Here is a 55,885-nt window from a genome sequence, read left to right on the forward strand (position 1 = left end):
CTCGTCCCCACGCCGCAGCAGCGGGGGCGGATGGCCCGCGCACGCCCAGCGCAGGACATGGTCGTGGTCGATATGTCCGGTGATCATGGTCGCGGTCAGCGCCGTCGGATCACTGCACACGAGCTCGTTCAGCCACGTCGCCATCTCGCCGGCCGAGGCGCCCGTCTGGGCGAGACCGGCGAGAGCGTGACGCTGCTGGGCCATCCGGGCCACAGCGTCCAGCCCGTGGCCCACCGCGTCTCCGATGGCGACCAGTACCCGCCCGTCCGGCAGGCGCCTGCACTTGTACCAGTCGCCGCCGACAGCCGCGTCGGGCTCGGCAGGCAGGTAGGCGGCGGCCACGGTCAGCCCCAGCTCGGCGAGCTCGGCGGAGTGCGTCGGCAGGAGTGCCTCGCGCATGACGGACGCGATACGCCGCTCCGCCTCGGCCTGCTGACGCAGCGCCTCCGTCTCGCGCTGGGTCTCCGCGAGGCGGCGCCGGCTGCGCATCTGTGGTGTCAGGTCGCGCGCCACGAGGTGCACGGCCCACGGGCGACCGTCGGTTCCCGCGACGGGTCTGCCGAGCAGGTCCAGGGTGCGTACTTCGCCGAAGACACGGAAGCGGATGCGGGCCCAGGAAGGTTCCTCGCCGGCGAGGACAGCGCTGATCAGCTCGGCGAGCGCCGGCACCTCGCCGGGCAGGACCGCGTCGCAGAGCTCCGTCAGGGACCACGGCATGCTCGGGTCCGTACGGAAGATGCGGTGCAGCCCCTCCGACCAGTCGACGGTACCGGAGAGCAGGTCCCAGTGGCCCCAGCCCATCGAGGCGATGTGCTGGGCGTCGAGGGTCAGGATCTCGGCCTGGCTGCGGGCGGGGAGCCAGGTGGTCAGCAGTTGGTTGCCGCAGGAGGCGGCGTAGTAGAGGAGTGGGGCCCGGCGCAGTCGGCCGTGCCGCTCCTCTGTGTAGTCCACGGTCAGTCCGTTGAGGGCGCGCCCGGACTTGAAGACCGCGGTCAGCGCCGCCAGCAGCCCGCTCGTCGCGGCGCCGGGGCGGGCCTCCAGCAACCGCTGCCCCACCTGACTGTCCGGTGCTTCGAGCCATTGCGAGGAGCGGACGTGGTTGCCGGCGCGAATGACGAAGTCCGTGATCTCGCCGGTCTCGTCCTTGACCGGGTCGAGCAGCGCCGCCGAGACCGGGATGGCCGACAGACTGGAGCACAGGCAGGCCCACGGGTCGTGGCCGGGCGCACCGTTCGGGCAGCCTTCACCGGAATCTTCGCCCTCCTCGCCTCCCTCGGCCCGGCTGTCGCTCGTAGGCTCAGATCTTCCGGAGGTGAAGGTCTCCAGTGACCGGCTGCTGATGGGCGAGGCGTGGGTGATGGTGGTCGAGAGCGGCAGGCGTGCCTCCGTCTTACGCCGTACATCCGCGCGCAACGCGGCGACCTCGCGCTCGATGAGCGACTTGAGGCCCTCCACGTCGTGCGGCAGGTCCGGCACGCCAGGGAGACCAGGTAGACCGGGGTGGTCAGGGTGGCCGGGCAGCCGGCGGGCCCGGCGGGGAGAAGCTCACAAGATCGTCACCGGCCCGCTGTCCAGGACATTCACGGTGATGACCTCCCGGCGTCGCACGTCAAGATCCGTTCACCTCGATCGTAGGCTCCGCCCCGGACACCCGCGAACGCTCACCGCCACGCGGCCGACTGGTGACGAAGGTCCCTGCCGGACGGGACTTTAGTCCCGTGTTGGTCAGTTTTGGGGCGGAAACACCCAAATCAGAAGATGACGCCGATGATGATGCCCCGCTCCGGCGCCGGGTGGTCCGCCACCCTCGCGGGAGCGACACGGAAGGAAGAGAATGCGCTGGATCGCGCTGGCCAGAGCTCAACTGAAGCGGGCAACCGACGCGTTGTTCCCGCCCCGTACCGCCTCACCCGAACCGGCATCGGACGAGTTGCTCGTACGGGCGCCCACCGGAGGGGAGTGCTGGAACTGGGTCGAGCGACGGCAGATCAGCTGGCGGATAACGGGAGGTCTCGGCTATCCGTGCTGCGTCCTGCTGGAGCGCAGGACCGAGCAGGGGAAGTGGTCCGAGGCCGCGGTACTGGCCTCACAGGTGGACCCGCGTGCGCTGCGGGCGTCCGTCGTGGTGCCGGAGCTGCCTGAGGGGCCGTACCGCGTACGGATCACCTCGCCCGAACTGCCGCACGGCGCGTGCAGCCCACCCCTGACCATCAGCCACAGCGGCACCGTCCACGTCCCCGCGACGACACGGTGACGCCGCGCGACGTCGACGACAAGCCCGCCCGATACGCCGAGTTGCTGCGTAACCTGTACGCCGCACCGACTACGAGTTTCCGACATCCCCGGCGGCCCGCGAACTCCTCCGGCGGGAGGAAATCGTGGTGACCGACTACAGGACTGTCCAGCGGGCCTGGCTCAAGGGAAGGCAGCTCTAGTCAACGGCGCCCGGTGCGTCGCTGCTTGAGCTGTCCGAGGCGAGTTCCAGCAGCCTGCGTGCCGTCTCGCGGGCATGGTCCGCCGCAGCACTGCCCTCGGAGACGGCGGCGGTGGTGATCGCGCCCTCCACGAGCAGGAGGAGCGCCCGCGCCAGCCAGTCGGCGCGGCCCGCATCGGTCACCAGGCGCGCCAGGTAGTCCTTCAGGGCATCGACGTGGTCTCGGGCGGCGGCGGCCACTTCGTCCGATGTGGCGCCCAGTTCCCCGAAGGAGTTGACGAAGGCGCAGCCGCGGAAGCCTGGCTCCTGGAACCACGACCGCAGCCAGTCGAAGACCGCCAGGATCCGTTCCTCACCCGGCGGCCGGGTCTCGACGTAACTCGCAAGCGAAGCGCGCCATCGCAGGTCGCGTCGACGCAGGTACGCCTCCACCAGGTGGTCCTTGGAAGGGAAGAGCTGATAGAGGCGCTTGAGGGACGCCCCGGACGCGTCGCGGATCTCGGCCATGCCGACCGCCTGCAGTCCACGCCCGTAGAAGAGCGTCTCGGCTGCGTCGAGGATGCGGGTCTCTTGTGCCGCGGCTTCCATGCCAACTCTCCCCTTGCAAGAGAATCACTGTTCTCTTAGGCTACTGCAGGCCGGGGAGAATTCTCATTCTCCCTCCCGTGAAGAGGAGAGTCATGACTGACAAGAGGCCGCCCCTCCCGCCGTTCACCGCCGAGACGGCCCTGCGGAAGGTCAAGGCGGCCGAGGACGCGTGGAACAGCCGGGACCCGGAGCGGGTGTCCCTCGCCTATACGGAGGACTCCGAGTGGCGCAATCGCGACACGTTCCTGCGCGGGCGCGCGGAGATCGTGGAGTTCCTGCGCGACAAGTGGCAGCGCGAGCTGGACTACCGCCTGCGCAAGGAGCTGTGGGCCTTCACGGACAGCCGCATAGCCGTCCGCTTCGAGTACGAGTGGCACAACGACGAGGACCAGTGGTTCCGCAGCTACGGCAACGAGAACTGGGAGTTCGACGAGAACGGCCTGATGCGACGCCGGTACGCGAGCATCAACGACCTCGCCATCGCGGCGGACGAGCGACGCATAGCCTGATGCGCGAGAAGAAGCCCGATGGACGCCGCCGGGGAGCGGAGCATCGGGCTCCTCCTCCGAAGCGCCGGGCCGGCCGGTCAGCCGATTCAGCCCGGCCAGGTTCCCGTCAGGCGATGTACGGCGGTGGCGCCGCCGCGGTCGACCGCCGCCTTGACCGCCGCGAAGATCGCGCCCTGCACGGCAGCGGCGATCACGACTTCCCGCCAGCCGCGCTCCATGTCGGTGGCGTCGGGGGCGTCCTCGTCGTGACCGATGACCTTCCACACCTGGTTGAAAACCATGCCGGCCAGTGCGCCGCTCACGGCGCCCAGCACCAGGCCGACCGGCTTGTACGCGACCTTGGACGCTTTCATCAGCACCTCCTGCTGCGTCGCGTGGCGACAACAATTACGGTGGCGAGCGCGGCAAAACCGGCGAACACGAGCAGATCGCGGCCGGGGCGCTTGGCCCTGCCGCCGAGCCGTCCCTCTCGCGCACCGGGCTCCGAACCCCTGCCGTGGAGCTTGCGTCCCAGAATGAGAGCGGTGTCCGTCAGCTGCTCGTTGGCAGAGGCAGCCTTGTCCCGTACCGGCCCGGGTGTCTTGTCGTGCGCCGTATGGAGGGCATGCGCGGCCTTGTCCTGCACCACGCTCTTGACCTTCGCCGCCTTCTGCTGTGCCTGCGCCTTTACGTCGGCCTTGGCTGCCAGCGCTTCGACCGTCCGGCCCAGCTCCTCGCGGGTCTTCTCCACCTGTGCCCGCAGTTCGTCGGGGTTGGGCGAGGAACCGTTGCCCTTTGCCTTTGTCATCGACGTGCCCTCTCCTTGATCTCGGCCACGTCGGCCTTGACGCTGTTGATGGCCTGCTCGGGAGTGGCCGGCGTGGCTCGGCTGACCTGCTTCTTGCCCACGGCGGCCAGTACCGCCGTCACGACAAGCAGGGCTCCGGTGACGACCAGCGCCGAGAGCCACAACGGCCAGACCAGGTCCAGGGCGATGATCCCGGTGGCAACGATGGCCTGTAGTGCCAGTAGACCGACCACGCCGGCTCCGCCCAGCAGACCGCCGCCGAGCCCGAACCGTTTGCCCTTCTGCTGCATCTCGGCCTGCGCCAGGCGCAGCTCCTGCCGCATCAGCTGGGAAATCTGCTCCGACGCGTGCTTGACCAGATCTCCCACCGACTCCTTACTGTCCGTGTGGGGCCGTTGGTCCACTGACGTGCTCATCGTCGTGACCTGCCTTTCCTCGACCTGCCCGCTGCTGGCTGTCAATCAAGTCGTAGCCCCTACTTCGTGTGCCCGCCAGCGGACAGCCCACGCGCCGCCGACGAAGAGACCGCCCTACAACAGGGCGCGGAGCAGCAGGCGAGGCGCGTGATGCACCAGCAGGGCGCTGCCCACACCGATCGCGGCGCCGGCCACGACGTCACTCGGGTAGTGCGCGCCGGCCTGGACGCGCTCCAGGGCCACCAGCACGGTGGGAACCGCGGCTGCCGCCCCCACCCACGGCGAGGTGAAGGCCACCGCGGTGGTGAAACCCACGGCGGCGGCGGTGTGCCCGGACGGGAAGGACGAGGTGTCCGGCCGGTCGTCGACACCGTCGTGCGGGATCATGTCCGCGGGGGGCCTTCGCCGCTCGTACAGCTGCTTGCACACCGCGTTCGACACCAGTTGCGCGCAGAGCATGCTGACCACTCCCCCGGCCGCGGCCTTGCGCTGCGACGCGCCTCCCGCCACAGCCATGGCCAGGGCCGCACCCCACCACAGTTTCGTTCGCTCGGCCGCCGCCTCCACCGCCGGGAGGACCTGGCGCGCCCAGGGTGAGTCCCAGGAGGCGGCCCGGCGGGTGAGCTGCCGGTCGAGGCGGCGCATGTCGTGGAGGAGACGCGTGACGGCCTGTTTCGACCGCGCGACGTCAACCCCGTCCGCACCTCTATTCAGGGGTCCCGGCACAGTCAGTCGCTGCCCATCTGCTTGCGGTCCTGATCAGTCCACTTGCGCGTGTCACGCGGTTCGACGTAGGGCTCCTCCTCGCTGGGGTGGCCGCCGGCGATAGCGCGTTCACGGGCCATCTCGGCGTCGAACTCAAGACCCAGCAGGATCGCCAGGTTCGTGATCCACAGCCACACCAGGAAGATGATCACTCCGGCCAGGGTGCCGTACGTCTTGTTGTACGAAGCGAAGTTCGCCACGTACAGCGCGAAGCCCGCCGAGGCGATCATCCAGATCACGAGGGCCAGGAAGCTGCCGGGAGTGACCCACCTGAAGCCGCGGCCCCGGGCGTTCGGTGATGCCCAGTACAGCAGCGCGATCATGATGGTGACCAGCAGGACGAGGACCGGCCACTTCACGATCGACCAGACGTTCAGGGCGCTGTCCCCGATGCCCAGGGTCGTACCCAACTGCCGGGCGAGGCCGCCGGAGAACACCACGATCAGCGCGCTGACGCACGCCAGGATCATCAACACCAGCGTCAGGACCAGCCGCAACGGCGTGATCTTCCAGACCGGCCGGCCTTCGGGGATGTCGTAGACCGCGTTGGACGTGCGGATGAACGCGGCCACATAGCCGGACGCCGACCACAGCGCACCCAGCAGACCGACGATCGCCAGGATCGATCCCGTACCGCTGCCACTGGCCTGCAGTTGCTCGACCGCCCCGGTGATGATGTCGCGGGCGGATCCGGGCGTCAGCTTCGTGATGTTGTCCAGGACGCTCTTGGTCGCCGACTCGCCCGCGATGCCCAGGATCGACACCAGTACAAGCAGTGCGGGGAACAGCGCCAGGATCCCGTAGTACGTCAGCGCCGCTGCGCGGTCGGTCAGCTCGTCGTCCTTGAACTCTGCCGCTGTGCGGCGCAGCACCGCGACCCACGACTGCTTGCCCATCTGGGTTGGCTTGTCAGGAGCGTTCCGTTCCACCTGCGGGTCCGGCCCCGCACGGCTGCCGGGTTCCCCGGCCGACCCGGCGTCCGCGTGCCGGCGATCGCGCTCCTGATCGTCGTCTCCATGCTCTTGTCGCCACTTCGATGCCATGACCTACGAGTAACCCCAAACTCCGGGTTCTGCACGTGGAGCCGACGCTCACCTCGATGTTTCCTGAAAAGCTGCGTGGCATTAGGGTGTCTCGCCCAAAGCCACGCGCCGGCCTTCCGCGGCAGGGAATGATGTCGTGCATGCCTTCCCTGGTGCCGCCTTTCGTGCCTGCGGGCCGCCTCTCCGGACGCGATCAGCCCTCCTTGCCGGCCAAGGGTGGTCTGCTCCTGCGCCCTTGGCGCCGTACGGACGCCGCCGCCATCGCCGCGGCGTTCCAGGATCCGGGTATTCAGGGCTGGCATGCGCGGCGGGCGGACTCGGAGGACGAGGCCCGTGGCTGGATCAGGCGATGGCAGGAAAGCTGGCGCGCCGAGACGGACGCCCAGTGGGCGGTTGTCCGTGCGGACAGCGACGGGTTACTCGGCCGGGCCTCCCTGCGGTCGATGCTTCTGCCGGTGGGACAGGCCGAATGCGCGTACTGGACTGTCCCCTCGGCCCGCGGATCGGGCGTCGCTCCCCGCGCCGTATCGGCACTGGCGAGGTGGGCGTTCGAGGAGATCGGATTCCACCGGCTCGAGCTCGTCCACTCGGTCGCGAATCAGGCGTCTTGCCGGGTGGCCCTCAAGGCCGGTTTCGCGGCGGAAGGCATCAAGCGCAGTGCGCATCTGCACGCCGACGGATGGCACGACATGCACCTTCACGCGCGCATCAAGGAAGACGAATACCCGGCTGGACCGCTGTGACAGTACGTCGGGGGAAGGCGTACAGCACCTGCGGCTCCTGCCACTCGGCGAAACTGTCGGTCAACGTCGCGCCGAGCGCTTCAAGCAGGCGTCGGGAACGGAGGTTGGCCTCCTGGGTCACCGCGACCACGCCCGGCACTTGCGAAGGCACCTGCGCCGAGGCCCAGTCGACGGCGGCGGCCACTGACTCACCGGCGTAGCCGCAGCCCAGTACTCGGGCAGGAACTGGTACGACACCTCGGTACGGCCGCCCCGGCCACCCGGCTCCACCGCCACCAGCCCGACGACCACGCCGTCCTCCTGCCGTACGACGCTGAACGCTCCCGGAGCACCGACACACGCACCCTCGCGCTCGCGCACTGTCTGCTCCGCCACAGGTCCGCCGAGATAGCGACGTACCTCTGGGTGCGTCCACAGACGAGCGATCTCCGGTACGTCCGGAGGCTCGATCGGGCGCAAGACGAGTCGCGATGTGGGGAGAGAGGCCGGCCAGAAGGCGACAGCGGAGACGTCAGGCATGTACGCGAGCATGGCAAACAGCGCCTCCTGCCAGCGGGAATGTGCGGAAATTTCTCTTTGACTCCATCCATTTCTGCGGAAATGATCCAGGTATGTCACGCACTTTTGATGACCTCGTAGCGGAGGCAGAAGCCGTCTCGGTCGACGGCTGGGACTTCTCCTGGCTTGATGGCCGCGCCACCGAGCAACGCCCCTCGTGGGGGTATCAGCGCACGATGAGCGAGCATGGCCCGCGCGTCCGCCGCCCTCGACATCCAGACCGGCGGCGGGGAAGTTCTCGCCGGGGCGCCGAAGCTGCCACCGGTGATGGTGGCCACGGAGTCCTGGCCGCCCAACGTCGCCAAGGCGACCAGGCTGCTGCACCCGCTCGGCGCCGTCGTCGTCGCGGACGCGGACGAACCTCCGTTGCCGTTCGCCGACGGTGCCTTCGACCTGGTGACCAGCCGTCACCCGGCGACGGTGTGGTGGGAGGAGATCGCCCGCGTGCTTCGGGGCGGTGGCACGTACCTCTCCCAGCACGTCGGCCATTCCAGCGTCTTCGAACTCGTTGAGTACTTCCTCGGGCCGCAGCGCGAGGAAGTACGCCGCGCGCGCCATCCCGACGACGAACGCCGGGACGCCGAGGCGGCCGGCCTGGACGTGGTCGACTTGCGATTCGAGCGGCTGCGGACCGAGTTCTTCGACATCGGCGCGGTGATCTATTTCCTGCGGAAGGTGATCTGGATGGTCCCCGGCTTCACCGTCGACCAATACCGCGACCGGTTGCGGGAACTGCACGACAAGATCGAGAGCGAAGGGCCGTTCGTGGCGCACTCGACCCGCTTCCTCATCGAGGCCCGTAAGCCCGTCTGACGGGAATCCGGCGTCACGCGCGCGTTCCTGCCGCTACCTGCCGAACGCTCCGGCGCTGTAGAGGTACAGAGCGACAACCCCCGCCACGCAGGCCAGCACGACCCAGGAGCTGAAGCTCGTGTGCCTTCCTCGCTGCCGCTGCTTGCCGGCGCCCTTCGCGCGGCCGGCGCTCGACGGGCCCGGCACTCGCGGCGCCGCGTCGACAGCGGCCTCCGCGAGCAGGCGGCGGCAGGTCGCGGCGAGTTCGCCCGTCCCGGCGGCGAGCGGCACTATCGCTTCCGAACGCGCCGGAGCCGTGGTGCCGCCGTGGAGGATGCGGCCGGCGCGCACGAGTATCTCGCCCCGGCCCCCCGACGGAGCGAGACTGATCCAGCGCTGCACATGCTCGCCCCGGATGACCACGCCCCCCGCCCGGTCCCGGTACACGGTGTGCTCACGCCACAGCACCTCGGCCAACTCGCTGGCTGTGTCCCTCAGTTGCCCACTCATTCCTCCCCCTTCGCCCCCACGGCACGCCGATCAAGCAACGCACTCTAGCGGCAGGTCCACACCAACTCCGTTCGGGGGGTGTGACTGAGCGCTTCACTTGGCCAGTTGAGCGTTGGCCGGGCAGGCGGCCCGCACAGCGGTAGCGTCGGCCCCATGATCGTATGGCTCAACGGCACCCACGGCGCAGGCAAGACAACGACCAGTGCACTCGTGCAGCAGCTGATCCCGGATTCACGGGTGTTCGACGCCGAGAAGGTCGGCGAGACACTCATGGACATCACGCCGGGGCTGCCCTGGACGGGCAATTTCCAGGATTGGCCGCCGTGGCGGCCTCTCGTAGTCGAGACCGCCCGCCGCGTACTCGACTACACCGGCGGCACTCTGGTGATGCCCATGACCGTCTTGGTCGAGCAGTACTGGCGGGAGATCAGCACGGGCCTCGCCCAACATGCCATCGCCGTACGGCACTTCGTCCTCCACGCTGACCAAGACACCCTGCGCGGGCGCATCGAGGGGGACACTCTTCTTGGCCCCTCCCCATTCCGTCTCAAATACCTTGAGCCCTACGCCGAGGCGGCCCGCACCTGGCTACACGGCGAGGCCGAGGTCGTCGACACCACGCACCTCACGCCCGCCCAGGCCGCCCTGCAGATCGCAGAGGCAGTCAAGAGTTGAGGTCAGCCCGCCACGCGAAACACAGGCAGGTCGTCACAGCTTCGGACGCTGTCGCTGCGGCTTGTCTAGGCAGGCAAGGCCGTACGGTCCAGGCGCTGCCGCTGCGAGTCCGTGAGCCGGAGGTTTGCCGCAGCGAGATTCTCCTCCAGATGGGCGAGCGAGCCGGTTCCGGGGATCGGCAGGACGACCGGGGAACGGGCGAGCAGCCAGGCGAGCAGGACCTGGGGAACGGTGGCCCCGAGTTCGCTGGCGACGGTGGCGAGAACGGACGCCTGACCCGAGGCACTTTCTGCGGCGACGGGACGCCAGGGAAGAAAGGCGATGCCGCCGGCCTCGCATGCCTCCAGAACCGGCTCGTAGTCTCGGTCGAGGAGGTTGTAGCGATTCTGTACGCTCGCGATCTCGGCGGCCTGCCGGGCCTCGGCGAGCTGCGCGGTGGTGACTTCGGACAGCCCGAGGTGCCCGATCTTCCCTTCAAGTTGGAGCTCGCGGAGCGCGCCGATCTGTTCGGCGACTGGAACCTTCGGGTCGATCCGGTGCAGCTGCAGGAGGCCGACGCGCGCAGTCCGGAGTCGGCGCAGGCTCTGCTCAACCTGCTCGCGCAGGCTTTCCGGCCGTGCGTCGTACGCCCAGCCTTCCGGCCCGGACTGAGTGACCCCGGCCTTGGTGGTGATCAGCAGGTTGTCCGGGTACGGATACAGGGCGTCGGCCAGGAGTTCCTCGTTGGCCCCCCATCCGTACAGGTGGGCGGTGTCGATCAGAGTGACACCCAGCTCGACAGCGCGCCGGGCCACCGCCATGGCGGCAACCCGCTCAGGGCCGGGCTCGGTCGGCAGGCGCATGGCGCCGAACCCGAGCCGGAACACCCGGTATTCGCCTCCGATGGAAAACGTGCTCGCCGTGCCCGGAGTGTTCGGTGTGCTTGAAGTCATCGGTTTCCCCCTCGTCCGCCCGACGATACCGGGGCTCGCCTCATGCGGAAGTCAGCACGCTGACCCGGCGTGACGATCAGGGACGACGGGCGGCAGCGGCCGTCGGCGCTCAGGTGCAGCTTGCAGATGGCGCTATGGCCATCTGGACATTGAGCACGCAATTCTTGCGGGTCGTGACCGTTCCAAGTTGAGTTGGCCCCGCTGCGCGTCACGGTTGGCCAGCAGGGCAACTGTCCTCTCGCACCTGCGGGGCTTGGGGAGATGCGGTTGATGCGGTCCTGCCTGATCCTGTCGTGGGCTGACACTGGTTCTGATCAGGGAAACAGCGACGCGCCACCTGCGCACTGCTGCTCATCCCGCTGCCGGGATGCCAACGGTGAACCGAGGTGGCGGTCAGCAACGCAGGCCGACGATGCCCCAGCCGCGGCGCTCTGCCTCCGTGACCACCTCGCCCCAGTCGGTGAGAAGGTCGGCAAACGCTTCGAAGGTCGTGATCCATCCGCAGGGCTCCGCGGCGTGCTGGGTGAACGGCTCGCGCAGAAGTTCCAGTTGGGGTGCCGCCTGCCGCCACCATCCGGCGATCAGCGGCACCTGATCGGGCGGACACCACAGCAACAGGTCCGTGTCCCAGGTGCACGGCCGCTCCGGGAGCCCCGAACCGACCCCGGTGGTGTCCTCCAGGCCATGCCAGAACAGAGCATCGTTGAACCGGTCCAGTACCTCGCGCACCGTGGGCTCGACGAAGTCGCGCATGTGGTCCCAGCGGTGACCGGCCCAAAAGTGCGGCTTGTACGAGCCGAACGTGTTCCGCAAGGCATACCTGCCGTACCAGTCCTCACCCGGCGGACCTGGATCCGGGTTCCGCCACGCCGTGGATGGCGAGATCGGCATCGTTGCTTGCCCGCCGTCGACTGCCCACTTCGCACGAAGTCAGCGCAGGTGCGAGAGGACAGCTGCCCTGCTGGCCAACCGTGACGCTCAGCGGGGCCAACTCAAGCGCTCAGCGGCCAACTGAAGCGCTCAGTCACAGGGGGCCTTCGCCCGTGGGCTCGTGAGGCGTCAGCTGTAGTCGAGTTCGATGTAGTCGATGTCGGTCAGCTCCACTTGGAGGCCGGGTGCTCGGCGGCCGCGGTCCTTGAAGTACTCCTCCTGAAGGCCTTCGGCGGCGATGCGTTGCAATTGCTGTTCGGTGGCGCTCGCGGCCTGCGCGTCGAAGAGGCGGCTCGCGTACGCGGGCGGCAGGTGCTGGGTGATGAGCCGCAGCCGGCTGTCGTCCGTAGTACCCGGCGCCGCGGTGAATCCGAACCGCGCGCGGGTCTCGATCACGATCCCGGTGGTGCTGGCGGCCTGCTTCTTGGCGCGGTCACGGACCTTGGGCTGCCAGTTCTTGCCCACCTCGGCGACCAGGCGGGCGGCGAGGTCCTTACGGGGCCGCTTGAACTGACCCTTGAGGTAGCGCTCCACGGTGCGCTGGGAGGTGCCCAACCGCTCGGCCACCGCCTTGGTGGAACCCCTTTCGTGCTTCACGAGGAACCGCATCTGCGCCTGCGCGGATTTCGGAAGAGGCCGGGTGAACGTGCTCGCTTCCGCCTTGTCGAGGCTGTCGCCCAGAATGCCCATCGCTGACCCCTGGTCTCCTATTCTCCGTCGGCCGACGCGTCGGTCCCCTTGATGTGCCGGGCGGGGTTGTGGCCTTGATCGAGCATCTGCACAGCCCACATCATCGGTTGGCTGCCCTCGCACTTGACCATCCCCGGTGAGACGCCGAGGCGGAGTCCTCCGGGCAGCGGCTTGTCCTCGGGCGTGCGGGGCAGGAAATCCAGCGGTGAGGGGCCGTCGGACAGGTATACGGCGCAGTCGGAGAGGACGGCCACCGGGAAGAGTCCGACGCCTGCGAGCTTGAGCATTTTGCGGTGCATGTTGATCCGGGCGGCAGAGATAACGGCGGCGCGGATGTCGGGGCGCCAGGTCGGGCGCTCCAGGGCCGGCCAGCGTTCGCCCGGCCGGTAACCCACGCCCTGCGGGCGCTCGCGGAGCTTGCCGATGCCGCCCTTGACCGTGGATTTGATGGCGGAAAGGACGGCGGCCTGCCCGGCGTCGACCTGCTTGTGCCGGTCCATCGCCGCGAGGAACTCCGCCTCGCCCATTCCGGATACGACTCCGAGCTGTTCCATGGTGGCCATGTACGCGTCGCGCAGCCGCGAGTACCAGGAGTCCAGGTACGGTCCGTGCTCGCGGCGGACGTACGCCTGCTCAGGCTGTACCCGGTGACCGAGTTCCACTGCGTAGGCGACGGTCGGCGTCGCGTACCAGGCGGGGCCGTCCGGCCGGACGCCGTGCGGGGTGAACGGGTTCGGGAGGCGCGGGTCGATCTCGATGTGGGACAGGTTGACGAGCCAGCTGCCGGGCAGCTTCGGGTCGAATGCCGGATTGTGGATGTGCGCGGCAGGGCCGAGGCCGACGTTCAGCCGGTTCGCGGCGGCGGCGAACGCCATGTTGACGTCGATACCGACGGCGTACGGCTTCGCGCACTCCTCGTCGGTGAGCAGCTCGGGGTCGCGGATCCACTCGTACGCCTCTTCGTCGAGGACTTCGCCGGGGGTGCGCCGGTGGCCGCGCGGGTGCAGGGCGGCGACGACGGGGTGCTCGTCCGGGGCTTCCGGTGGCGCGGGGTCCACCGGGGCGGTGAGCGAACCGGGGTTCGGGCCGGACGACCACGCGCCGGTCGCCGCGTCCTTGACCGCACGGGTCGGCGGGCGCAGCGCGGTCATCAGCTCCAGGCCGGACACGGCACAGGAACCGCGCGGGGTGATGACTCTGGTGGCGTACGTGCCCAGTACCTGGGCGAGTTCCGCAGCCGGCAGCCCCGCGGCCTCGCCCCAGGCGCGTGCGTCGAGCGCGCCCCAGGGCACGATCGCGAACTGGACGCACTGGCGCCGGCCGGCCTGCGCCGGGCGGTACACCCTGGCCCAGGGGCCGAAACCGCGCCTGGTCGTCTTCCAGTTCGCCCGGGCGATCTGCTGGTTGACCTTGTGGTCCTCGGGCAGGCGAAGACCTCGCCGGTCCTCCAGGGCGGCCGGGAGGCCGAGCCGCTCGGCGGCCGAGGCGGTGATGACAACCAGCGGGTCGGCGTCCTTGCCGTTGCGGTTCAGCCGGGGCCCCCAGCTGCGCCTCGGAAAGGGCCCAGTCGACCAGGGCGGGAATCGTCGTGGCCGGGCAGTCGAGCACCAGGCCGCCTACGCAGTACGCCGATCCGTCGCCGTCCAGCACCGCGAGCGGGCCGTTGGCGAGGCGCGGATCGACGGCCACCGCGGCGTGAACGGGCTCTCTCGTCGCAGGCCGCTTCGCGGACGGGCGGCGCGACGCCGACGGCGTGCGGGCCGGGGACGGCATCGCGGGGGTCTCCGGCGCCGCAGGGGCGGTTGGCCGTTCTGGCGGAGCGGCAGTGGCTTGTGCTTCCCCCGCTGCGCGAGCGGTTCGCGGTTCGGGCGCGGTTGCCAGTTGGGTGGCGATGCCTTCCAGGAGCTTGGCGTAGGCGGCTCGGGTGGTTCCCTGAGGTTCGCTGCGGCCTGCTTCCCATCCCGCCACGGTGGTCCGCGTGACGTCGAGTGCGGCGGCGATCTCGTTCTGGGTGAGGCCGTAGTCGGTGCGCAGCCGGGCGCGCTCGGCCGGCTCGGGCAGGTGAGTGCGGCGCGGCCCGGACTTCAGGAGGGCGTCGACGGGGTCGGGCTTGCTGGCCATGCGGCGCTTGCTCCTTCGGTGTCAGTCGTCGTCAGTCGTTGTCGGGCACGGACGTGCGGTGCGGGGCGGCGTCCAGGAACTCGCGCAAGTGCCTGCCGGTGAGGATGCGGGCGGGATTGCGGCCCGGGGGCAGCGGAAGTCTGTGGCCCAGGGCCCACTGGAAGCGGGCGGCCGGTGCGAGGTCGAAGGCGTACTTGCCGCCCGCGGTGACGTCGGGCTGGGAGCTGACGATCCGGAAAGCCCCGACGCAGACGCCGCCGTCGACGAAGGCCAGCAGGAAGTCGCCGTGCTTCCCGACGGTCTGGGTGGAAAAGCGCCACCAACGGGCCGCTCCTTCCGCAACGGTCTGGCCATTGCGAAGCGACTGCCTCACATCCACCGCGAGCATCCGTCCCCCGTCTCCGTTCCGTGCCTTTCTCTGCAGAACGACTCGATCTTAGCCCAGAGCAACACCTTTTATCGGCGGATAAAGAGCGCATCGGCAGTGGCCGCGGATCCCGGGCGCAGCTCCAGGAGAAGAAGGACGTGCCACCGCCGAACGCAGGCCTTCAGACACCCCCTGGAGTCCCGAATCCCCTGACTGTCATGACGGTGCCGGGTCGCGGGGGACCTTCCTGCGGCGCAGCCATGCGCGCAGCCCCCGGGAGGTTTCCGGGAGAGGGGGAGGCAGGGGGCGACTGGTCTCCGGGCGTGGAGCGGGACGGTGGTCGCGCGCCTCGTCCAGAAGCAGCGCGAGGCTCACCCTCTGCCAGAGGATCTCGTCCGGGTCGTCGGCCGGCAGCAGCCGGTCCATGGCCTCGCGGGCGGCGGGTGATTCACCGTAGCGCCCCACAAGCCCCGGCCTGAGCTTGTTGAGGTAGGCACGCTCGTAGGGGTCGTCGACGACCTCCGCGAGCTGGACGGGGTCGAGGGCGGAACTCGTGATCGCCGCCTGCTCCCACGGGTCCTCGGTCTGCCGCGTCAGCAGGCCGAGGCGTCGCCCCCGCCAGTTCCGAGCCCGTCGGTCCTCCCCCGCGTCGAGCACGACGCGCATCCGCTGCGGGGACCTGCCGGTGAGCAGACCCGGCTCGCGAGTGGCGAACTCCTGCAGCTCTTCGGCGAGATACAGCCAGACGACCGCCCTGTAGCGGTTGAGGTAAAACTTGACCGGCGTGACGTATCCAGCGCGGGCGAGCTTGCCAAACCGGACGGGGCTGATGTTCATCAGCTGCGCACCCTCGGTGGTCCCTACGGTCCGTACGCGCTCACGCAGCGTCTCTTGATTCCGGTCCGCCGCCCGGAGCCTGTCGATCTCCTCGCGGGCAACCCGGCGGTGGCTGCCGTCGGCGTCAACCGTGGTGCGGATATGGCCGAGCAGGACGGCGAGGTCGAACTCGCTGCGCTTCAGCCCCAGTTCCTGGGTGGCCCGTGCTGCGGACAGCGGCCTGCCCGCCTGCGTCACGACGGCGGCGCGGTGTGCTTCTTGTACGGCCATGATCGTCTCCCCGTGAGATGCGAATACTCTCGGTGACGACCGTAGCCTGGATGGCGCGTCACCCGCCCGGCCTGTGGATAACTTCCCGGCCGGGCGAGTAAGCGCAGGTCAGAACTCGGTTCCGGTCACAATTCCCGGCTGCCTCGCGGCAACGCCGAGGTGCTCACCGACGCGGTTGACGAGCAGAGTCATCTCGTACGCGATCTGCCCGATGTCGGCTTCGGCGGCGCTGAGCACGCACAGACAGCTGCCGTCGCCCGCCGCCGTGACGAAGAGGACCCCCTCATCGAACTCGACCATCGTCTGGCGGACTTTTCCGGCGCGGAAATGCCGGCCCGACCCCTTGGCAAGGCTGTGCAGTCCGGACGACACGGCGGCCAGATGCTCGGCGTCCTCCCGTGCCAGACCCGTACTCGCCCCGGTCACCAGGCCATCGTTGGACAGCACCAGTGCGTGCCGCACGTGCTCGACCCGGTTGGTCAGGTCGTCCAGAAGCCAGTCGAGTCCCTTGTTCAGCGCCATGTCGCGGCCCTCCCCGTTAATTTGTTCCCCGTTGGTCTGATCGAGGTCAACCCTTCCCCACTGACGTCGTCGCGGCAAGCACGTGTTCCGGGGTCAGCCGACCGTGTCGAGCAGCCGGGCGGTGTGCATCCTTCCCGCGTATTCGACGAGACGTACCAGAACCTCCTTGCCCGAATCACGATCCCGCGCGTCACAGAGCACCACCGGCGTCCCCCGGTCGAGGTCGAGGGCACGCGATACGTCGTGCGCGCCGTAGGTCCGTGACCCGGCGAAGCAGTTCACCGCCACGACGAAGGGGATGTGGCGGTGCTCGAAGTAGTCCACGGCCGGGAAACAGTCCTCCAGGCGGCGGGTGTCCCCGAGGACAACGGCGCCCAGAGCGCCCTGGGACAGTTCGTCCCACAGAAACCAGAACCGGTCCTGTCCCGGCGTACCGAAGAGATACAGCGAGAGTCCGGACCGGATGGTGATGCGGCCGAAGTCCATGGCCACGGTCGTGGTGGTCTTCTGGTCGACGCCTCCGGTGTCGTCGACCGTCTGCCCGGCCTCGCTGAGCTGTTCCTCGGTACGCAGCGGCCGGATCTCGCTGACGGCGCCGACGAGGGTGGTCTTGCCGACCCCGAAGCCGCCGGCGACCAGAATCTTCAACGCGAGGGCGGCCGTCTGATCGGCCTTCTCGTCAGAGCGCTCAGAGCCCATCGATCACTTCTCTCAGGAGACTGGGTAGTCGGCGGCAGTCAGGGCAGTCGGGGGCAATCGGGGCAGTCGGCGCTAGAGCGCTCTCAGGCCCTCGATCACCTCTTTCAGGATCCGCTCGTCGGGCAGCTGCGCGGGCGGTACCGGCCGGCTGACCTTGACGTAGCCGGATTCGAGGAGGTCGCCGAGGAGTACGCGGACCACGCCGACCGGCAGGTCGGCGCCGGCCGACAGTTCGGCGACGGACTGGGTCTCCAGGCGGCACAGAGCCACCAGGGCGCGGTGTTCGGGGCCGAGCAGCGACTCCTCGGCGCTGCCCGGCGCGTTCTCAGCGAGGTCGACGAGCGCGATGAAGTCGAATCGCGCTCCGCTGGGCCCCGGTTCGGTCCTGCCGCCGGTCATCGCGTACGGACGTACCAGGGGGCCTGCTTCGGCGTCGAACCAGTGGCTGCCCTGATGGATCGGGTCGGTGCCGGTTTCCCTGTCCTCTGTCATGTGCGGTGCCCGCCTTCTGTGCGGTCGTACGGTCAGCCCGCGGCCGGCGGCTGCGCGGAGAGGCGTGGCGGCGTGTACAGGTGCTCGCCCACCCGCTTGACCAGCCGGGCCATTTCGTAGGCGATCAGGCCGATGTCCGCCGTGGCGGAGCTCAGGACTGCGAGGCAGGAACCGTCCCCTGCCGCGGCGACGAACAGGAAGCCGTCGTCCATCTCCACCAGCGTCTGGCGTACGTCACCCACGCGGAAGTGGCGTCCCGCGCCCTTGGCGAGGCTGTGGAAGCCGGATGCCACGGCCGCCAGGTGCTCGGCGTCCTCGCGGTTCAGCGCGCTCGACGCACCGACGGCCAGGCCGTCGTTCGACAGCACGACCGCGTGCCGCACTTCGCCCACCCTGGTCACCAGATCGTCGAGCAGCCAGTCGAGTTCGCCGGATCCCGAACCGTGGGCGGTGCTGGTCCTCTCGTGCTCGATCATTCGTGGTCTCCTTCTCTGCCGCGGGTCCATCCGCTGCGGTAGGCCGTCATGCGGTCCCTTGCCTGTTCCGGGGTACGCCCCTGTGCGGCGGCGGCGGAGGGGTGAGCGGGTACAGCGGGCGGTGTGGGTGCTTCGCGAAGTTGCGGGACAAGACTGGCCTGCCGGACCCTTCGCGGGAGCCCGTTTTCGTCGTTCCCGCGATCGTCCGGTTCCGCGGTGCGGTTGTGCGGGCGCAGAGCGGTGACCCCGGCCGGCTGCTGCGGTCGCTCCTTCGGCGGCGGCTGGGCCGCGAGAGCGGGGCGCGGCGCCTGCGCGGCGAAGGAGGTGCCGTTGGTACGGGAAGGGCGTGGGCCGGGCACGAGAGCGGGCCCGGACAGTGGTGCGGTCTCTTCACTCTTCGGCGGGCCTTCCTGGCGTTGCGCGCGGACCGCGGACCGCGGTGCGCCTTCTCCCTTGGTGACGGCGCTCTGGAGCAGCGGAATGGGCAGCAGGACGACAGCTGTTGTCCCGCCGTACGGCGAGGTGCGCAGGTGGACTTTGATGCCGTGCCGGGAGGCGAGTCGGCTGACCACGAAGAGGCCCAGCCTGTCGCTGTCGAAGAGGTCGAGCGCTTCGGACTGTTCGATCCTCCGGTTCGCCTCGGACAGGGATTCCTTGCCCATGCCGAGTCCGCGGTCCTCGATCTCCAGGGCGTAGCCGTTGCCGACGGGCTCACCGGTGACGCGCACCTTGGTGTGCGGCGGCGAGAACTGGGCGGCGTTCTCGACAAGTTCGGCAAGGAGGTGCGTGAGGTCCGCTACGGCGCTGCCCGCGACGGCCGCTTCGGGTAGGTGGCGTACCTCCACGCGCGCGTAGTCCTCGATTTCGGACACGGCGGCGCGTACGACATTGGTCAGCGGTACGGGCATGCGCCAGGCGCGGCCGGGAGCCGCTCCGGACAGGATGATCAGGCTTTCCGCGTGCCTGCGCATCCGGGTGGTGAGGTGGTCGAGGCGGAAGAGATCACCGAGTTCGCCCGGGTCGTCAGCGCGGCGTTCCATGCTGTCGAGCAGGTTGAGCTGGCGGTGGACGAGGACCTGGCTGCGCCTGGCGAGGTTGACGAAGATCCCTGACACGCCGCTGGCCAGTTCGGCGCGTTCCACGGCGGAACTGACTGCTGCGCGGTGCACGGTGGCGAGGGCTTCGCCGACCTGGCCGATCTCGTCGTCGGCGGGCGGTCCCGGGGGAGCTTCCGTGTGGATGTCGATCTCTTCTCCGGCGCGGAGCCTGTCCATCGCGTGGGGCAGTTTGCGCCGGGCGATCTCCAGGGCGCCGTTGCGCAGGCTGATGAGTTCGACGACGAGTCCGCGGCCGATGCGTACGGAGATGACGAGGGAGGCTGCCACAGCCGCGAGCCCCAGGAGCACGGCGGCTCCCGCAGGCGTGAGCACGCCACGTGCGAGTGGGTCGGTGCGGGCGGCGGCGTTCCTGTCGGCCTGCGTCACGATGGCGCGCACGGAGCGCTGTACGGCGGTGTGCGCGGGTTCCCAGTCGGCCGAGGTGACGGCTTGGGCGGCCTTCCGGCCGGGCTGGGCGGCGATCACCTTGTCCTCGGCGGCGAGTACGTCGTCGTACGCGCTCTTGCCGGTGAGTGCGCGCCAGGCATCGCGCTCGGCGTCCGGCAGGTCGACAACGGCGGATTCGGTCAGGCTCCTGCGGGTCTGTGCCGCTCCGGCGAACTGCCGTTGGCGCCGTACGTCGAAGGTACGGGTGAGCTGCGCGGAGGAGAGCAACGCGTCCTCGCGTGCGAGCATTTCGCCGGCCCGGGCGAATTCGAGCAGGACGCGTGCCTCGGATCCGGGCCGGGCGTCCTGGATGCCGGTGAGCGCCCCTGTGACGGCGAACGCGTCCTGGATGGTCCGGGTGTACTGCTCGTACGTCTTGTCCCAGTCGGCGGTGCGGTCCAGGACGCCGGTGCGCAGGGTGGTCAGTCGTTCCGTGCCGGATACGAAGGTACGGAGCCTGGTGGCCACTGTGTCCGGGAGGGCCGCGCTGTCGGCGACGGTGTGTTCGTCGTCGAGCCGGAGTGCGTCGGCCGCGCTGTCGGTGCGTTTGGCCTGCTGTTCCAGTGCGTCCGCGCGGTCGTCGTCGGGGGACGCGAGGTAGCGGACGGCGGCGCGGCGTTCGGCCTGGAGTTCGGCGACGGTGGCGGTGACGGGTATGCGTACCTCTTCGTCGACGCGTTGGAGCCGCTGTTGTCCGGCGACGTCCTGTGCCGTGGTGACGGTGGCGAAGGCCCAGAGGGCGAGCAGCGAGACGACGGGCACCATCAGCAGCGAGACGATCTTCGCCCGTACCGTTCTCGGGCGCAGCCGCCACCGTTCCCGTGGGGCGGCTGCGGGACGCGCTCGGGTGTCGGCGTGCGGTTCGTGCCCGGGGGGCGCGTCGGTGTTCTCGTCGGCGGGGGGACCTGCGTGCGCCCGCCGTCCACGCGCGGGCGGCGCGGACCGGGTTGGTGTTTCGGCGCCCGGGGTCCTGCGGGGTTTGCGCATGGCCTCCTCGTTCCGGATTCGGGTCTGCTGCCTGAGTGGTGCGGTACGGCGGGGCCGGCGCTGTTCTAGGGAACGGCCGTTTCGGTCAGCCGCTCCGCGGAGGCGTAGGCGGCGCGTTCACGCGCCGTGGGTGAGAGGGCGACGAAGGCGGCGGTGAGGAAGAGGTACGAGCCCAGGCCCACGGCAAGGGGGAAGATGAACTGCATGGCCGTGGCCCCGGGGAGCTCGCTGCCCGATGGACTGACCCGCACGCTGACGGCGGCCATTCCCGTGTAGTGCATGCTGCTGACCGCCGCTCCCATGACGAGAGAGGCGACGGCGACAGCGACCGGCGATTTGATGTTCAGGGCCGCCCACAGAGCGGCGGTCGCGGCGACGACCGCGATGGCGACGGACAGGCCGACGAGCAGCGGGTCGTAGGAGACGGCCCCGTTGAGGCGCAGTGCGGCCATGCCGAGGTAGTGCATGCTCGCCACGCCCAGCCCTGTGGTGAGGCCGCCGAGGAGCAGTGCCCTGCCGCGGTCGCGGCCGTAGCCGACGGCGAACACCCCGGCGCCGACGACGAGCATCGCGACGATCAGGCTGAGGATGGTCAGTGGCACGTTGTAGTGGATTTCAGTGCCGGTGACGCCGAAACCGAGCATCGCGACGAAGTGCATGGTCCAGATGCCGGTGCCGAGGGCGGACGCGGCGGTGATCAGCCAGTTGCGGCGGGAGCGTCCGCTCGCTCCCAGCGCTCGTACGGTGCAGCGCAGGGCGAGGGCGGCGCCGATGGCGGCCATCGCGTACGACAGCACGGGTGTAAGCCAGCCGAAGGTGGCGTGGTCCAGGTGTCCCATGGCCCAGGGACGCTAGTCCCGAAGGGGGCGCACACTGGGAGCGCATTTCGAAAGCTGCCGGAATATGACAGAGATACGTTTCCGAACGACCGGACCGCGCTCGAACATGCGCACCGCACATGCGTTGCAGTCGCCGGAGTTTCGAAGAATCTGGGGGACGATGTGCGTATGGCCGATGACCACACGCACGTTCAGGAGTTCTTCACCGCTCGGGCCGCGGACTGGGACGCCCGTTTCCCGGACGACGGACCTGCCTACGCCGCCGCCGTGGCGGGCCTCGGGCTGCGGCCGGGTGACGCCGTGCTCGACGCGGGCTGCGGCACGGGGCGCGCACTGCCGTTCCTGCGTGACGCCGTGGGCCCAAAGGGCACGGTGCTGGGCGCCGATGTGACGCCGGCGATGCTGGAGGCGGCGGTGCACGCGGGCCGCCATCACGCGGCGCAGCTGCTGATCGCCGATGTCGCCCGGCTGCCTGTACGGACGGGCGCCCTCGACGCCGTGTTCGCGGCCGGGCTGATCGCTCATCTCCCCCAGCCGGCGGACAATCTGCGCGAACTGGCCAGAGTGGTGCGCCCCGGCGGTCTGCTGGCGCTGTTCCATCCCATCGGCCGCGCTGCCCTCGCGGCCCGCCAGGGCCGGCAGATCACCCCGGTCGATCTCCGGGCCGAGCCCAACCTCCGGCCGCTGCTGGCTGGTTCGGGGTGGCGGATGACGTCGTACACCGACGAGAGCGACCGGTTCCTGGCGCTGGCCGTACGCCAGGACTGAGCCGGAACCGTCCCGCCCGGTCAGGTCACTCGCTGGCAGCCGCCGCCGGGCGCTCCGCGTGGGGCACCGGACAGCTCCCCGTGCCGGGAGTCGGGAACGTCCCCAGATTCGCGACCGTGTAACCGCCGGGATAGCCCTTGATCTCGGGATTCTGCCGTGCGTAGTGCGGCCTGCTGCGCGGTGGCAGCAGGCGCACGGCGCGGGCACGCAGCCGCAGCGCGCCCCTGACCAGCCCCCGGGCGGCGGGCGCCGGGGTGTCGTAGCGGAAGGCCCGCAGGAGCGCGTCGTCGAGGAGCGCGAGGCTCGCGCCGCGCACCAGCGGCGCGAGGGGGCGTGGATACCAGGACGCCATGAGCGCGAGCGTCGCGTCCGAGACCCTGCGCGCCCCCTCGTCCCAGCCGAAGTGCTCGGCCTCGTACGTGTCGAGACAGCGCTCGAACTCCTCGAAGGACCGCGGAATGTCCTTGATACCCATGTGCTTGCCGAGATGCAGGTAGTAGGCGGAGGACGCCCGGAGTTCGTGGTCGGACAGCCGTCGCCAGCCGTAGGAGTCGATCCAGCGCTTCGGCATGACGACGAACGTGCACAGCACGTAGCGCATGTCCTCATTGCTGATCTCGTAGCTGCGGTGCATCTGGTTGATGCGGCGGATGGCGGTGCGGCCGTCCTCGGTGTCGAAGCCGTGCTCCACGACGGTGTCCAGGAGCAGGGCGGTGTCGTCGTAGCGCTTCTGGGAGCGGTCCGTCAGCTCTGCCGTCTCGGCGAGGAGGCGGCCGATGCTGGGCACCGCGTAGGTGCGATAGAGGGCCAGTTCCAATGCACGTGCGTAGTCCCAGGGGAACTCGTACGTCGCGGTGAGCCGGTAGATCGTCAGGAAGTCCTTCTCCGGGTCCATCCGTTGGATCTCCCGCAGCCGGTCGTAACGCTTCAACGCACCGTCCCCCTTCTGTCGCCCGGCGTCCAACTCTACGTTGGGAGTGCACACATGAAGGATCCGTGATGGAACCACTCAGGGGGAAGGTGGCCCGCGTGCTGGACAGCGTATGGGACAGACTCCGGAAGCTCTTCGGGCCGCGTCCGGGCGGTGTGCCGCAGGCACACCCGGAAACGCGGCAGCACAACATCTTCGAGGCCGCCGCGGCCTACGTGTCCGCGTGCGCGGAGGACGACGAGCCCCGTATCGAGGAGGCGGCCGGCTGGGTCTCGCCGGAGGCGCTCTCCTTCGGTGTCAATGAACTGGCCTGCCGGGCGGTCATCGCGCTGGCGCGTGAGCGCGGCGAGTCACCGCACAGCGTGGCCCGCAGCCTCCTCGGTCTCCCGGCAGCGTGACGTCGCGTTCTTTCCCCCCGTGGGCCTCGACGACGGGGTTACTCACTGGTTAGGGTGCGCCGACGACCGATCCGATGGGATGAGGAGGGCGCCGTGACCGGGCCGGACACCGCCGAGGACGCCGAGGACGCACTGTTCGTGCTGACCGCGGTGCTGCTGACGCCCGCGCAGTTCCCGAGTGTGCTCGGTGACGACTATCCCGAGGCCTGTGCGGCGCTCGGTCTGGAGCCGTACGCCGACGGGTACGGGCTGGTGCTCGGCCAGGACGGCACGGGCGCACGGTGGACCGTCGTGATCGACGACGTGTCCCTGGTGGCGGTCGCCATCGCGTCCTGGGACTGCGGTATGGAGTACGACCTGTCGCCCGACGAGCGCACAGTCGTCGCCGGTCTGCCGGGCTGGCCGCTCGCGCTCGCGGTGGCCGCTCCCGGCATACCGGCTCCGCACGATCCCGTTCCCGAGAACGGACCTGACGGCGCGAGCGGGCCGTCGCCTCTCGCACCGCCCGACACCGACGCATGGGGGCCCGCCCAGCGGCGGCTCGGCGCCGATGAGATCGCGCTCCAGTGGGCGGCCTGGCGCGAGCAGATTGACGACGAGGAGACGTTCGTGGCTCCCGGTGACAAGCCGCATTCCGGTGTGCGGCGTGTGATCAAGGAGCTGCACGGCTATGTGGACGCCCCACCGCCGCCCGGACGGGTGCGCTCGACTTTCGCTTCCGGCGACGCCCGCACGCTCCGCGCCGACGGTCCTGGCTGGTCCGTTGTGGCCAGGACCGACGACATCGCATTTGTGCTGCTGGACGAGGAACCGGGCGAGGTTCTTCCGGTCGGCCGGGGGCCCGAACTGCCCGGTCTGCTGGAGGCCCTCGACAAGATGGCCGTACGGCCTTCCTGACGGCCGCCCTGCCGCGTACCGCTGCGAGGGCCGCCCCGCGGGCAAGGCTTGACCGCCTGCCGCTTCAAAGGCGCTGACCACCGCTCCGCTGTGCGGATCGTCCGCAGGCGCTGAGCGCGAGCGGGCGCGATGCGGCTGCCGCCGCGGAGCGCGTAGTCGGTTGAGGGCATGTCCGTGGAGCGGCAGGCGAATGGCGGCGGAGAGCGCACGACGGGGCCTGCGAGGGCCCGCGAGACGGTGTAGGCGTCGAAGTCGGCCCTCTGCCCGTGCGGGGCGACGGTTTTCGTGGACGGCACCCATGTGAGGGCCCTGCGCCGTGTGGGCCGGGCCCATGGCCGGACCGGGCTGTGCGACAGCACGATGTGGCGCTGCGCCCGTCTTCCCGCAGCGAACCCGGAGGTTCCCATGCGCCCGTCCAGAGGCGTCCCGCTCGTTGCCGCACTTCTCATGGTGCTGACCACCGTCGGCTCCGCCGGCGCTGCACCCCCTGCCCACGCGGGTGGTTCCTGTGCGGGGCGGGACCGTCCGGCCGTGCCGGGAGCGGAACGTCAACGCGTGGCCTGTCTGCCCGACTTGACCACTGCGGGGCTGGCCGGCACGGCGTACACCGACACCGCCGACCAGGTGGGGCTGTCCGCGAAGGGCACCAAGAACCCTTCCGGTGTGCCGGGCCTGCAGATCGACGGCCACTTCCCTGATGATTCGCGCTTCAACGCCACTCATGGGTGGCGGCACGACGCTCAGTTCGTCATCCGGATGCCCGATCGCTGGAACGGCGGCCTTGTCGTCACGGGTGCGCCCGGTACGCGCAAGCAGTACGCGACCGACGCCCTCATCTCCGACCAGGTGATCGCTCAGGGCTACGCGTACGCGGCGACCGACAAGGGGAACAGCGGCCCCGACTTCTTCATGGACGGTGAGAGGCCCGGCGACGCGGTGGCGGAGTGGAACCGGCGTACCACGGAGCTGACGCGCGCGGCACGCAGGACCGTCGCGCGGTGGTACGGGCACGCGCCACGGCGGACGTACATGACGGGCATCTCCAACGGCGGCTATCTGACGCGCTGGCAGCTCGAGAACCATCCCGGGCTCTACGACGGCGGGGTGGACTGGGAGGGCGCTCTGTGGACCGCCGACGGCGGGGGTCTCCTGGACTCCCTGCCGGTCGCCGTGGCCCGGAGCCTCGGCCGGGCAAAGGACGAGGATCTTCTGAAGGCCGGTTTCGCACCGGGGTCGCAGTTCCTGTGGCCGTACCACGAGAAGGCCTACTGGGGGCTGACCCAGAAGATCTACCGCGCGGAGTTCGATCCGTCGTACGACCCGGCCTGTCCAGGGTCATCGGCCGGTGCTACGCTGCCGGAGATCCTCGCGCCCTGTGCGGCGGACGCGGAGTACGACTACGCCGCGCGCCCCGACGCCGTACACCGCGCCGTGGGGCGGGTCGCGCTGACGGGGCGGATCGGCAAGCCGCTGATCACGCTGCACGGTGATCTGGACACACTGCTGCCGATCGCCACCGACTCGGACGTGTACGAGCGGATGGTGGCGGGACGGGGGCGCGACCGGCTGCACCGCTACTACACCGTCGAGGGCGGCACCCATGTCGACTCGCTCTACGACACGTATCCGGAGCGGCTGCGGCCGGTCCTGCCTTGCTATCGCTCCGCCTTCACGGCGCTCGTGGCGTGGGTGGAGGACGGCAGCACCCCGCCCGCGGACCGGACGATCGCCAGGCCCGCGAGCGGTGATGTGGTCAACTCCTGCGCGCTGGGCTGAGCCGGGGCTCAGACGCGCTCAAGGGGGCGGTGCGGCCCAGCCGGCAGTACGGCTTCTATCCGGTCGCCGGGCCGTACCACCCCACCGGCCCTGACGACGCTCATGATCCCGGCCTTGCGGACGATGTTGCCCTTCGCGTCGCGGCCGACGACCTGCTTCAGGAGACCGTCCTGGAAGGCGTCGATCTGCAGGCACGGGTTGCGCAGGCCGGTGACTTCGACCACCGCTTCGTCACCAATGTGCAGGAGCGTGCCTTCGGGGAGCCCGAGAAGGTCGATTCCACTGGTGGTGATGTTCTCGCCGAGGTGGCCCGGCTCGACCGTGAAGCCCTCCTGGAGCAGCTCACCGAACAGTTCCGCGTGTATGAGGTGCACCTGGCGCAGGTTCGGCTGGGTGGGGTCCTGCGCGACCCGGGAACGGTGCTTGACCGTCGTCCCCGCGTGCACGTCGCCTTCCACGCCGAGCCCGGCCAGCAGCGTGATGCTGTCGCGGTTCGGCTTGGTGAACGCATACTCGCCGTGGCTGCTGACCGCCGTAACTGTGCCGCCCATGGTGCGGAACTCCCCTCGTCCGTGCCGGTACTTGATCCTTTAAGACCCTATCCCGGCACGGTTCCAGGCAGGCTCAGCGGCCGATCTGCTTGCGTGAGACACTGCGCAGCCTGCGGCGCTGCGAGGTGTCCAGCATCAGATAGGCCGCGACGGGCACACCGATCATGATCAGCAGGCCGGGCCAGAACCCGACCAGCCACATGAGGGCGATCCCCGCCACCACTCCACCGGTGGCGACCTTCGCGCTCTTCGACATCTTCGACGCCTCCTTCGCGGCTGTTGCCGCCTATGCTCCGGTAACGTGCGCGCCCGCGCCACAGTTCCGCCGCGCGGGCCGCTAGACGGCCGCGTTCTGCTCGGGCCTGTCGCCGGTCCCGTCGCTGGCCCTGTCGGTCCTGAGAGGCGCGCCGACCTCGTGCATGTGCGTCAGCGCCTGCCGGTACGAGTCGATCAGTCCGGTCTCCGCGTACGACACACCCACCGCCTTGCAGTGCGCACGCACCAGCGGCTGTACGAGCCGCAGATTGGGGCGCGCCATGCTCGGGAAGAGGTGGTGCTCTATCTGGTAGTTCAGGCCGCCGAGGAACCAGTCGGTGAGTATCCCGCCGCGCACGTTGCGTGAAGTGACGACCTGCCGGCGCAGGTGGCCCCAGCGCTCGCCGTCGGGGTCGGGCATTTCCATCCCCTTGTGGTTGGGCGCGAACGCCATTCCCAGGTGGAGGCCGAAGAACGCGTGGTGCACGAGCGCGAAAACAGCCGCCTTGCCGGGCGACATGACGGTGAGCAGGAAGGCGAAGTATCCGACAAAGTGGGCCACGAGCAGCGAGCCTTCCAGCACGCGCTCACGCGCCGGCTGGCGGCGCAGGTACTGGAAGCCGTAGATCTTCAGGGCGATGCCTTCGAGCAGCAGCATCGGGAAGAACAAGCGCGCCTGGTTGCGGGTGAGCCAGCGGGCGAAACCTTCCCGCTGTTCGGCCTGCTTCTGCGTCCAGACCAGTGCCCCCACGCCGACGTCGGGGTCCTTGTCGATGTGGTTCGGGTTGGCGTGGTGGCGTACGTGCTTGTCGTTCCACCACGCCTGGTTCATACCGAGCAGCAGATTGCTGTGGACGAGGCTGATCGCCAGGCTCACCTTGCGATTGCCGGTTATCTGCGCGTGGCCCGCGTCGTGACCGACGAAGGCGGTGCGGGCCCACAGCACCGTCAGGGGCAGCGCGAGCGGCAGTGCCCACCAGGAGTCACCGATGAGCACGAGTCCGGCGACGACGGCGGCCACGGCGAGCAGGTTGGCCGCGATTCCCAGCGCGTACCAGCCGGTGCGTCGCTCCAGGAGGCCCTGCTCCCTGGCGCTTCGCAGGAGCGGGGCGAAATCGCTCCCCGAGGTGCCTGTCGTGGGTTCCGCGACAGTAGCTGCCTGGGGCATAAGGGTCTCCGGATCTGTAGGACCTGCTCTGACCTGATGAAACTACGCATCAGGACCCTTGATGACCATGGCGTCAGCCCCCGGGTTCCGTTGGTGCCAGCCCCAGTTCGCCATGGAGGGGCTGGGTGCACCTTCGACGGGCAGATGCTGTACCCTCGGCGTCTTCGAAAGCCACTAGTCAAATTTGAGGAATTCGGCATCGCTGTGCACCGGCCTCCCGCGGCAACGCTCTCCGAGATCTCCGAACTCACCCGATGTTCCGTGGTGTTCCTGCCCGCGGACCCGGCACGCACCGGCAAGGTGGCCTTCTGGCGCTCCGACGGAAGCGGGCTCCCCTCCGCCCCTGGCACGGTGGAGGAATTGGCCGTCGTCACGGACGGCGCCACGGCCCACACCGTACGGGCCCTTTTGCTGCCTGTACGGGATGCTCTGCCGGTCCTGACCAGGGCCCGCGCGTCCGCGGAAGCCGACCCTGCCGCTGCTTTCTGGGGTGCGGCCGCGCTCGTCGCCCTCCAGCTGGCCGCGCGCGGGCTGCTCCTGCCGGGACTCAGCGCCGCCGATCACGACGCCTGGCGGGCGGGACCGCTCACCGTCGAGGACCAGGAACGGGTGCGCGAGCTGGCGGCCGCCATGCCACCCGCAGCGCACGCCGTACCCCTCGATGCCGCGGAACGCCCGCTGCGGCTGCCCGCTCCCGAGAAGCTTCTGCGCGCGTTCCTCGACGCGGTCGCGGACGGGCTGCCGCGTACGCCCGCCGCGGCGACGGCCGCCGCCGGTCCCGCGTACGCCGGCGCCGAGCCGCAGCGGCTTCCCGAGCAGCGTGCCTGGGCGACGGATGTCGCCGCCGGGCACGACGCGGGCGTACGGATCTCCCTGAGGGTCGAGTTGTCCGTCGAGGCTGGGCCCGCCTTCCGTGTCGTTCTCCAGATGCACAGTGTCAGCGACCCTTCGCTGGTCGCTGACGCCGCGCAGGTGTGGGCCGGCAATGGCCACACCGGTCCGGCGTTCGGACCGCGCGCCCGTATGGACGCGTTGCTGGCCCTTCGTCGCGCCGCCCGCGCCTGGCCGCCGCTGGCGCCACTTCTGTCGGCTGCCGTGCCCGACGCGATCGAGCCGGCGGACGAGGAGCTCACCGAGCTGCTCGGTGAGGCCGCCCGGGCGCTCGCGGCCACCGGAGTCCAGGTGCACTGGCCGAAAGAACTGGCACGCGAACTGACGGCACGCGCGGTCGTGGGGCCACCCGAGGAGGGCAGGAGTCCGCAAGGTGCGGAGAATGCGCGGCAGACGCAGTCCGGCATGCCGTCCTTCCTGTCGCCCGACGCTCTGCTCGCTTTCAACTGGCGGTTCACGCTGGGGGGTCAGCAGCTTTCCCGGGAGGAGCTCGACCAACTGGCCGAGGCCACCAGGCCGGTTGTGCGCCTGCGCGACCAGTGGGTCCTCATCGACCCCGAGGAGGCCCGCCGCGCGCGGGAGACGCAGGACCGCAAGGTCACCGCGATCGATGCGCTCAGTGCCGCGCTGACAGGCCGCATGGAGCTGGACGGCCGGCAGGTCGACGTACAGGCGTCGGGGTGGCTGGCGGGGCTGCGAGAGCGGATCGCCGATCCCGAGGGCCCGGGGCACGGGGAGGTTCCGCAGCCGGCCGCGCTCACGGCGACCTTGCGCGACTACCAGCTGCGCGGCCTCAACTGGCTGCACCACATGACGTCCCTCGGGCTCGGCGGCTGCCTCGCCGACGACATGGGCCTCGGCAAGACCATCACACTCATCGCTCTCCATCTGCACCGGCAGACGAACGAGCGGACGGCGGGCCCCACCCTGGTGGTCTGCCCCACGTCCCTGATGGGCAACTGGCAGCGTGAGATCGAGAAGTTCGCTCCCGGGACCGCCGTACGCCGGTTCCACGGCGCCTCACGCAGCCTGGACGCCCTGGCCGACGGGGAGTTCGTCCTGACGACGTACGGCACCATGCGGCTCGACGCCGCGCGGCTCGCCCGGACCGAGCCGTGGGGCATGGTCGTCATCGACGAGGCTCAGCACGTCAAGAACCCGTATTCGGCGACCGCCAGGCAACTGCGCACCATTGACGCCCACGCGCGCGTGGCGCTCACCGGCACACCGGTGGAGAACAACCTTTCCGAGCTGTGGGCGATCCTCGACTGGACGACACCCGGGCTGCTGGGCCGGCTCGGAACGTTCCGCAGGCACTACGCACAGTCGGTCGAGGGCGGCAACGACCCCGCCGCCGCCGAGCGTCTCTCCAAGTTGGTACGGCCGTTCCTTCTGCGGCGCCGGAAGTCCGATCCCGGGATCGCTCCGGAGCTGCCGCCGAAGACGGAGACGGACCATGCCGTGTCACTCACCGCGGAACAGGCCGGTCTGTACGAGGCGGTGGTCCGCGAGACGCTCGCCGAGATCTCGGCGGCCGACGGGTTCGCCCGGCGCGGGCTTGTGGTGAAGCTGCTCAACGCGCTGAAGCAAATCTGCAATCACCCGGCTCAGTACATGAAGGAGGAACGGCCCAGGATCGCGGGCCGCTCCGGGAAGCTGGAACTACTCGACGAGCTGCTCGACACCATCCTGGCCGAGGGCGCGAGCGTGCTGGTGTTCACGCAGTACGTACAGATGGCGCGGCTGCTGGAGAAGCACCTCGCGGCACGCGGCACAAGCACCCAGTTCCTGCACGGCGGTACGCCCGTGCCGGAGCGTGAGGCCATGGTCCAGCGGTTCCAGGACGGTAAGGCCCCGGTCTTCCTGCTGTCGTTGAAGGCGGCCGGCACGGGGCTCAATCTCACGAGGGCCGCCCATGTCGTGCACTACGACCGCTGGTGGAACCCGGCGGTCGAGGCTCAGGCCACGGACCGGGCGTACCGCATCGGGCAGACCCAGCCGGTGCAGGTGCACCGGCTGATCGCCGAGGGAACCATCGAGGACCGGATCGCCGGAATGCTCGCGCACAAGAAAGAGCTCGCGGATGCCGTTCTCGGGAACGGCGAGTCCGCGCTGACCGAACTGACCGACGCGGAGCTGGCGGAGCTGGTGGAGCTGCGAGGAGGCACACGATGAGCGACTGGGACACGACAGGTGAGCAGCGGGAAACGGAGCGCACCTTCGACGCACTGCCTCCCGCGCGGGGGCGCGGTTTCGCGCAGACGTGGTGGGGCCGGGCATGGATAAAGGCGCTGGAGGACACCGCCCTCGACGGCGAACAGCTCAGAAGGGGCCGCAGGTACGCGCCTGAGGGAGCGGTCGGCGCCGTGTCAGTACGTCCCGGCCGGATCACGGCGGTGGTACGGGAGAAGGACGGCTCGGCGTACCGCAGTGATGTGCTGTTGCAGCGGTTGAGCGGCGAGGAGTGGGACCGCTTCCTCGACATGGCGGTCGAGCGGGCGGGGCACATCGCGGCGCTTCTTGACCGGGAGATGCCGCCTCATCTGGTGGAGGACGCGGCGGCTGCCGGAGCGGAGCTCCTGCCGGGCATCGGTGATCTGGAGCCGGAGTGCTCGTGCGACGCGTGGGATCACTGTCCGCACACGGCTGCGCTCTGCTATCAGGTGGCGCGCCTGCTGGACCAGGACCCCTTCGTCCTGCTGCTGATGCGGGGACGCGGTGAGCGGGAACTGCTCGACGAGTTGCAGGCACGCAGCGCCGCCCTGGCCTCGCCGCAGGAGACACCGGAAGGGGACGGCGGCGAGGCTGAGCCGGAGGGTGTGCGGGCCGACGAGGCGTTCGCCGCACGGGACATGCCGCCGCCCCTGCCGGCTCCTCCGCCGCTCCCTGGAGAGCCTGGCCGGCCACCGGCTCTCGACACGGAGGCGGGGCCGGCGCCGGGGATCGATGTCGCGGCGCTGGAGTTCCTCGCGAGGGACGCGGCCGGGCGTGCGCATCGTCTCCTGGCCGAGGCACTGTCGTACGGGCATGAACAGCAGCCGGTGGAAGAGCCACTGACGCTGGAGGAGGACGCGGTGCGGCTGGCTGCCGCCGGGCCCGGACCGCGGATCGCCGCACTTCTCGCGTCTGGTTCCGGACGGGAACGGGCCGACCTCGCCCTGGCCGTACGGGCATGGCAGTACGGGGGGCGTGCCGCGCTCGCCGTACTGGAGGAGGAGTGGTCGCCGGGGCCGGAGGCCCTCGCGCGCGCCCGTACGCGGCTGGCTGAGGCGTGGGAGGAGGATGAACGTCCGCAGTTGCGTGCCCAGCACAACTGGTGGACCGTCGTTGGTGCGGACGCCCAGCTGCGGTGCGGTCGAGACGGACGGTGGTGGCCGTACCGCAAGGAGGGCGGGCGGTGGACGCCTGCCGGTCCGGCCGATCAGGACCCGGCGGCGGCACTCGCCACCGTGCTCGTGGACTCTGTCAGCGCAACGGCGTGATCATCCTCTTGTCGCCCGTCTCTCGGTCGTGAGGCGAGCGGGGGCAAGCCCCCAGACCCCCGGGACGCCCTTCGGGCGTGTCCTCAAACGCCGGACGGCTGAAAATTGCCGTAACGCGGTCCGGTAGGTGCCGTTCAGCTCTACGGCCTTCACTGGTTCCCGCATCGTCGGGGACCTGCGTGCGGCAGCGGCCGCCCTGCCATGCCCCTGGACGAGCGGGTGCGTGCTTGCCGGGTCGCTGGGCCTCCGTCACGATGGCCCGGGAGGCCGAATGAGCGATGCATGGGTGGCCCTGGAAGCCGGCGCCGATCCTGGTGAGCGGATCGGCGAACTGCGCCGGGCGCACGAGGCGTTCACCACGGCGGGGCGGCTGGAGCGGCGTGTAAGGGCGGTGGTGGGCGAGTCCTGGCGGCGGTCCGCGCGGGCGCGCGTCAGTCCCGATTCGACGGCCCGTGTGGAGCTGACCGACGGTGACCTGGGCTCGTACCGCGACGAGCATCCGCTGGCCCGGGTGATGCCACTGTTCCGCGAGCTGATGGGCGCCTTCGCGAGCGACGGGGAGCATCTGCTCGCGGTGTGCGACGCGCAGAGCCGGCTGCTGTGGGTCGAAGGACATCCGGGGACCCGTCGGCGCGCCGGGCGGCTGAACTTCGTGCCGGGCGCCCGCTGGTCCGAGTCCGCGATGGGAACGAACGCGCCGGGTACGGCCATCGCCCTCGACCGGCCCGTGCAGGTCTTCGCCACCGAGCACTTCAGCAGGCCGGTGCAGCCCTGGACCTGTGCCGCCGCCCCCGTGCACGATCCGCACACCGGACGGCTCCTGGGAGCCGTCGACATCACCGGTGGGAACGGGCTCGCGCATCCGCACAGCCTGGCGTTCGTCCAGGCGGTCGCGTGTGCGGCCGAGTCACGGCTCGCTCTCCTCGCACCGCCCGACCGCTCCCCCGTCCAGCTCGGGGCACTGGGCAGGGACGAGGCTCTGCTCGTCGTAGAGGGCCGCAAAGTACGCCTGAGCCGCCGCCACAGCGAGATCCTGGTCCTGCTCGCCCGTCACCCCGAGGGCCTCACCGGCGACGAGCTGCTCATCGCTCTGTACGAGAACGAATCGGTCACCCCCGTCACCCTGCGCGCCGAGCTCTCCCGATTACGCCATCTGCTCGGCCCCGCACTGCTCCTCTCCCGCCCCTACCGGCTCGCCGCTCCCGTCGACACGGACTTCGACACCGTCGCCAGGCGCCTGGCGTCCGGGGCGACGACCGCAGCCATGAGCGGGTACGCCGGGCCGCTGCTGCCCGCCTCCGTGGCCCCTGGGGTGGTACGTCTGCGACGACGCCTGGAGGACCAGTTACGGGACGCCCTGATAGCCCGCGCCGACCCCGGGCTGCTCGCGGACTGGGCGTACAGCCCCTGGGGGGAGGACGATCCGAGCGTCTGGCAGGCGCTCGCATCCGTACTCCCCCAGGAACAGCAACCGGCCGCGCTCACGCGCGTACGCGAACTCGACACCTGGCAGGGCGGCGGGTGACCGGCGCGTCAGGACCGACGCCCCTTCCGCCGGATGACCACTCCCACACTGCGAACACGGCCGGGCCTCCTTAGGGTCGTTCCACGGAACGCTCTTTTCTGGTGAAGCACCGCAGAGGCGCGTCCGGACGGGGCGCCACCCGGGTGCCCGCCCATCCGAACCCGGAGGAGTCCCCATGCCGGAGCTGTTCATCGGTGGCAAATGGACCGCCGCCGTCGACGGGCAGGTTCGCGAGATCCGCTGCCCCGCCGACGGCACCCTGGTGGCAACCGTCGACGAGGCGGGCCCCAAGGACGTCTCGGCGGCGATCGCGGCGGCCCGTGACGCCTTCGACCGCGGCCCCTGGCCGACGGCCCCCGCCGACAAGCGCGGCGGGCTGCTCCTGCGCGTCGCGGAACTGCTGGAACGCGACAAGGACGCGTTCGCGCGAGCCGAGTCCCTGGACACCGGGAAGCGGCTCGTCGAGAGCCAGTACGACATGGACGACATCGCCCACTGCTTCCGCTACTTCGGCAACCTGACGGCGTCCGGCGGCTCCGACCGAATCGTCGACACGGGCAACACGGACGTGGACAGCAGGGTGGTGCACGAACCGGTGGGCGTCTGCGCGCTCATCACCCCATGGAACTATCCGCTCCTTCAGACAGCCTGGAAAGTCGCTCCCGCCATCGGGGCGGGTAACACGTTCGTACTCAAGCCCAGCGAGCTGACCCCGCACACCGCCATCATGCTGATGAAGCTGCTGGCCGAGGCCGGACTGCCCGACGGCGTCGCCAACCTCGTCCTGGGCGCGGGACCGATCGTGGGCGCGCCGCTGAGCGAGGACCCGCGCGTCGACATGGTGTCGTTCACCGGCGGGCTCGTCACCGGACGCCGCATCATGGCTGCCGCCGCGCCGACGGTGAAGAAGGTAGCCCTGGAGCTGGGCGGCAAGAACCCCAACATCGTGTTCGCCGACGCCGACTTCGAGGCCGCGCTCGACTACGCCCTGATGGCGATCTTCCTGCATTCCGGCCAGGTCTGTTCGGCCGGGGCCAGGCTGCTGGTCCAGGACGAACTGCACGACGCGTTCGTCACAGAGCTGGCCAGGCGAGCGCGTGCGATCCCGCTCGGTGGCCCCTTCGACGAGATCGCCCGCACCGGACCACTGATCTCCGCCGCGCACCGCGAAAAGGTCGAGGCGTACGTGGCGGCCGGTCTGGCAGAGGGCGCGGTGCTGCGCTGCGGCGGCACCCGGCCCGACGACCCGGCCCTGCAGGACGGCTTCTACTACTTGCCGACGGTGCTCGACGGCTGCACGCCCGGGATGTTGGTCGTACGGGACGAGTCGTTCGGCCCGGTGCTCACCGTCGAGACGTTCCACGACGAGGCCGAGGCCGTCGCGCTCGCCAACGACACTTTCTACGGGCTGACCGGCGCGGTCTGGACCGAGGACGTGGCGCGCGGCCAGCGGGTGGCCTCCCGGGTGCGGGCCGGGACCGTATGGATCAATGACTTCCACCCGTACGTGCCCCAGGCGGAATGGGGCGGAATGAAGCAGTCCGGCTTCGGCCGTGAACTGGGCCCGGCCGGCCTGGCGGAGTACCAGGAGGCCAAACACATCTGGCGCAACCTCGCGCCCAGTCCGCTGAGGTGGTTCGAATGAGTACGGACGCCGCCGGAAAGGGACCGGAAGTTCCGACCCGGACCCAGACCCAGCACGACGACGACGCCCTGGGCGAGCTCGGCTACCGCCCGGAGCTCGTGCGCACGCTCGGCAACTTCCACACCTTCGCCGCCGGCGTCAGCTACATCTCGATCCTCACCGGCACCTTCCAGCTCTTCTACTTCGGCGTGAGCTTCGGCGGCCCCGCCTACTGGTGGTCGTGGCCGATGGTCTTCGCCGGCCAGCTGATGGTCGCCCTGTGCTTCTGCGAGCTGGCCGCCCGCTACCCGGTCGCAGGCTCGGTCTACAACTGGGCGAAGACCATGGGCGGCCCGCACATCGGCTGGCTCGGCGGCTGGATAATGATGACGGCCACCATGGTGACGCTGGCGGCCGTGGCACTCGCGTACCAGATCACGCTGCCTCAGATCGACGACTGGTTCCAGTTCGTCGGCGACGGCACCGGCAAGACCGACGCGGCCGCCAACGCCGTACTCCTCGGCTCGGTGCTCGTCCTCTTCTCCACCCTCGTCAACGCCTTCGGCGTCAAACTCATGGCACGGATCAACTCCGCCGGAGTGTTCATCGAGCTCATCGCCGCCGTCGCCCTGATCATCTTCCTCGCGGCGCACATCACCCGCGGCCCGGGCATCGTCCTGACGGAGACGTACGGTCTCGGAAGCGGCCAGAACCTCGGCTACTTCGGGGTCTTCCTGACGGCCTCACTGGCTTCCGCGTATGTCATGTACGGCTTCGACACGGCGTCGTCACTCGGCGAGGAGTCGCACAACCCCGGGCGCAACGCGCCCCACGCCATCCTGCGGGCGCTCGTCGCGTCCTTCCTCATCGGCGGGCTCATCCTGCTCTTCGCCCTGATGGCGGTGCCGGATCTGGCCGCGGAGGAGCTGTCCACGGGCGGTCTGCAGTACGTGGTGCTGGAGACGCTCGGTTCGACCATCGGCGAGATGTTCCTGTGGGCCGTGGTCATCGCGATCACGGTCTGTGTGCTGGCCGTGCACGCCGCCGGCATCCGGCTGATGTTCGCCATGGCACGGGACAACAACCTGCCGGCGGGCTCGGTGCTCGCCCGGGTCAGCCCCCGCTTCCACACGCCCGTGGTGCCGGCCGTCGTGATCGGCGTGGTGGCCGTCGTCATCCTCGTGATCAACATCAATCAGCCGCAGATCTTCTCCGTGATCACGAGCATCGCGATCATCATGATCTACGTGGCCTATCTGATGGTCACCACGCCCATGCTGATCAAGCGGCTCCGCGGCGAGTGGCAGCCCGTCGAAGACAACTTCTCGCTGGGCAGGTTCGGCCTGCCGGTCAACATCATCGCTGTGGTGTGGGGCGCGGCCATGTCGATCAACCTCGCGTGGCCGCGCGCGGAGGTGTACAACGCGACGGGGCCGCAGCACTGGTATCTGCGGTGGGGCGCGTTCCTCTTCATCGGCATCGTCGCGCTCGGCGGCTTCGCCTACTACTGGTTCGTGCAGCGGCACAAGACCGGCGTACTGGACGAGCACCGCTTCGAGGCCGCTGACGCTCCGCCACCGCCTGCGTCCGCCGCCCCCTGACCCACCGAACCTCCCTTCCTGCCCGCCTGCCTGGAGAAGCGATGTCCGCAGAGAGCGCCCTGGCCGAGTACGACTATGTCGTGGTCGGCGGTGGTACAGCCGGCGCCGTCGTCGCCGCGCGCCTGACCGAGGACCCGGACGTCACCGTCTGCGTGGTGGAGGCCGGTCCCTCGGACGTCGGCGACGACAACATCCTGCGGCTCGACCGGTGGATGGCCCTCCTGGAGTCCGGTTACGACTGGGACTACCCGGTGGAGCCACAGGAGAACGGCAACAGCTTCATGCGGCACGCCCGCGCCAAGGTGCTGGGCGGCTGCTCCTCGCACAACTCCTGCATCGCTTTCTGGGCACCGGCCGAGGACCTCGACGAGTGGGGCGCCATGGGCTGTACGGGCTGGAGCGCGGCGGACTGTTTCCCCCTCTACCGGCGCCTGGAGACCAACGACGCGCCCGGCGACCACCACGGCCGCTCCGGGCCGGTGACCATCCGTACGGTCCCTCCGAAAGACCCGTGCGGCGCGGCTTTGCTCGAGGCCTGCACGGCCGTAGGCATCCCCACCACACCGTTCAACACCGGCACTACGGTGGTGCGCGGCGCCCATTGGTTCCAGATCAACTCGCGGGCCGACGGCACCCGTTCGTCCGCCTCGGTCTCGTACCTCCACCCGGTCCTCGGCAAGCGGCCGAATCTGGAGGTACGTACCGGACTGATGGCCAGGCGCCTCCTGTTCGACGACGACGGCGACGGGTCGGCGACGGGTCGGCGCTGCACGGGCGTCGAGTACCTACAGCCCGACACCATTCACACCGGGGCGGTCGCGGCCCGGCGCGAGGTGATCGTGGCCTGTGGGGCCATCGACTCGCCGAAGCTGCTGATGCTGTCCGGCATCGGGCCCGCCGACCACCTGAGGGACTGTGGTGTGGACGTGCGGGTGGACTCCCCCGGAGTCGGCTCCCACCTTCAGGACCACCCGGAAGGCGTGATCATGTGGGAGGCGAAGCAGCCCATGGTCACCTCCTCCACCCAGTGGTGGGAGATCGGCATCTTCGCGGACACCGAACCGGGCCTGGACCGGCCGGACCTGATGTTCCACTACGGCTCGGTGCCGTTCGACCTGAACACGTACCGGCGCGGCTATCCGACGACGGACAACGCCTTCTGTCTGACGCCGAACATCACCCGGGCACGCTCCACGGGAACGGTCCGGCTGCGCACCCGCGACTACCGGGACAAGCCGAAGGTCGACCCGCGCTACTTCACCCACGAGCACGACATCCGTGTCATGACGTACGGGCTGCGGCTGGCCCGCGAGATCGCCGCCCAGGCGCCGATGGCCGACTGGGCCGGCGCCGAGCTCGCGCCCGGCCCGGACGCCACGACCGACGAGGAACTGTTCGCGTACATCCGCGAGACCCACAACACCGTCTACCACCCGGCGAGCACCGTGCGCATGGGCCCGGCGGACGACGCCGGCTCGCCGCTCGATCCGCAGCTGCGGGTCAAGGGCGTGACGGGGCTGAGGGTGGCCGACGCGTCGGTGATGCCGTTTCTGACGGCGGTCAACCCGTGCATCACAACGATGATGATCGGTGAGAAGTGCGCCGACATGCTCAAGGCGACCTGAACCGCCAGGCACCCGCCCGTCTCGCTCCGCAACCTCTTCGCAACGTACGGACTCCTAGCCTCACGCCGAGCGCCGCCCAACGGCGGGCGGCGCCAGAGGGAGGCCACGGAGATGACCCGTTACGCTGCGCCCGGTACCGCCGGCGCGATCGTCTCGTACCAGCCCCGTTACGACAACTGGATCGGCGGCGAGTACGTCGCGCCGGCCCGCGGCCAGTACTTCGAGAACCCGAGCCCGGTCAACGGCCGCCCCTTCACCGAGATCGCCCGCGGCACCGCCGAGGACGTCGAGCGCGCCCTGGACGCGGCGCACGCCGCCGCTCCCGCGTGGGGGCGTACGGCGGCGGGCGACCGCGCGAACATCCTGCTGAAGATCGCGGACCGTATGGAAGCGCATCTGGAAGAGCTCGCGGTCGCGGAGAGCTGGGAGAACGGCAAGCCGATCCGCGAAACGCTGGCCGCCGACATCCCTCTCGCCATCGACCATTTCCGCTACTTCGCGGGTGCGCTGAGGGCGCAGGAGGGTTCGCTCAGCGAGGTCGACGACGACACCGTCGCGTACCACTTCCACGAGCCCCTCGGTGTGGTCGCTCAGATCATCCCTTGGAACTTCCCCATACTCATGGCGACCTGGAAGCTGGCGCCCGCACTGGCGGCCGGAAACGCGGTCGTCCTGAAGCCGGCCGAGCAGACACCGGCGTCCATCCATTATTGGATGAGCCTGGTGGCCGACCTGCTGCCCCCTGGTGTCGTCAACATCGTGAACGGCTTCGGCGTGGAGGCCGGGAAGCCGCTCGCTTCCAGCCCGCGCGTCGCGAAGATCGCGTTCACGGGTGAGACCACGACGGGGCGGCTGATCATGCAGTACGCCTCCGAGAACATCAAGCCGGTGACACTGGAGCTGGGCGGCAAGAGCCCGAACATCTTCTTCGACGACGTCTGGAACGCCGACGACGACCTGCGCGACAAGGCACTCGAAGGCTTCACGATGTTCGCGCTCAACCAGGGCGAGGTATGCACCTGTCCGTCACGCGCGCTGATCCAGCGCGGCCACTACAGCGAGTTCCTGGAGGCGGCGATCGCCCGTACGGAACAGATCGCCGCGGGCCACCCGCTGGACACCGACACGATGATCGGCGCCCAGGCCTCGAACGACCAGCTCCAGAAGATCCTCTCGTACCTGGACATCGGGCAGCAGGAGGGCGCCAAGGTCCTCACGGGTGGTCAGCAGCTGGAGTACGACGGCGACATGGCCGGCGGCTACTACGTGCAGCCGACCATCTTCGAGGGCGACAACCGCATGCGGGTCTTCCAGGAGGAGATCTTCGGCCCGGTCGTCGCGGTGACGTCCTTCGCGGGCTTCGACGACGCGATCAGGACGGCGAACGACACGCTGTACGGCCTCGGGGCGGGCGTATGGACACGCGACATCAACACGGCGTACCGCGCGGGCCGTGCGATCCAGGCGGGACGCGTCTGGACGAACTGCTACCACGCGTACCCGGCGCACGCGGCCTTCGGCGGCTACAAGCAGTCGGGCATCGGCCGCGAGAACCACAAGATGATGCTGGAGCACTACCAGCAGACGAAAAACCTACTGGTGTCGTATTCGCCGCAGAAGCTGGGCTTCTTCTAGACGCAGAAAAAAGGGCGCCTGACCAGGGCACATGCCCGTCAGGCGCCCTTCTCGGCGCACACCTGAGCAGCGAGTCGAAACATGCCCTTACTCCCGATATCCCACCGGTATCCCAGCTCTGAGCCAAGAACTTGGCGTAGTAGCGGAAGAGGACCTGGATGCTCTGTCCGGCTCGGCGCGCGCACTCCGCGGGGTCGACGCCGAAGGCCAACCAGAACGAGATGCCGGCATGGCGTAGATCGTAGGGACGCTTCGCCGGCTCCAGGGCGTGCTCGTCAAGGGTAAGAACAGCCTCACGCGCTCGCCCCCAGGGGATGCCGTACGCCGAGGCGTCGATGTAGTTCCCCGCTGCGTTGCGGAACAGACGTCCATCCGGTGCCACGCCGAAGCGGCGTATGTGCTCGCGCAACATGCGGACGAGCACTGGAGGGATCGGCACCGCCGCGGACAGCGCCGTCATCCGTCCACTCCTTACCGGCAGGATCGGGGGAGAAAACTCTCCCTGCCACGGCCACGGCCGGTGATGCGAGACTTCCGGCGTGACCAGCCGCGGCTGTCAGGGCGCGCGGTTGTCCAGATCTTGCGGTGACGGCGCTCCCGCCTCCAGCCGCGCCCCTGCGCGCGGCTGATCCGTCCGCGATGCGAAGGCGTACGTATGTCCACTGAAAATCCTGAATCTGCCACTCGACCCCCCGCCGGGACCGGCGGGTCCTCCACAGCCCCCAGTCGGCGCACCTTCATCGCCACTACGACCGCGGTTGGTGGTGCCGTCATCGGTGTGATCGGAGGAGGGACATCCCTCGTCGGCCCACAAGAGGCGGCTGCCGCCGGGGCGCCACCTGCCAGCGGTGTTTCCCTGACGGTCAACGGCGCCCGGCGGACGGTGACGGTCGATAACCGCACCTCGCTGCTGGATCTGCTGCGCGAGCACTTCGGTCTGACCGGCTCCAAGAAGGGCTGCAACGCCGGGGCCTGCGGTGCGTGCACGGTGCTGGTCGACGGCCATCGGGTCAACTCCTGCCTGACCTTGGCGGTCCGGTTGGAGGGCGCGGAGGTCACCACGATCGAGGGCCTCGCCGACGGTGACCAACTGCACGCGCTCCAGCAGGCGTTCATCGATCAGGACGCCTTCCAGTGCGGCTACTGCGCCCCCGGCCAGATCATGTCCGGCGTCGGCTGTATCCAGGAGGGCCACACCGGCTCGCCGGAGGAAGTACGCGAGTGGATGAGCGGCAACATCTGCCGCTGCGGCTGTTACGTGAAGATCGTGCGCGCGGTCGAGCAGACCGCAAGCCGGAAGTGAGGATCGGCCGCTTCGGTCGACGCGAACGAGGAGAACGACAAGATGCTCAGCAGGGGCACCCTCGAACTCTTCCGAGGGGCCTGGCTGCAGGACCCCGCCGTGGACTTCTCCGACCCTCGCATCAGCATCGCGAACGCCGACCTCACCGGCCTGCCGCCCACGACCGTCCACTACGGCGAGTACGAGACCCTCGCCGACGACGGCGCCGAGCTCGGCCGCCGACTGGCCGACTCCAAGGTCACCTCCGAAGTCCACCCGATGCCCGAGGGGCAGCATTCGTTCATTCTGGGTGCGGGGCGTGTGCCCGAGGTGGACCAGGCGATCCAGCAGATGGGCCAGTGGCTCCGTCGGCACCTCGGCGCCTGAGCAGACGAACTGGCCGAACCATCACATCGACCGCCAAGACACCACCGAGAAGATAACGCAGAGAGGCCGGCCGCCATGAAGGCATTCGTCGTAGAGAAGTACGGCAAGGACGGCGCGCGCGCCGCAGAGGTACCCGAGCCCACCGTCGGGGCCCGAGACGTCCTGGTCAGAGTGAGCGCCACCAGTATCAACCCGCTGGACAAGATGGTCCGCAACGGGGAGTTCAAGCAGCTCCTGAAGTACAAGGCTCCGTTTGTGCTCGGCCACGACGTGGCCGGTGTCGTGACGCGGGTCGGCTCCGCCGTACGCAGCCTCGAGGCCGGCGACGAGGTCTACGCCCGTCCGCGCGACCTGCGGATCGGAGGCTTCGCGGAGTTCATCGCGATCGACCAGGACGACGTCGCACCCAAGCCGGCCTCGCTGACCCTCCAGGAGGCAGCCGCGGTGCCGCTGGTGGCCTTGGCCGCCTGGCAGATTCTCGTCGACCGTGCCGATGTGAAGCCGGGTCAGAAGGTGCTCGTCCACGCCGGTGCCGGTGGCCTCGGGTCGACGGTCATCCAGCTCGCCAAGCACCTCGGCGCCACGGTAGCGACTACCACGACCGCCGAGACCGAGAAGTTGGTCAGGAGCCTCGGCGCCGACGTCGTCGTCGACTACACCAAGGAAGACTTCTCGAAGGCGCTGTCCGGCTACGACCTGGTGCTGGACGCCGTCGGCGGGGCGAACCTCGAGAAGTCGCTGACAGTACTGAAGCCCGGCGGCCTGGCCATCAGCGTCGTCGGCCCGCCGGACGCCGGGTTCGCCAAGCAGCTCGGCGCCCCCTCATTCATGGGCGTGGTCATGAACACGCTCAGTCGCAAAGTCCGCAAGCAGGCAAAGGCGCTGAGCGTGCGCTACCAGTTCTTCTTCATGCAGGCCAACGGCTCCCAGCTGCGCAACCTCGGCGCCCTCTACGACAGCGGGACGCTCCGCCCGGTCATCGACCGGACCTTCCCGTTCAACCAGACCCTCGAGGCGATGGCATACGTCGAGCAGGGCCGCACCAAGGCCGGCAAGGTCGTGGTCTCGATGGTGCCCGGCAACGACTGAGACCAGGAGGTCGGCGGACCTGTCGGTGACCTGGCGGTCGGTCTCCGGCATCCTGCCCGGCCGTGTCGGCCATCATGGGGGTATCCGTGCCCAACAACGTGCTGTACTCGCCACACCCCCGCCCCCTGAATGCCACAGAGGAGTGCGCGATGGGAATGTACGAGGACGTCTTCCGTGCCAGTACCGAGGACCGGGAGAGCTTCTGGCTGAAGGCGGCGGAGGGGATCGACTGGGATGTCGCTCCGCATCGCGCGCTGGACTCCTCGGGCGCACGCTTCCACCGCTGGTTTCCCGACGCGCGGCTCAACGTCTGTTTCAACGCCCTGGACCGGCACGTCGAAGCGGACCCCCCGTCGTCGACACCGTCTTCCCTCTCGAGTCGACCCAAGAAGCGCTGGAGTACGTCGAGGCAGGCCGCGTGAAGGTCGGCAGGGGCGTCGTCAGGATGACGTGAGGGGCTCGCTTTCGCCTTCCGGGCCTTCGGTCAAGAGTCAAGAGGACTCCCTGATACCCACCTCTCAGAAAGATCTGGTTATGAGCGACATGAGCGCTACTGGGAGCTCGGCGCCGAGGAGGGTGTGCCGTTGAGCCTCCTGATTCACCTGGCCGGAAACCCCCTTACAACTGGGATCCGCGCGTCGTCGACGGACTCGCCGCACGACGGCGAGAACGACCGGATGGTGCCCAGCCAGAACACACTCGACCTGGCGGCACGCTGCCCCAGAGCGAACTCGTCCCCCTCTACCCGGATGCCGGACACGGAGGAATCTTCCAGTACCACGACGAATTCGTGACAAGAGCGCTGGAATTCCTCGAGGTCTGAGCCTGAGCCAATGTCGTTGGAGGGCCTCTACGCTCGCCGAGCTGACGCCGGGCTACCAGAGGTGCCATGGGCCCTCCGGCCCCGGATGCCCGATCGGTACGCATAGATCCAGCACCGGCTCGCGCCCGTCCGGGGTGACTTTGCGGATCGACCGCCTGGAGAAGGACACCTGATCGTCCGTGAACGGGACGCCCACGACCGCCGGGTCGTGAGCACCTCGACAACGAACGCCGGATGCTCGGCGGGCTGTCGCCCTCCTAAGGCCGCCAACTCGCGCGACTGCTGCGCAAGCTGAAGTTGCGATCCTCGACTCCGACGACGAGCCGACGGCACCACGACGGAAAGGCACCGCGATGTGGTGGACGCGGTCGTGGCAGACGGAGCCTCGGCAGAAGGCTGGTGGCGCGCTGGGAAACGGTAGGGCGGTCCGAAGTTCAGTCGCCGGGCTGACACGTGCAGCCCTCCCAGACGCGCGCGGTCCCACTCCTGCATAAACTGCTCGATGAGGCAGTTGGCCTGCTCCCGGACGCCGTCCAGGTGCGCACTACTTTCGCGACGCAGGCAGCCGGAGGTGTTGCATTCCGAGAGCGTCGATGTAATGCGGATCACTCTCTGGGCGCTTCGAGTCGGGCATGCGCAATCATGATCGGTATGGACGCTCGTTTCCTTGGCATTGCTGAGCTGGTCGAAGCCCCGTCCGTGGCGGTCGTAGTCGACGTCATGCGTGCTTTCACCGTGGCTGCGTGGGCCTTTGCCCGGGAGCGGAAAAGATCGTTCTTGCTGAGTCGCTGGACGAAGCCCTGGCGCTCAAGGCTCGCCACCCGGATTGGGTGGCGCTCAAAGACGGTCCGCCCGCGCCCGGGTTCGACATGGTCAACTCTCCGGGCCTGCTGCGGTCTGTTGGCCTTGGCGGACGGACCGTTGTGCAGAAGACCACGGCAGGGACGGTCGGCGCCCTCGCGGTCAAGGAGGCGTCGCTGGTGCTGTGCGCCAGCTTCGTGGTGGCGGAGGCAACGGCTCGGCTCTTGCGGACGCGCAAGAGTGACAGTGTCACGTTCGTTGTCACTGGCGACGATGGGCAGGCCGATGAAGACCTGGCGTGTGCTCAATACATCGCTCGGAGGGCCACGCAGGCTGGGACGGATGCTGCTGAGTTCGTCCGCCGCGCTGCCGAGTCGCGCGCCGCCGCCGAGTTGGCGGAGGGTGTGCGTCAAGGCGTCCATTCTGATGACGTTGCACTCTGTCTTGAGGTCGACCGGTTCCCTTTTGCCATGGTGGCGACCTTGGAAGGTTCGCTCATGGTCCTGCGTCCGCGCGTGGTGCCTTCGCCAGCCGACGAGGGCCCAATCTGATCGCTGGCGAGGTGTAACCCTTCACCATGCGAGAGCCAGCACCCTGTCGGGTATGCGGCGTCAACTGCATGTCCGATGACGGTGGTTCGTGGTGCGGGGAGGTAGCTGACGCGGCTTGTTCCGGCGGCGGCCTCGCGGAGCCGCACGAACTCCTCGTGCTGTGCGGCCAGCCGGGCCAGGGCATGGGTGCGGAGTCCGTGAGCTCGGTGATCGTCTGCTCAGACTGGGCCAGCCGATCCCTGAGCTTGGCGTTCTCCGCCTTGAGACGGGCGATCCGGGCTTCGCGGGGGTCGGGAATGTCTCCGGCCTGCTGCAGGGCGTGAAGTCGTCGCTCGAACTCGGTGCGGAGGTGAGCGTAGGGGCGGGTGCCGTAGAACGCGGTGCGGTCGACACCTGCCTCGCGGGCAAGGGTCTTGATGTCGCACTTCCCGCCAGGCGGGATCGCGCCGCGCAGGAGCCGGTCCATGGCGGCCCGGAGGCGGCCTTTCGTTCTCGGTCCGCTGGGCTGCGGAGACTGGCTCAGCCGGGCACGGTGCTGCGCTCGTGGCGCGATACAGAAGGTCAGCACGTGGTGACGCTACTGGCGGCCGCTCCTCTCCGCCTCTGGCGCGATGGCCGTCGCTGGGAAGGTGCGGCGGACCTCCGCGAAGAGGTGGGGGCAGTCGGTGTCATGGGTGACCGCCGCGGCGAGGAGGGCGTCCAGCGCCGCCTTGAGGGGGTCGGGGGCGGCAGCATCGAAGAGAGCGGCGAAGGCGGCGGCCTGGGGCAAGCCGGGGGGGCCGTCGTGGGACCGTGGAACGCGTGCGTCGGAGAGTGCGGCGTCCCGCAGCCGTCGTGGGTCGTCCAGCGGCGGCGAGTAGGGCTCGCCCCGGTCGAGCTCCACCAGGCCACGCGCCACCCAGTCGATGTCGCTGAGCCCTGCTGTCGCACAAGCGCGGTGCGCTGCCCAGCGGGCGAGCGCGCGCTGTTCCTCGGGACCTGCGGCGTCGATCGCGTGCACGAGCGCGGCGTCAAGGCCGACGAGGCCCTTGGGATAGCCCTGGACCCCCCGGAGCTTGTCCCGGACATCCCGCAGCCGGTCGCTGGGCAGGCGCCCGCCCCACGCGTCCATCTCCTGTCGCAGCGCGGCGTGCTCCTCCTCCTCGCGGGCCTGGCCCTCGGCCTCAGCATGCTCCTCGGGGGTGGGGCCCGGGGGCTGATTGCGCGCGAACTCGTGCCAATAGGCAGCGGTTTGGCTGGTTTCCTTGACCACGCGGTCCGGGGCCGGCGGGCTCGGCCAGAATCGCAGCAGATACTCATCCAGCACGGGTCCGCCCGCGTCGCGATGGCGTTGTGCGCGTCGTCCATACCTCGGCAGTGGTACCGGACCCGGTACGAGGTCTCGGAGAGGGGGAGCGGATACCGGCCGCTGTCCCACTCCACGAGCTCGATCTCGTCCGATTCGGGCCGGAACGACACCTCGACGATGTCCTCCCAGACGTCGGCGTCCAGGGCCGGCTCCGTCTCGTGCAGCTCGACGGTGAACGGGACGGAGCCGGTGTGCATTCCGGTCAGCAGAAAGAGATGGCCTGGCACCGCCCCGCCGCACAGCCCGGCCCGCTGCCCGGCGAAAGAATCTTCGAGGGAGTGGCCGTCGTCGCTGCAGACATAGATCTGCCCGTAGGCCACGTGCACTTCGCCGCTGAAGAGTGTTCGCATAGATCAAGCGTGGCGCACGGGTCTGACAATGAGCGGTCCAACCTGGTGTGTGATCTGGCCAGTTGGCCTGACAGATAGGTGAATCCCCTGGTAGATGGCTTATCGACCAAGAGAACCTTCTCCGCCAGAGGCTTCGCGTGCTTGTTTACCCGTCGGGCGTCGACATGTCCAGCTCCGCCCTTCGCTTCCTGTCCGCCCGCCTGCGGGAACACCGCCGCGCTCTCGGCACCCGATGGCGCCGCCTGACCGCCGGCCGCCAGGCCCTCCCCGCCCTCGCCCACCTCCGCAACGGCCACACCTACGCCCAGCTCGCACAGGATTCAGCGTCGGGACCACCACCCTCTACCGCTGCGTCAGTGACCTGGATGCGGACTGGAGTGAGATGGCCGAGGACGCGCAGCACGCTCTGATCCGCATGGGGCCTCAGGTGCTGGACCAGTTGATCGCGGCGGCACCGGGGTTGGGGGTGAGCGGGCAGCTGTGTGCCATTGACGTTTTCACCGCGCTGGGAGATCCGCGTCGGGGGGATGCCCTCACAGGCATGCTGAGCAGTGACGACCGTGTGGTCCGGCAGTGGGCCGCCGAAGCGTTGGCCGAGCTCGGAATCCAGAGTGCCGTGCCGCAGCTGCTGTGGACTAGTGGGCCCCGGACGATGCCTACGGCGTGCCGGGAAGCCGAACCGTGACGAGGAGACCGCCGGCGGGGCGGGGGACGATGTCGAGGGTCCCATCGTGGGCGCGGACGATGCTGTGCACGATGGCAAGGCCGAGGCCGACGCCGGCGTGCTCGTCGGTGCGTACGCGTTCTGTTCCGCGTTGGAAGGGTTCGGTGAGGGTCGGTACCAGTTCCGGTGGCACTGGATGGCCCGTGTTCTCGACCCGCAGCACGCTCGCGTCGTGCTGCGCTTCGGTGTGGACCGTCACGGTGCCGCCCACGGGGAGGTTGTGGACGATGGCGTTCTGGACGAGGTTCGTCACCATCCGCAGCAGGAGCTCCGCGGAGCCGCTGGTCCGTGTCGCTCCGCCGGTAACGTCGAGCGTGATCCCGCGCTGTTCGGCGAGGCGGAGCAGGGTTTCGGCGGCCTCTTCGGCGACTAGGGAGAGGTCGACGCTCTCGCGGGTGAAGTTCCCGCGGTCGCTGCGGCTGAGCAGCAGGAGGGCCTCGGTGAGGTCGATCGCGCGCGTATTGACAGCATGCAGGCGTTCGAAGAGCTCGTTTTGGTCCCGTGTGGGGTCCTTGCGGGCGACGTCGAGCAGTGTCTGCGAGATGGCCAGCGGGGTGCGCAATTCGTGGGAGGCGTTCGCGGCGAACCTCTGCTGCTCGGCGACGTGCGACTCGAGTTGTTCGAGCATGGTGTCGAACGCGTCGGCGAGTTCATGGAATTCGTCCTGGCGGCCCTCCATGCAGATCCGGTGGGACAGCGATCCGTTCCCGGCCATCCGTGCCGCGGCCGTGACCTGTGTGAGCGGTGCGAGCATCCGGCCGGCGAGGATCCATCCCCCGACGACGCCGAACACGAGCAGGAAGACCATCGCCACGGCCGCGGCGGGGAAGAAGGTGCGCACAAGGAGGTAGCGGTTGGGTGAGATCCCGAGAAGGCCCTTGGGGTTGTCGGGTACGTAGCGCAGCAGGAACACCCACACCACGGCCAGCAGGAGAGCGCCGGCGACGGCGAGGAACCCGGCGTAGCTGAGGGTGAGTTTCAGTCGGACGCTGAGCCCTGGGCGTCTATGCATGAGTACTGCCGAGGCGGGTGGTGTCGGAGCCGGTCTCGATGCGGTAGCCGACACCCGGCACCGTGGCGATGATCCATGGTTCGCCGAGCCGTTTGCGCAATGCGGAGACGGTGATGCGCACGGCGTTGGTGAAGGGGTCGGCGTTCTCGTCCCAGGCCCGTTCCAGCAGCTCTTCGGCGCTGACGACCCCGCCCTCGGCGGCGGCGAGGACTTCCAGCACGGCGAACTGTTTGCGGGTGAGCGCGACGTAGCGTCCGTCGCGGAAGACCTCCCGGCGGAAGGGGTCGAGCCGCAGGCCCGCGATCTCGCGGACCGGGGGCCGGGCGTACGCGCGTCTGCGGTCGAGCGCCCGCAGCCGCATGACGAGCTCCCGCAGCTCGAACGGTTTGGTGAGGTAGTCGTCGGCGCCGAGCTCGAACCCGGAAGCCTTGTCGTCGATCCGGTCGGCGGCGGTGAGCATGAGGATCGGGATGCCGCTGCCGGAGGTGATGATGTGCCGGGCGACCTCGTCGCCGGAGGGGCCGGGGATGTCGCGGTCGAGGACCGCGAGGTCGTAGGAGTTGACGCTCAGCAGTTCCAGCGCGGCGTCGCCGTCGCCGGCGATGTCGGCGGCGATCGCCTCCAGCCGCAGACCGTCACGGACGGCCTCGGCCAGGTAGGGCTCGTCCTCCACGATCAGTACGCGCATGCCTGAAGCCTAGACAGCACAACATATCGCCGACGTATGCAAAGACGTGTGCACACCGGACACGCGACTCAGCCTGCCGGTACCAGCGCGGGGCGAGGCTGGTCCGACGGCGCTTCTGCCGTAGTGCGCCACCAGCGGCGCGGCGCCAGCGCGGCCAGCACGGCGCCGGCGGCGTTGACCAGTACGTCGTCCACGGAGGACACCCGGTCCAGCCGCAGGACGTACTGTGCGGTTTCGACCAGGACCGAGCAGCCCGCCCCGAGCGCCAGGATCCGCGGCACAGACGCCAGCGCCGCGAACCGCATCGGGGCGAAGAACCCCAGCGCTGCGAAGATCAGCAGGTTGCCGACGATCCCGGCCGGCCCCATCGTGAGCAGGTCCCGCAGCGGTACCAGGCTCACCCGGCCGGGGACGGTACCGGCCCCGGCGCCCGGCATCATGGTCATCCATATGAACGGCACCGTCCCGTGGACCATGCCCACCTCGGCCAGCGACATCCGCCACGCCGATGTGACGGCGGCGGCACGCCGACGGCGCGCCAGAGCCCACACCACCAGCGCGGCCAACGGCAACGCGACCAACGCGATGAGCACCACACCGTTGAACGTACCGAAGCAGCCGTGCCACCGCCCGGCCATGCACATCGGAGCGGACATCATGAGCGGCCGCCGCACGACGAACACGGCGCTCGCCATGCCGAGGATCGCCAGGCTGAGGAGCACGATCCTGCGCGTACGGCGGGCCGGTGCTGACAGGGATGCGTTGTGGTTCATGCCCCCATTGGAGACGGAGGGCCGTTGCGGTGGCGTATGCGATTTTCGATACGCCCGCGATACACGCAATCCCTGGCATCAAGGAACTGGCGCAAGCTGGCAGTGAGACGGCCCGCCGCTGGTGATCGCGCCGGCCCAGCCACTGCAGGTGCTGGACGACTCGTCCGTGCACATCGCGCTGCCGAGCATCCAGGACGAGCTCGCCGTCACGCCCGCACATCTGCCCTGGCCCGTGAACGTCTAAGACGTCCGGCCGGTAGTGCGGTTCCGTTCGGTAGGTCGTTGTGCAGTGGTTGTGGTGAGTTCACAGCAGCCTCCCCGAAACGGACGCCAGCCCACTGAGGCCGGTGCACCACTTGGTACTCACGCGGACATTTCGCGGAGGCCGAGTCTTGGTCACGAAAGATGGACCTGGCCTTATCGAACAGGCGTCGCGTAGCCAGGTGCAGGCTCGCTCATCCAAGCCGATTGAGGTCGTGCTGCCCGCCGGCCTGCAGTTGCTCGCCCACTCTGCTTCTGGGCAGTTGCTTCGAGGGCGTCGTAACAGCGCCCGCTCCGGCGATGTGTCCAAGGCGGGCGCTGCGTTCACTGTCGCGGGACGGCGTCACGGGCCTTGGGGCTTCGGGGCGGCGGGGAGGGCTCCTGCGAGGCTCCGCTGTCACGCGCGGTCGGAACTGTGGCACTTCCACGGCGTCTGCGCGCCACGGCCACTGGCGTCGTGGCCGGGGCAGGGATGAGGTCAGTCGAGGAAGGCGCCGCCCAGGTCGGGCAGTTCGTACGAGCCGTTGGCCGTCGGTCCGGTGGACGAGCCGGGCAGAATGCGGCCACCGGAGGACGCAGCAACGGCGAGGTCCGCCTTGCCGTCGGAGCTGAAGTCGCGCAGGCGGAGGCTGTGGCCGAAGGACTCGTACTCTTCGGAGCTGCCCGTGACGGATTGCGGTATCCAGGAGGAACGGGAGCCGGACAGACCGCCGGAGCCGCCGCGGAAGAGGTGAATGCCGCCCTGGTCCTCCCGGCCGTCCACGTCCTCGTGGGGGACGCCGACCACGAGATCGGCATAGCCGTCGCCGTTGGAGTCGGCGGCTGACACGTCATAGGCGAAGTCGTCGTTGGCCTCGGGGGTGCCCGAGACTCCGGTGGTGGCCTGCGTGAGCTTCGCCGAGCGGGTGCTGCTGGGGCCGGACGAGGCGCCGTACCAGATGTTCACCGCGCCCTTGCCGCTGCTCTCGCCGGGCTCGCCGACGGCGATGTCGCCGTAACCGTCCTTGTCGAAGTCTCCGATCGCGGCGTTCAGGCCGTCTTCATTCTGTCCGGCGGCGAGGGTCTTGGAGGCGCCCGAGGACAAGCCGGTGGAGGAGCCCTTGAGGAACCAGGCGCGGATGTTCCAGTCGGTGCCGGACGCCTGCAGTCCGAGGACCACCAGGTCCGCCTTGCCGTCGCCGTCGACCTTGCCCGCGGCCAGGCCGGACGAGTACCAGCCGGCATCCGGCTTGTCGATCTTGCTGACGTTGCCCGTCGTACCGGACTTGGTGAAACCGCCCCGGTACAGCCAGGTCTCGCTGCCGCCGATGACCGCCAGGTCGGGGGAGCCGTCCCCGGTGAAGTCGCCGGTCGCCAGGTCCCTGCCGAAGTGGCCGGCAGCGCCGCTCTTCGGCGTGATGCCGGCTCCGCCGGACAGGCCGGACGCGGAGCCCCAGACAACAGTCACCGAGCCGCGGTACTCGACGTCGCCCACCTGCTCCATGGGGTTGCCCACGACGAGGTCCGCGTAGCCGTCCTTGTTCAGGTCGGCGCCGGCCAGGCTTTCGCCGAACATGTCGTCTTCCTCGCCCGCGCCGGGGACACCAGGGCTGTCCTGGTGGATCACTTGGGTGTGGGAGGCATCCAGACCGCGGGCGCTGCCGTAGGTGATCGTGACGGCGCCGCCGGACCAGCCGTCCGGCCCGGAGATGCCGCTGTAGGCGTTGCCGTACGCGATGTCCGGGTATCCGTCGCCATTGAAGTCGTCGTAGTGCTTGGCCACCGCGGCGGAGGCCGGGGCCGGCGTGAAGGCGATCAGACCGGTGGTCAGCGTAGCTGCGACGGCTGTCGCCAGGGCTGGACGGACGTGCTGGTGCATGCGGGGACTCCTGCTGCTTACGGGAGGGCGCGGTGGTGCGCCCTGATGGACGAGGTGCGTTCGGCCTGCATTCGCCCACAAATGGCCGGGACTCGGCGGCGTGGCTGCGCGTGCGGCGTACGGGAGACCGCTGGAGGGGCCTGGGGGTTGTACGGAGCCGTTGAGGAAAATCAAATTTCTGCAGCGGGCAACCGCCCAGCGACGAGGCATCACGTGGCGTCCGGCCTGCACGTGCCCCAACCGTGCCCAACGCAGCGGTCAACAGCGGGGTACGGGGGCTCGAAGCATGATCGCCGCCGTCAGGGCCGGAAAGCGCTCGGCGTGCCGCTCCCAGGAGCTCGGCCGTGAGCTGCGCCCACTCCGCGTTCGCAGCCTCGTCGTGGTCGACGTACTGCTGGGCGAGATTACGGACATGGCCTACGAGCAGCAGGAACGTGTCAGACTGCTGGGCGGCCGGCAGCCCTGTTTCGGCCAGCGCGGCCAATGCCGTCTCCAGCCAGCCCAGTTGGTTGGGGCCCATGATCTGGCGGCGCAGGCGGTCGCCGTCAGGATCCACGGGTTGCGGCGGTACATCGTCAGGCACTGCCGGGCCCACTCCGTCAGCTGCGGGCGCCAGCCGCCGGGGATGGCGGCGACCGGGGCCGGGGGGCCGATCGCGAGGTCGACCATCAGGTCGATAAGTTCCGTCTTGCCGGGGACGTACCGGTAGAGCGCCACTGCGGTGACGCCGAACTCCTTGGCGACGCGCGCCAGCGACACCGCGTCCAGGCCCTCCCCGTCGGCGATTGCGATGCCGCCTCCGCGATCCGGCCCGCGGTGAGCGAGGGCTTCGGGCCCCGGCTCGCCAACTCCTGCTCGCCCCGGAGCAGCGCGAATCTCGCCCTCACGCCGGCCTGCTTGCCCGGTTTCTTCGCGGCCACCTTCGTCTCCTCCGGCAGGGCTGCCGGTTGCCCAAGGGGGTTGTCAGTGGGTGGGGGCACACTGGCGGTATGAGCACCTCTTGGTCCGCCTCAGCCGACATATCCGATGCCGCCCTTGTCTGGGTGGAGTCGATGGGCGGCCCTTTGATCGTCGTTCCCGTCTCCTTTCTGGCCTCATGGCGCGGGTGCACGGAGACTGGTGCCATCGTGGGGGACGCGACCGCTCCAGATGATTACGACCGCGCCTGTGCGGTGGACGATTTGGCCGGCGTGATCGCCGTTGGCGACAGCGGCGCGCAGGCACTTGTCCTGGCGGATGAGCCGGCCACCAGCTGCTACCTGGCCGAGCATCGGGCCTTCCTGCGCTGGCTCGCCGCCGACTCCGAGGACGGGCTGAAGGCAGCAGCTGAGGCTGTCCTCGCGGACCCCGCCACCGAGTGGGAGGAGTGCGGCACATGGGCGTCGGACGGCCCGGCCGTGCTCATGCACTCCGCAGAGGGGGGCGCCGAGTTGAGCGTCGAGTACCCCGGTGGTGGGGTGCCCGCTCAGGCAACAGTCCCGCTGCCCACGGGCCGCTGGAGGGTCCGCGCCGTCCACACCGAGGCGGATGAGGAGAACTGGGTCGGTTTGGTCCAGCTCCTCCCCATCGACGCCTGACCGGGCAGTCGCTTCAGACGAACGCGGTCACGTGCGGCGCGCAAGGTTGTGGAAATGGGCAATGCCGAGCATCGTGTGGTGGACGCCGCGCCTCTCAGTCGGCAGTCGCGAAGTATCTTCCACGTCTTCATCCGCGCGAAGGCGTGCTCGATGCGGGCGCGAACGCGGCGGTGCGAGGCGTTGTTCTGCTGCTTCCATGTAACGAGTTCCTCGCCTGGAACTCGCCGGTGCGGGATGACGAGTCCCGTGCCCTGGTAGCCGCCGTCGGCGATGGTGGTGACCCGGCCGACCATTGCTCTCGCGCCTGATTCTTCCCATGCCTTGCAGTCGTTTCGGTTGCCGGGCACCGGTCGGCCACGGCGACGACCAAGCTGGTGTCCGCGTCCAGCACAACCTGGTGGTTGGTGGAGTAACGGTAGTGCTTGGACTTCTGGGCGATGGTGCGGTCACGGGTGGGCACCAATGTGCCGTCCACGACCAGAACGGTGTCCGCGCGGAACCGTTGGCGCTGCTTGAGTGCGAGCAGCGGTCCGGCATGGCTGACGATCCGAGCGGCCGCCGATTTCGAGACACCGAACAGTGGGGCTAGCTGCCGCAGCGTGAGGTTCGTGCGCCAGTACGCGACAGCCAGCAGCACCCGGTCCTCTAACGCCAGTGACCAAGGCCTCCCTGGACGTGCCTTGCCAGCTTGCTCGTGCAGCAGCTTCCTGACCAACGCGCCGAAGCCTTGAGGAGACAGCCCAGTGAACGGAGCTATGCAGGACGGATCAGACGCCGTGATCACACCAGTCACGCCGAGATCATCTCACCCGTGACCAGCGGTTACGGGACAGCCTTTAGGGGTTGCAGATCATTAACACGTTGTCTTGATCTTGTTGTCGGGATCGCCGCTTTGGGCCAGGACCCGCGCTTGCAGGGTCGCCAGGACAGCGGGCGGGGTGGTAGCCGGCGGGATGATGATGTTGTGTGCCACGAGCAGTCTCCTGATTTTCAAGAGGGTGCGGTGCATGCCGGTCCGGCTGCTGCCGAACAATACGGCCAGTGGTTCAGCGGCCAGGGCGACCCGCAGGTGGAGCACGGTGGCCAGGACTTGTTCGGGGAACGCGAGCCGGGGCGGGCGGCCCCGCTGCGCATCACCGTCCGGGGCCAGGGTCTGTGAGAGGGCATCAAGGTCCTGTGGGGTCATCCCAGTCAGTGCGGGGTCGGACAGCAGGGCCTGGTCCCATTTCGGGGTTGGCGTCTGCGGGGCTCGGGCCGCCGGCGTGACGGGGCCTGGCTGGAGGTGCAGGACGTAGTTCCAGTCGCCGTGGAAGGCATGCCGGGTCAGCGGCAGGGCGGCCATCTCCGCGTCACCGATACGGACTCCGGTCGGGTAGGTGTTGGTGTCGAGTTCGGCATCCACGCGTAGTCCGGTTCGGGTGGTCGTCGCGGCGATGGACTGGACGATGACTTCGTGGCTGGTCAGCGGGCGGCCGCGCCAGTTCATGGTGATGTGGGAGAACAGCCGGTGCTCGATCTTGTTCCACTTCGATGTGCCGGGCGGCAGATGACAGACGGTGATGACCAGCCCTGTCTCGGCGGCGAGCTGGGCGAGTTCGAGTTTCCAGGCGCGGGTGCGGTAGCCGTTGGACCCGCCGGCGTCGGCGGTGATCAGCAGCCGCCTCGCCTGCGGGTAGGCGGCCTGGCCCTGGCCGTGCCACCAGCGGCG

Annotated in this window: 50 protein-coding genes and 7 pseudogenes (2 of these 57 running past the window's edge); 24 read left to right on the forward strand and 33 right to left on the reverse strand. The window is 69.3% G+C overall.

Translation table 11 applies throughout. From position 1 onward, the window contains the following. Positions 1–1,476, reverse strand: partial view of a PP2C family protein-serine/threonine phosphatase gene (locus J7E89_RS03070; RefSeq protein WP_214967964.1) — the 5' portion only. Its footprint begins 291 nt before the window's first position; 1,476 of the gene's 1,767 nt are visible here — the first part of the coding sequence; the start codon lies at positions 1,474–1,476; its stop codon lies beyond the left edge, outside the window. Between the two features lie 358 nt (positions 1,477–1,834). Between J7E89_RS03070 and J7E89_RS03075 the strand changes: the two genes are divergently transcribed. After that, on the forward strand, positions 1,835–2,254 hold the full coding sequence (locus tag J7E89_RS03075; protein WP_214967967.1) for a hypothetical protein: 420 nt from the start codon (positions 1,835–1,837) through the stop codon (positions 2,252–2,254). Between the two features lie 177 nt (positions 2,255–2,431). Here J7E89_RS03075 and J7E89_RS03080 read toward each other — a convergent pair whose 3' ends face one another. Further along, positions 2,432–3,022 carry a TetR/AcrR family transcriptional regulator gene (locus J7E89_RS03080; RefSeq protein ID WP_214967971.1) on the reverse strand — a complete coding sequence of 197 codons (591 nt, stop codon included), beginning with the start codon at positions 3,020–3,022 and terminating at the stop codon, positions 2,432–2,434. A gap of 92 nt (positions 3,023–3,114) precedes the next feature. On the opposite strand from J7E89_RS03080, the gene J7E89_RS03085 reads away from it, so the two are divergent. Then, on the forward strand, positions 3,115–3,531 hold the full coding sequence (locus J7E89_RS03085; protein WP_214967974.1) for a nuclear transport factor 2 family protein: 417 nt from the start codon (positions 3,115–3,117) through the stop codon (positions 3,529–3,531). 86 nt (positions 3,532–3,617) lie between these two features. Here the strand turns inward: J7E89_RS03085 and J7E89_RS03090 are convergent, their stop codons facing one another. The 5 genes from J7E89_RS03090 to J7E89_RS03110 form a co-directional block, all read right to left on the reverse strand. After that, positions 3,618–3,884, reverse strand: coding sequence for a DUF4235 domain-containing protein (locus J7E89_RS03090; protein ID WP_214967977.1), 267 nt, complete (start codon positions 3,882–3,884; stop codon positions 3,618–3,620). Then, positions 3,884–4,318, reverse strand: a complete 435-nt coding sequence (locus J7E89_RS03095; RefSeq protein WP_214967979.1) for a DUF3618 domain-containing protein — start codon at positions 4,316–4,318, stop codon at positions 3,884–3,886. The genes J7E89_RS03090 and J7E89_RS03095 overlap by 1 nt, the downstream gene beginning before the upstream one ends. After that, positions 4,315–4,734 carry a phage holin family protein gene (locus tag J7E89_RS03100; RefSeq protein WP_214967982.1) on the reverse strand — a complete coding sequence of 140 codons (420 nt, stop codon included), beginning with the start codon at positions 4,732–4,734 and terminating at the stop codon, positions 4,315–4,317. Before J7E89_RS03100 ends, J7E89_RS03095 begins: the two co-directional genes overlap by 4 nt. Positions 4,735–4,848: 114 nt before the next feature. Beyond that, complete coding sequence (locus J7E89_RS03105) at positions 4,849–5,379, reverse strand: phosphatase PAP2 family protein (protein ID WP_214967985.1); 531 nt, start codon at positions 5,377–5,379, stop codon at positions 4,849–4,851. A gap of 83 nt (positions 5,380–5,462) precedes the next feature. Continuing rightward, positions 5,463–6,542 carry a YihY/virulence factor BrkB family protein gene (locus tag J7E89_RS03110; RefSeq protein WP_214967988.1) on the reverse strand — a complete coding sequence of 360 codons (1,080 nt, stop codon included), beginning with the start codon at positions 6,540–6,542 and terminating at the stop codon, positions 5,463–5,465. Positions 6,543–6,682: 140 nt separating this feature from the next. On the opposite strand from J7E89_RS03110, the gene J7E89_RS03115 reads away from it, so the two are divergent. Next, positions 6,683–7,285, forward strand: a complete 603-nt coding sequence (locus J7E89_RS03115; RefSeq protein ID WP_214967991.1) for a GNAT family N-acetyltransferase — start codon at positions 6,683–6,685, stop codon at positions 7,283–7,285. Here J7E89_RS03115 and J7E89_RS03120 read toward each other — a convergent pair. Then, a pseudogene (locus J7E89_RS03120) lies at positions 7,251–7,816 on the reverse strand (GNAT family N-acetyltransferase). The gene J7E89_RS03115 and the pseudogene J7E89_RS03120 sit on opposite strands and share 35 nt — an antisense overlap. A gap of 80 nt (positions 7,817–7,896) precedes the next feature. Here J7E89_RS03120 and J7E89_RS03125 point away from each other — a divergent pair. Next, a pseudogene (locus J7E89_RS03125) lies at positions 7,897–8,656 on the forward strand (class I SAM-dependent methyltransferase). Positions 8,657–8,689: 33 nt separating this feature from the next. On the opposite strand, the gene J7E89_RS03130 reads toward J7E89_RS03125, so the two are convergent. Beyond that, positions 8,690–9,145 (reverse strand): hypothetical protein, encoded by a 456-nt coding sequence (locus J7E89_RS03130; protein ID WP_214967993.1) that lies wholly within the window; start codon positions 9,143–9,145, stop codon positions 8,690–8,692. Between the two features lie 153 nt (positions 9,146–9,298). Here J7E89_RS03130 and J7E89_RS03135 point away from each other — a divergent pair, with 153 nt between their 5' ends. Then, entirely contained in the window at positions 9,299–9,820 is a 522-nt protein-coding gene (locus J7E89_RS03135; protein WP_214967997.1) for an AAA family ATPase, read from the forward strand. A 65-nt stretch (positions 9,821–9,885) separates the two neighbouring features. Here J7E89_RS03135 and J7E89_RS03140 read toward each other — a convergent pair whose 3' ends face one another. From J7E89_RS03140 to J7E89_RS03195, 12 genes and pseudogenes are all read right to left on the reverse strand, one after another. After that, positions 9,886–10,752 (reverse strand): aldo/keto reductase, encoded by an 867-nt coding sequence (locus J7E89_RS03140; protein WP_214967999.1) that lies wholly within the window; start codon positions 10,750–10,752, stop codon positions 9,886–9,888. A 393-nt stretch (positions 10,753–11,145) separates the two neighbouring features. Further along, positions 11,146–11,565 (reverse strand): hypothetical protein, encoded by a 420-nt coding sequence (locus J7E89_RS03145; protein ID WP_214968001.1) that lies wholly within the window; start codon positions 11,563–11,565, stop codon positions 11,146–11,148. A 246-nt stretch (positions 11,566–11,811) separates the two neighbouring features. Beyond that, entirely contained in the window at positions 11,812–12,372 is a 561-nt protein-coding gene (locus J7E89_RS03150; RefSeq protein ID WP_214968004.1) for an XRE family transcriptional regulator, read from the reverse strand. Between the two features lie 17 nt (positions 12,373–12,389). After that, positions 12,390–14,493: pseudogene (locus tag J7E89_RS03155) on the reverse strand (helix-turn-helix domain-containing protein). Between the two features lie 31 nt (positions 14,494–14,524). Beyond that, positions 14,525–14,881 (reverse strand): hypothetical protein, encoded by a 357-nt coding sequence (locus J7E89_RS03160; RefSeq protein WP_214968007.1) that lies wholly within the window; start codon positions 14,879–14,881, stop codon positions 14,525–14,527. A gap of 195 nt (positions 14,882–15,076) precedes the next feature. Then, positions 15,077–15,967: a DUF6397 family protein gene (locus tag J7E89_RS03165; RefSeq protein ID WP_214968011.1), complete on the reverse strand. Its 891-nt coding sequence runs from the start codon at positions 15,965–15,967 to the stop codon at positions 15,077–15,079. A gap of 108 nt (positions 15,968–16,075) precedes the next feature. Next, positions 16,076–16,489, reverse strand: a complete 414-nt coding sequence (locus J7E89_RS03170) for a roadblock/LC7 domain-containing protein (RefSeq protein ID WP_214968014.1) — start codon at positions 16,487–16,489, stop codon at positions 16,076–16,078. 93 nt (positions 16,490–16,582) lie between these two features. Then, positions 16,583–17,188, reverse strand: a complete 606-nt coding sequence (locus J7E89_RS03175) for an ATP/GTP-binding protein (RefSeq protein ID WP_214968017.1) — start codon at positions 17,186–17,188, stop codon at positions 16,583–16,585. Positions 17,189–17,260: 72 nt separating this feature from the next. Further along, positions 17,261–17,680 (reverse strand): DUF742 domain-containing protein, encoded by a 420-nt coding sequence (locus J7E89_RS03180; RefSeq protein WP_214968019.1) that lies wholly within the window; start codon positions 17,678–17,680, stop codon positions 17,261–17,263. Between the two features lie 32 nt (positions 17,681–17,712). Beyond that, positions 17,713–18,156, reverse strand: coding sequence for a roadblock/LC7 domain-containing protein (locus J7E89_RS03185; protein WP_214968021.1), 444 nt, complete (start codon positions 18,154–18,156; stop codon positions 17,713–17,715). Further along, a complete protein-coding gene (locus J7E89_RS03190) occupies positions 18,153–20,687 on the reverse strand; it encodes a nitrate- and nitrite sensing domain-containing protein (protein ID WP_214968023.1) in 2,535 nt (844 codons plus the stop codon). The genes J7E89_RS03185 and J7E89_RS03190 overlap by 4 nt, the downstream gene beginning before the upstream one ends. Before the next feature lie 65 nt (positions 20,688–20,752). After that, positions 20,753–21,526 carry an MHYT domain-containing protein gene (locus tag J7E89_RS03195; RefSeq protein WP_214968025.1) on the reverse strand — a complete coding sequence of 258 codons (774 nt, stop codon included), beginning with the start codon at positions 21,524–21,526 and terminating at the stop codon, positions 20,753–20,755. A 168-nt stretch (positions 21,527–21,694) separates the two neighbouring features. Here J7E89_RS03195 and J7E89_RS03200 point away from each other — a divergent pair, with 168 nt between their 5' ends. Further along, complete coding sequence (locus J7E89_RS03200) at positions 21,695–22,294, forward strand: class I SAM-dependent methyltransferase (RefSeq protein WP_214968027.1); 600 nt, start codon at positions 21,695–21,697, stop codon at positions 22,292–22,294. Positions 22,295–22,319: 25 nt separating this feature from the next. Here the strand turns inward: J7E89_RS03200 and J7E89_RS03205 are convergent, their stop codons facing one another. Then, positions 22,320–23,225 (reverse strand): oxygenase MpaB family protein, encoded by a 906-nt coding sequence (locus tag J7E89_RS03205; protein WP_214968029.1) that lies wholly within the window; start codon positions 23,223–23,225, stop codon positions 22,320–22,322. Positions 23,226–23,326: 101 nt separating this feature from the next. Here J7E89_RS03205 and J7E89_RS03210 point away from each other — a divergent pair, with 101 nt between their 5' ends. The 3 genes from J7E89_RS03210 (at position 23,327) to J7E89_RS03220 (ending at position 26,296) form a co-directional block, all read left to right on the forward strand. Further along, positions 23,327–23,623, forward strand: a complete 297-nt coding sequence (locus J7E89_RS03210) for a hypothetical protein (RefSeq protein ID WP_251060050.1) — start codon at positions 23,327–23,329, stop codon at positions 23,621–23,623. Between the two features lie 93 nt (positions 23,624–23,716). Then, the gene (locus J7E89_RS03215; RefSeq protein ID WP_214968033.1) at positions 23,717–24,520 is read left to right on the forward strand and encodes a hypothetical protein; all 804 of its coding nucleotides are present in this window, start codon (positions 23,717–23,719) and stop codon (positions 24,518–24,520) included. Between the two features lie 405 nt (positions 24,521–24,925). Further along, entirely contained in the window at positions 24,926–26,296 is a 1,371-nt protein-coding gene (locus J7E89_RS03220) for a tannase/feruloyl esterase family alpha/beta hydrolase (protein ID WP_214968036.1), read from the forward strand. 8 nt (positions 26,297–26,304) lie between these two features. Here the strand turns inward: J7E89_RS03220 and J7E89_RS03225 are convergent, their stop codons facing one another. From J7E89_RS03225 to J7E89_RS03235, 3 genes are all read right to left on the reverse strand, one after another. Further along, on the reverse strand, positions 26,305–26,847 hold the full coding sequence (locus J7E89_RS03225) for an MOSC domain-containing protein (RefSeq protein WP_214968038.1): 543 nt from the start codon (positions 26,845–26,847) through the stop codon (positions 26,305–26,307). A gap of 73 nt (positions 26,848–26,920) precedes the next feature. Then, the gene (locus J7E89_RS03230; protein WP_214968040.1) at positions 26,921–27,103 is read right to left on the reverse strand and encodes a hypothetical protein; all 183 of its coding nucleotides are present in this window, start codon (positions 27,101–27,103) and stop codon (positions 26,921–26,923) included. Positions 27,104–27,184: 81 nt separating this feature from the next. Next, on the reverse strand, positions 27,185–28,270 hold the full coding sequence (locus tag J7E89_RS03235) for an acyl-CoA desaturase (protein WP_214968042.1): 1,086 nt from the start codon (positions 28,268–28,270) through the stop codon (positions 27,185–27,187). A gap of 204 nt (positions 28,271–28,474) precedes the next feature. On the opposite strand from J7E89_RS03235, the gene J7E89_RS03240 reads away from it, so the two are divergent. The 12 genes and pseudogenes from J7E89_RS03240 to J7E89_RS03295 all read left to right on the forward strand — a co-directional run bounded on the left by J7E89_RS03240 (position 28,475) and on the right by J7E89_RS03295 (position 45,586). Next, positions 28,475–31,336, forward strand: a complete 2,862-nt coding sequence (locus J7E89_RS03240; protein ID WP_214968044.1) for a DEAD/DEAH box helicase — start codon at positions 28,475–28,477, stop codon at positions 31,334–31,336. Beyond that, positions 31,333–32,643 carry an SWF or SNF family helicase gene (locus J7E89_RS03245; protein WP_214968046.1) on the forward strand — a complete coding sequence of 437 codons (1,311 nt, stop codon included), beginning with the start codon at positions 31,333–31,335 and terminating at the stop codon, positions 32,641–32,643. The genes J7E89_RS03240 and J7E89_RS03245 overlap by 4 nt, the downstream gene beginning before the upstream one ends. A 271-nt stretch (positions 32,644–32,914) precedes the next feature. Beyond that, positions 32,915–34,168, forward strand: a complete 1,254-nt coding sequence (locus J7E89_RS03250) for a GAF domain-containing protein (RefSeq protein WP_214968049.1) — start codon at positions 32,915–32,917, stop codon at positions 34,166–34,168. A gap of 175 nt (positions 34,169–34,343) precedes the next feature. Beyond that, positions 34,344–35,813: an aldehyde dehydrogenase family protein gene (locus J7E89_RS03255; protein WP_214968051.1), complete on the forward strand. Its 1,470-nt coding sequence runs from the start codon at positions 34,344–34,346 to the stop codon at positions 35,811–35,813. Then, positions 35,810–37,393, forward strand: a complete 1,584-nt coding sequence (locus J7E89_RS03260) for an APC family permease (RefSeq protein ID WP_214968053.1) — start codon at positions 35,810–35,812, stop codon at positions 37,391–37,393. Before J7E89_RS03255 ends, J7E89_RS03260 begins: the two co-directional genes overlap by 4 nt. Before the next feature lie 41 nt (positions 37,394–37,434). Next, on the forward strand, positions 37,435–39,018 hold the full coding sequence (locus J7E89_RS03265) for a GMC family oxidoreductase (RefSeq protein ID WP_214968055.1): 1,584 nt from the start codon (positions 37,435–37,437) through the stop codon (positions 39,016–39,018). Positions 39,019–39,129: 111 nt separating this feature from the next. Continuing rightward, positions 39,130–40,653, forward strand: coding sequence for an aldehyde dehydrogenase family protein (locus tag J7E89_RS03270; protein ID WP_214968057.1), 1,524 nt, complete (start codon positions 39,130–39,132; stop codon positions 40,651–40,653). Between the two features lie 655 nt (positions 40,654–41,308). Continuing rightward, positions 41,309–41,956, forward strand: a complete 648-nt coding sequence (locus J7E89_RS03275) for a (2Fe-2S)-binding protein (RefSeq protein WP_214968059.1) — start codon at positions 41,309–41,311, stop codon at positions 41,954–41,956. Between the two features lie 36 nt (positions 41,957–41,992). Next, a pseudogene (locus J7E89_RS03280) lies at positions 41,993–42,322 on the forward strand (alpha/beta hydrolase); the annotation flags it as partial. Between the two features lie 75 nt (positions 42,323–42,397). Then, entirely contained in the window at positions 42,398–43,411 is a 1,014-nt protein-coding gene (locus tag J7E89_RS03285) for an NADP-dependent oxidoreductase (protein ID WP_214968061.1), read from the forward strand. 149 nt (positions 43,412–43,560) lie between these two features. Then, positions 43,561–43,833, forward strand: a complete 273-nt coding sequence (locus tag J7E89_RS03290) for an acetyl-coenzyme A synthetase N-terminal domain-containing protein (protein ID WP_251060021.1) — start codon at positions 43,561–43,563, stop codon at positions 43,831–43,833. A gap of 1,052 nt (positions 43,834–44,885) precedes the next feature. Next, positions 44,886–45,586: pseudogene (locus tag J7E89_RS03295) on the forward strand (2-phosphosulfolactate phosphatase). A 577-nt stretch (positions 45,587–46,163) separates the two neighbouring features. Here J7E89_RS03295 and J7E89_RS03300 read toward each other — a convergent pair. Beyond that, on the reverse strand, positions 46,164–46,892 hold the full coding sequence (locus tag J7E89_RS03300; protein WP_251060022.1) for a hypothetical protein: 729 nt from the start codon (positions 46,890–46,892) through the stop codon (positions 46,164–46,166). Between the two features lie 529 nt (positions 46,893–47,421). On the opposite strand from J7E89_RS03300, the pseudogene J7E89_RS03305 reads away from it, so the two are divergent. Continuing rightward, positions 47,422–47,634: pseudogene (locus J7E89_RS03305) on the forward strand (transposase family protein); the annotation flags it as partial. Positions 47,635–47,940: 306 nt separating this feature from the next. On the opposite strand, the gene J7E89_RS03310 reads toward J7E89_RS03305, so the two are convergent. The 3 genes from J7E89_RS03310 to J7E89_RS03320 all read right to left on the reverse strand — a co-directional run bounded on the left by J7E89_RS03310 (position 47,941) and on the right by J7E89_RS03320 (position 50,481). After that, complete coding sequence (locus J7E89_RS03310) at positions 47,941–49,020, reverse strand: HAMP domain-containing sensor histidine kinase (protein WP_214968063.1); 1,080 nt, start codon at positions 49,018–49,020, stop codon at positions 47,941–47,943. Further along, positions 49,013–49,708: a response regulator transcription factor gene (locus J7E89_RS03315; RefSeq protein ID WP_214968065.1), complete on the reverse strand. Its 696-nt coding sequence runs from the start codon at positions 49,706–49,708 to the stop codon at positions 49,013–49,015. Before J7E89_RS03315 ends, J7E89_RS03310 begins: the two co-directional genes overlap by 8 nt. Before the next feature lie 68 nt (positions 49,709–49,776). Beyond that, positions 49,777–50,481: a VanZ family protein gene (locus J7E89_RS03320; protein WP_214968068.1), complete on the reverse strand. Its 705-nt coding sequence runs from the start codon at positions 50,479–50,481 to the stop codon at positions 49,777–49,779. A 121-nt stretch (positions 50,482–50,602) separates the two neighbouring features. Between J7E89_RS03320 and J7E89_RS41715 the strand changes: the two genes are divergently transcribed. Continuing rightward, positions 50,603–50,725, forward strand: coding sequence for a hypothetical protein (locus tag J7E89_RS41715; RefSeq protein WP_285439190.1), 123 nt, complete (start codon positions 50,603–50,605; stop codon positions 50,723–50,725). Between the two features lie 495 nt (positions 50,726–51,220). Here the strand turns inward: J7E89_RS41715 and J7E89_RS03325 are convergent, their stop codons facing one another. Together J7E89_RS03325 and J7E89_RS03330 are read right to left on the reverse strand one after the other, a co-directional pair. Beyond that, positions 51,221–52,600 (reverse strand): FG-GAP-like repeat-containing protein, encoded by a 1,380-nt coding sequence (locus J7E89_RS03325; protein ID WP_214968070.1) that lies wholly within the window; start codon positions 52,598–52,600, stop codon positions 51,221–51,223. A 417-nt stretch (positions 52,601–53,017) separates the two neighbouring features. Beyond that, positions 53,018–53,476: a helix-turn-helix domain-containing protein gene (locus J7E89_RS03330; protein WP_308315314.1), complete on the reverse strand. Its 459-nt coding sequence runs from the start codon at positions 53,474–53,476 to the stop codon at positions 53,018–53,020. A gap of 113 nt (positions 53,477–53,589) precedes the next feature. Between J7E89_RS03330 and J7E89_RS03335 the strand changes: the two genes are divergently transcribed. After that, positions 53,590–54,177: an Imm21 family immunity protein gene (locus J7E89_RS03335; protein WP_214968075.1), complete on the forward strand. Its 588-nt coding sequence runs from the start codon at positions 53,590–53,592 to the stop codon at positions 54,175–54,177. Between the two features lie 27 nt (positions 54,178–54,204). Here the strand turns inward: J7E89_RS03335 and J7E89_RS03340 are convergent. After that, a pseudogene (locus tag J7E89_RS03340) lies at positions 54,205–54,970 on the reverse strand (transposase). A 60-nt stretch (positions 54,971–55,030) separates the two neighbouring features. Beyond that, positions 55,031–55,885 carry the 3' portion of an ISAzo13 family transposase gene (locus J7E89_RS03345; protein ID WP_308315313.1) on the reverse strand. It continues 726 nt past the right edge of the window, so 855 of the gene's 1,581 nt are visible here — the last part of the coding sequence; its start codon lies off the right edge, out of view — the gene reads right to left on this strand; the stop codon is at positions 55,031–55,033.

Origin of the sequence: Streptomyces sp. ISL-100, from assembly GCF_018614615.1 — a bacterium.
Lineage (GTDB): Bacteria > Actinomycetota > Actinomycetes > Streptomycetales > Streptomycetaceae > Streptomyces.

Excerpts from the sequence above, each read along its gene's own strand:
- J7E89_RS03075 (WP_214967967.1), top strand. The coding sequence starts at position 1,835 with ATGCGCTGGATCGCGCTGGCCAGAGCTCAACTGAAGCGGGCAACCGAC.
- J7E89_RS03080 (WP_214967971.1), bottom strand. The coding sequence starts at position 3,022 with ATGGAAGCCGCGGCACAAGAGACCCGCATCCTCGACGCAGCCGAGACG.
- J7E89_RS03085 (WP_214967974.1), top strand. The coding sequence starts at position 3,115 with ATGACTGACAAGAGGCCGCCCCTCCCGCCGTTCACCGCCGAGACGGCC.
- J7E89_RS03090 (WP_214967977.1), bottom strand. The coding sequence starts at position 3,884 with ATGAAAGCGTCCAAGGTCGCGTACAAGCCGGTCGGCCTGGTGCTGGGC.
- J7E89_RS03095 (WP_214967979.1), bottom strand. The coding sequence starts at position 4,318 with ATGACAAAGGCAAAGGGCAACGGTTCCTCGCCCAACCCCGACGAACTG.
- J7E89_RS03100 (WP_214967982.1), bottom strand. The coding sequence starts at position 4,734 with ATGAGCACGTCAGTGGACCAACGGCCCCACACGGACAGTAAGGAGTCG.
- J7E89_RS03105 (WP_214967985.1), bottom strand. The coding sequence starts at position 5,379 with ATGCGCCGCCTCGACCGGCAGCTCACCCGCCGGGCCGCCTCCTGGGAC.
- J7E89_RS03110 (WP_214967988.1), bottom strand. The coding sequence starts at position 6,542 with ATGGCATCGAAGTGGCGACAAGAGCATGGAGACGACGATCAGGAGCGC.
- J7E89_RS03115 (WP_214967991.1), top strand. The coding sequence starts at position 6,683 with ATGCCTTCCCTGGTGCCGCCTTTCGTGCCTGCGGGCCGCCTCTCCGGA.
- J7E89_RS03130 (WP_214967993.1), bottom strand. The coding sequence starts at position 9,145 with ATGAGTGGGCAACTGAGGGACACAGCCAGCGAGTTGGCCGAGGTGCTG.
- J7E89_RS03135 (WP_214967997.1), top strand. The coding sequence starts at position 9,299 with ATGATCGTATGGCTCAACGGCACCCACGGCGCAGGCAAGACAACGACC.
- J7E89_RS03140 (WP_214967999.1), bottom strand. The coding sequence starts at position 10,752 with ATGACTTCAAGCACACCGAACACTCCGGGCACGGCGAGCACGTTTTCC.
- J7E89_RS03150 (WP_214968004.1), bottom strand. The coding sequence starts at position 12,372 with ATGGGCATTCTGGGCGACAGCCTCGACAAGGCGGAAGCGAGCACGTTC.
- J7E89_RS03160 (WP_214968007.1), bottom strand. The coding sequence starts at position 14,881 with ATGCTCGCGGTGGATGTGAGGCAGTCGCTTCGCAATGGCCAGACCGTT.
- J7E89_RS03165 (WP_214968011.1), bottom strand. The coding sequence starts at position 15,967 with ATGGCCGTACAAGAAGCACACCGCGCCGCCGTCGTGACGCAGGCGGGC.
- J7E89_RS03170 (WP_214968014.1), bottom strand. The coding sequence starts at position 16,489 with ATGGCGCTGAACAAGGGACTCGACTGGCTTCTGGACGACCTGACCAAC.
- J7E89_RS03175 (WP_214968017.1), bottom strand. The coding sequence starts at position 17,188 with ATGGGCTCTGAGCGCTCTGACGAGAAGGCCGATCAGACGGCCGCCCTC.
- J7E89_RS03180 (WP_214968019.1), bottom strand. The coding sequence starts at position 17,680 with ATGACAGAGGACAGGGAAACCGGCACCGACCCGATCCATCAGGGCAGC.
- J7E89_RS03185 (WP_214968021.1), bottom strand. The coding sequence starts at position 18,156 with ATGATCGAGCACGAGAGGACCAGCACCGCCCACGGTTCGGGATCCGGC.
- J7E89_RS03190 (WP_214968023.1), bottom strand. The coding sequence starts at position 20,687 with ATGCGCAAACCCCGCAGGACCCCGGGCGCCGAAACACCAACCCGGTCC.
- J7E89_RS03195 (WP_214968025.1), bottom strand. The coding sequence starts at position 21,526 with ATGGGACACCTGGACCACGCCACCTTCGGCTGGCTTACACCCGTGCTG.
- J7E89_RS03200 (WP_214968027.1), top strand. The coding sequence starts at position 21,695 with ATGGCCGATGACCACACGCACGTTCAGGAGTTCTTCACCGCTCGGGCC.
- J7E89_RS03220 (WP_214968036.1), top strand. The coding sequence starts at position 24,926 with ATGCGCCCGTCCAGAGGCGTCCCGCTCGTTGCCGCACTTCTCATGGTG.
- J7E89_RS03225 (WP_214968038.1), bottom strand. The coding sequence starts at position 26,847 with ATGGGCGGCACAGTTACGGCGGTCAGCAGCCACGGCGAGTATGCGTTC.
- J7E89_RS03230 (WP_214968040.1), bottom strand. The coding sequence starts at position 27,103 with ATGTCGAAGAGCGCGAAGGTCGCCACCGGTGGAGTGGTGGCGGGGATC.
- J7E89_RS03235 (WP_214968042.1), bottom strand. The coding sequence starts at position 28,270 with ATGCCCCAGGCAGCTACTGTCGCGGAACCCACGACAGGCACCTCGGGG.
- J7E89_RS03245 (WP_214968046.1), top strand. The coding sequence starts at position 31,333 with ATGAGCGACTGGGACACGACAGGTGAGCAGCGGGAAACGGAGCGCACC.
- J7E89_RS03250 (WP_214968049.1), top strand. The coding sequence starts at position 32,915 with ATGAGCGATGCATGGGTGGCCCTGGAAGCCGGCGCCGATCCTGGTGAG.
- J7E89_RS03255 (WP_214968051.1), top strand. The coding sequence starts at position 34,344 with ATGCCGGAGCTGTTCATCGGTGGCAAATGGACCGCCGCCGTCGACGGG.
- J7E89_RS03260 (WP_214968053.1), top strand. The coding sequence starts at position 35,810 with ATGAGTACGGACGCCGCCGGAAAGGGACCGGAAGTTCCGACCCGGACC.
- J7E89_RS03265 (WP_214968055.1), top strand. The coding sequence starts at position 37,435 with ATGTCCGCAGAGAGCGCCCTGGCCGAGTACGACTATGTCGTGGTCGGC.
- J7E89_RS03270 (WP_214968057.1), top strand. The coding sequence starts at position 39,130 with ATGACCCGTTACGCTGCGCCCGGTACCGCCGGCGCGATCGTCTCGTAC.
- J7E89_RS03275 (WP_214968059.1), top strand. The coding sequence starts at position 41,309 with ATGTCCACTGAAAATCCTGAATCTGCCACTCGACCCCCCGCCGGGACC.
- J7E89_RS03285 (WP_214968061.1), top strand. The coding sequence starts at position 42,398 with ATGAAGGCATTCGTCGTAGAGAAGTACGGCAAGGACGGCGCGCGCGCC.
- J7E89_RS03290 (WP_251060021.1), top strand. The coding sequence starts at position 43,561 with ATGGGAATGTACGAGGACGTCTTCCGTGCCAGTACCGAGGACCGGGAG.
- J7E89_RS03310 (WP_214968063.1), bottom strand. The coding sequence starts at position 49,020 with ATGCATAGACGCCCAGGGCTCAGCGTCCGACTGAAACTCACCCTCAGC.
- J7E89_RS03315 (WP_214968065.1), bottom strand. The coding sequence starts at position 49,708 with ATGCGCGTACTGATCGTGGAGGACGAGCCCTACCTGGCCGAGGCCGTC.
- J7E89_RS03320 (WP_214968068.1), bottom strand. The coding sequence starts at position 50,481 with ATGAACCACAACGCATCCCTGTCAGCACCGGCCCGCCGTACGCGCAGG.
- J7E89_RS03325 (WP_214968070.1), bottom strand. The coding sequence starts at position 52,600 with ATGCACCAGCACGTCCGTCCAGCCCTGGCGACAGCCGTCGCAGCTACG.
- J7E89_RS03335 (WP_214968075.1), top strand. The coding sequence starts at position 53,590 with ATGAGCACCTCTTGGTCCGCCTCAGCCGACATATCCGATGCCGCCCTT.